Origin of the sequence: Rodentibacter sp. Ppn85, from assembly GCF_001999335.1 — a bacterium.
Lineage (GTDB): Bacteria > Pseudomonadota > Gammaproteobacteria > Enterobacterales > Pasteurellaceae > Rodentibacter.
The window spans coordinates 1-57,671 of record NZ_MLHS01000022.1 but is presented as its reverse complement, the minus strand read 5'-3'; the positions used below and the strand labels follow the sequence as shown (position 1 = coordinate 57,671).

Here is a 57,671-nt window from a genome sequence, read left to right as displayed (position 1 = left end):
AGGAAAAATAGACCTTACCACTACGGGCTGGACAAGTTATTGGGGGTTAAAAGTGCGGTTATTTTTCACCGAGTTTTTAGGTTAAGGGATGAGTGGCTTTTACCTTATCTCGAAAATCAATTACAATGGCAACAATTCCATATAATAAGAAGGGACAAGATTATGATTATTGTAACTGGCGGTGCCGGCATGATCGGCAGCAACATTGTTAAAGCATTAAATGAAATAGGGCGTAAAGATATTTTAGTCGTCGATAACTTAAAAGATGGAACTAAATTTATTAATTTAGTAGATTTGGATATTGCCGATTATTGTGACAAAGAAGATTTTATCGCTTCCATTATTGCCGGTGATGATTTTGGTGATATTGATGCCGTATTCCATGAAGGGGCATGTTCTGCCACCACAGAATGGGACGGCAAATATTTAATGCAGAATAATTATGAATATTCTAAAGAATTGCTGCATTACTGCTTAGATCGCCAAATTCCGTTTTTCTACGCTTCAAGTGCGGCGACTTACGGTGGACGTACCGATAATTTTATTGAGAAACGGGAATTTGAAAGTCCGCTTAACGCCTATGGCTACTCAAAATTTTTATTTGATGAATATGTGAGAAAAATTTTACCAACGGCAGAATCACCGGTTTGCGGTTTCAAATATTTCAATGTTTATGGCCCGAGAGAACAACACAAAGGCTCCATGGCAAGTGTGGCATTCCATTTAAATAATCAAATGCTGAAAGGCGAAAATCCAAAATTATTTGTCGGTTCGGAAACTTTCCTACGGGATTTTGTTTATGTGGAAGATGTGGCGAAAGTCAATATTTGGGCTTGGCAAAATCGTATTTCCGGCATTTACAATCTTGGCACGGGCAATGCGGAATCTTTCCAAGCTGTTGCGGAAGCTGTGATTGCATTCCATGGTAAGGGGCAAATCGAAACGATTCCTTTCCCCGAACATCTGAAATCTCGCTATCAAACCTTTACCCAAGCGGATTTAACGGCATTACGCACAGCCGGTTACACTGGCGAATTTAAATCCGTTGCCGAAGGTACGGCGGCATATATGGCGTGGCTCAATAAAAAGTAATTGATCATTAGATTGAATTATCTGAGATATTTAAAAAGCAAAGTGCGGTCAAAAATTCATTTATTTTTTAATCGCACTTTTTACAAGGTGAAATATGAATATCCTCGTTATCGGCCCCTCTTGGGTCGGCGATATGATGATGTCGCACAGTTTATATCAACAACTCAAAATTCAGTATCCTCATTGTCAAATTGATGTAATGGCGCCGAATTGGTGCAAACCTTTATTGGCACGTATGCCGGAAGTACGCCGTGCTATTGAAATGCCTTTAGGACACGGCACTTTTGCTCTTGGCGAACGTTATCGTCTAGGGAAAGCATTGCGTGAGCAATACGAGATGGCGATTGTGTTGCCAAACTCACTGAAGTCGGCTCTGATTCCGCTCTTTGCGAAAATTGCCGTACGGCGTGGTTGGAAAGGAGAAAGTCGTTATTTGTTATTGAATGATTTACGCAGCAATAAACGGGATTATCCGATGATGGTGAAGCGTTATGTGGCATTAGCTTTTGAGAAAAACGCTGTGCCGAACGCGCAAGCAATCCCGCTGTTAAAACCTTATCTTGCCATCGAATCAGGCAGTCAACAAGAAACGTTAAAAACATTCTCAAAACAGACCGCACTTTTAGGTGAACGCCCGATTATCGGTTTTTGTCCGGGGGCAGAATTTGGGCCGGCCAAACGTTGGCCCCACTATCATTATGCTGAGTTAGCGGGAATGCTGATTGAACAAGGCTATGCGGTGGAAATTTTCGGTTCGCAGAAAGACGTTAATGCCGGTGAACAAATCTGCCGGGCATTATCCGAGGTACAACAACGGTTTTGCTTGAATCTGGCGGGACAAACCGATTTGAATCAGGCAGTCGATTTAATCGCTAACTGCACTGCGGTAGTTAGCAATGATAGCGGTTTAATGCACATCGCTGCGGCAACAAATCGCCCGTTAGTCGCACTTTACGGCCCGACCAGTCCGACTTACACGCCGCCGCTTTCCGATAAGGCGGTGATTATTCGGTTAATTGAAGGTGATTTAATCAAGGTTCGTAAAAGCAAGGACAGTGCGGAAGGGTATCACCAAAGCCTGATCGATATTACGCCAAAAATGGTGATGGAAAAATTAAACGCATTATTAGCAAAATCATGAAAATTTGTTTAATCAAAACCTCCTCTATGGGGGATGTTATCCACACATTGCCTGCATTAACCGATGCCCAACAAATGATCCCAAATTTAACCGTGGATTGGGTGGTAGAAGAAAATTTTGCTGAAATTCCCCAATGGCATTCGGGTCTTCATCAAGTGATACCCATTGCCTTACGCCGTTGGCGTAAATCCCCTTTTTCCTCACAAACAAAAAATGAGTGGAAAATTTACCGCACTTTACTCCAAAAAGAACATTATGATGCCGTTATTGACGCTCAAGGATTATTTAAAAGTGCATTTTTTGCTACCCGTCTCGCTAACGGTACAACGCATGGCTATGATTGCCGTAGCATTCGAGAACCGATTGCTTCTTTTTTTTATGATAAAAAATACGCAATTTCTTATCAGCAACACGCAGTTGAACGTATTCGGCAGTTATTCGCACTAAGCCTTAATTATGAATTGCCGCATTCGCAAGGTGATTACGGTATCGCGCAATATTTTACTGCCGCCTCCATTGAGCCTTATGTGATTTTTTTTCATGCTACTACCCGAGATGATAAACATTGGCTTGAATCGGAATGGGAAAATTTAATTGAAAAAATGACCGCACTTTCCGTGCAAATCCGTTTACCTTGGGGGAATGAAAAAGAAAAAGAACGGGCAGAACGCTTGACAAAAAATTACCCGAATGTTCAAGTACTGCCAAAACTAACGCTCACCGAATTGGCAAAGCAAATTGCGAATGCAACTGCGGTGGTCTCTGTGGATACGGGCTTGTCGCATTTAACTGCAGCTTTAGATAAACCGAATATTACCCTTTATGGTGCAACAGATCCGACCTTAATCGGTTGTTATGGTAAGAATCAGCAATATTTGTCTGCCTCGAGTATGGCTAAAATCTCAACCGAACAAGTATTTTCAAGGCTTGAACCTCTATTAAATGGCAATCAGTAAAAAAGAAGGTTTCTTTTTTACAATATTGGTATAACCTTGCATTGAATATCCAATCTGGAGTGTATAAACTCCAAAAAATCCAATTTTTTTATTTTATTTTTATTTAGAAAGAAAAGGAAAGCACAATGAAAAAGACACTTCTTGCTTTAATGGTTACGGCATGTGCCGCAAGTTCAGCTCAAGCCTATCAATTCAACATTGAAGAAACAGGTACTGAAATTGACTTCAACGGTTCTCTCCGTTTGAAATGGGAAAACATTAATCGTAAAACGGAAGGGGCGACCACCACGAAAAATATTTCTCATGGTGATATTGATAATAACGGCTCTCGTTTTGGCTTCAAGCTTAAACAACCGCTAGGTAATGATTTTTATGCAGTTGGTCGTGTCGAATGGCGTTTCCGTGATAATACCGGACATCGTGGTTCAGCGGACGAACCTAACTTGGCGAGTAATCGTCACAATAATTTTGGTCATATCTATACGCGTCAACTTTATGCCGGTTTTGGTCACAAAACCTATGGTGAATTAGTTTACGGTAATATGACAACCTTCACTGACGAAATCAAACAAACCGATTTACCGAACACTTATAGCTTGAGTGACGGTTTATTGAATAATAATGCCCGCCGAGTGGTTCAATATACAAACCGCGGAGGTTTTCTTCCTAACTTAAAATTCGGTGCGTATTATGGTGCAACAAGCCCGCGTGGCGCGCAGGGATTAGATATCAATCCGAATCGTAATCACGTGTGGGGTGGCGGTGCCGTTTACAAACATAATATTGATGATTTACAAGACTGGACAACAGCAGCCGGTTTCTCTCGTGAAACCTTTGCAAACGGTCGACAAGTTACCGCCTATTCATTTGGTAACGCATACCGCTTTGATCACACCATATTAGGTTTAGATTTAGAACATCGTAATACCACAAATCTTTCAACAAATTTTGGTAATGCTGTCAAACGTGCCCAATATGAAGCGCGTGCGCTTGTTTTCCAAGAATTAAATGAAGATTGGAACGCTTATGCGATGTATGCTTATCGTCATAACGAATTAAAAGAGACTTCCGTACCGGCAGCGGCAGAAAAACGGAGTGAAGTGATGCTTGGTAGCGAATATTACGTTTATAAAAACGGCAGTTTAAAATTAAAACCTTTTGTTGAAGCTAAAGTTGTTCGTGTAAGAAATCTTGCTAATGAACAGGATGTAAAACAACGTGATTATGCCGCCGTTGTCGGTTTACGTGCATATTGGTAATGAAACCTTAAATATGAAAAGCGAGCCCACAAACGGCTCGCTTTTTCTTTGTTGTAATTGTCTAAATTGCCCCCATTATAGGGAAAAGACGAAAAGTGCGGTGGTTTTTGACCGCACTTTTTACGGCAAAAAATATAGGAACAAAAAATGAATGACTTAAAAGACAATGACAAACTTTACCGCTATCTTTTTCAAAACCGTGCAGTACGTGGCGAATGGGTGCGTTTAAACCAAAGTTTTGTTGATACCTTAAACACTCATCATTATTCTCAACCGGTGCAAAATTTATTGGGTGAAATGATGGTGGCCACCGCATTGCTTACGGCAACTTTAAAATTTGAAGGCAATATTACCGTGCAAATTCAGGGGGACGGTCCACTTAGTCTTGCACTGGTGAATGGTAATGATCAGCAACAAATTCGTGCTTTAGCACGTGTAGAGGGAGATATTTCTCCCGAAATGATGTTGCATGAGATGGTTGGTAAGGGCGTATTGGTCATCACGATTGCACCTAAAGAAGGCGAGCGTTATCAAGGCGTAATTGGATTGGATAAACCAACAATTACCGAGTGTTTAGAAGACTATTTTGTTCGCTCCGAACAGCTTCAAACCCAATTAATTATTCGCACGGGAGAATATCAGGGGAAACCGGTGGCGGCCGGGATGTTGCTACAAATTATGCCTGATGGTGCAGGTTCACCTGAGGATTTTGAACATCTTGCAACATTAGCGGCAACGGCAAAAAATGAAGAATTATTTGGTTTACCGGCAGAAGAAATGCTTTATCGGCTTTATCACGAAGAAGCCGTGGAAGTATATGCACCGCAAGTTATTCAATTTTTTTGTGGTTGTTCGGCAGAACGTTCCGGTGCGGCATTATTATTGATTCCTGATGAGGAAATCGATGAGATTTTGGAAGAACACAAAGGCAGTATTGATATGCAGTGTGAATGTTGTGGCACCCATTATTTCTTTAATAAAGAAGCGATTAACAAATTAAAATCACCGGTACAAGCGGAATAATGAAACAACATTATAATATAGCAAATGCACAAAAACGGTTATTTAAATTAAGCGAAGGGCATTGTATCGGTATTTTTACAAGATAAAGCAAATATTTACAGCCCTATATCCGAATGAAAAGACAAATTCCTAGCAGGTTTTTTCATCAATATTTTATGATGTTTTGATATTGATGGAAATATAGCAGTCAGATTTTGTTTGTTTTAAGGAGAGAATTCGTATAGTATTTGCTCGAAGCTTCGGCAGTGAGGAGAGGAGTTGTCCTGCCAGTTTCTTTTCTATATTTTAAATTTACTCACGTCTCATGAATGGAACCTATATGAATAAAATTTTTAAAGTGATTTTTAATTCCATTACTCAAACTTGGGTGGCTGTATCCGAGTTACATCGTACCAAGGGGAAAACAAAATCATCGACAAATCACCAAGTATCCGTTAAAAAAGTTTCTGGAATTTCAGCCACATTAGTGCTAATGTTAGTCAGTGCAAATGCACTGGCTAGGGTGGCAATTACAAGCACGGATAATGATTCAATATCGATGCATAATAACGATGTCAGCCATTATAATGGTATTGCTATCGGTCAGAATTCCAATGTAAAAGGTAATTCTGCTATTGGTATAGGTTCTTATGTTCAATCAAGTGGTATTGCTTCAGTTGCAATTGGAGGTTCTGAACATAGTGTTTATCCGGCTGCAAAAGCAACAGGGGCAAACGCAATTGCGATTATGGAAAATAGCGAGGCTTCTGGTAACTATAGTATTTCGATAGGAAAAGAAACTAGATCAACTCAAGAAAACGCTGTAGCTATTGGATTTGGAGCAAAATCCAATCATCAAAATTCTGTTGCATTAGGTTCAAATTCAACAACATCAGCAGCCAATCAAATTTCTGTTGGCAACACTAGTGCTAAACGCAAAATTGTAAATGTCGCAAATGCAACACTAAACTCTTCTTCAACAGAAGCGGTAACAGGGCAGCAATTACATGCTACAAATACTGCTGTGAATACGGCACAATCTACCGCTAATGCTGCCTCTTCTGCGGCGGCAGCGGCTCAAACAACTGCTAATTCTGCCTCAACGGCAGCAACAGCAGCTCAATCTACTGCTAGTTTAGCTTCTACAGCAGCCTCAAACGCACAAAATACTGCTAACACAGCATCAACTGCGGCAGCTGCAGCGCAATCAACAGCAAGCTCTGCCTCAACGGCCGCTTCAACGGCACAAAGTACCGCTAATACCGCATCAACTGCGGCAGCTGCAGCGCAATTAACAGCAAGCTCTGCCTCAACAGTAGCCTCAACGGCGCAAAGCACCGCTAATACAGCATCAAGTGCAGCGGCAGCAGCTCAAGCAACGGCAACTTCTGCCTCAACAGCAGCCTCAACGGCGCAAAGCACCGCTAATACAGCATCAAGCGCAGCGGCGGCAGCGCAATTAACAGCAAGCTCTGCCTCAACAGCAGCTTCAACGGCGCAAAGTACTGCTAATACAGCATCGAGCGCGGCAACAGCAGCACAATCAACCGCAGACGCGGCTTCAACTGCCGCTTCTCAAGTATCAACCGCTTTAAATACGAAAGCGGATGCGAGCCGAGCATTTACATTTAATATAGAAAATGGATCAGTTGATCAAACTAATAATTCGGGTCAAGCAGATCAATGGACATTGGCTCAAAATGATTCGCTTACTTTCGGTGCAACATCAGATCTCTCGGTGAGTACTGACAGTTCAGGTAAGATCGTTTACGGTTTATCCTCTGTGGCGAAAACCGCTATTTCCGCTGCCAGCACTGCAGCAAGAACCGTAAATGAGAATTTAGCAAAAATTGAAACCGCTGTTTCTACAGCAACTAATGCAGCCACTCAAGCGGCAAGTTCCGCAACGGCAGCATCAAATTCAGCATCTTCAGCTAGCACGTCAGCCAGTGCGGCGGATAGTTCAGCTAAAGCGGCTAGTACCTCAGCAAGCGAAGCGTCAAATTCAGCAACCGCAGCAAGTTCTTCAGCAAGTAATGCGTCAAGCTCCGCAACAGCAGCGAGTTCTTCAGCAAGCAATGCGTCAAGTTCAGCAACCGCAGCGAGTACTTCAGCAGACAAATCAGCAAGCTCTGCCACTGAAGCAAGCACCTCAGCAAGCAACGCATCAAGTTCAGCGACGGCAGCGAGTTCTTCAGCAGACAAATCAGCAAGCTCCGCAACAGCGGCAAGTACCTCTGCAAGTGAAGCAGGAAGTTCAGCAACAGCAGCGAGTACTTCCGCAAGTAGTGCGGACAGCTCAGCGACTGCGGCGGATAGCTCTGCAGTTAGATCAGATGCATCTGCAATGGCTGCGGCAAGTTCAGCCTCATTAGCGGTTAGTTCGGCAACTGCGGCGAAGGCTTCCGAAAATGCTGCAAAAGGATCGGCGGATAAAGCAGAAAATATTGCGCAAAAAATTAAAGATGCCGGTTTGATCAGCCCGGATGGTAAGACTGCATTTAGCGCAAATAATGACAGTGGCGCGGACAGCTCTAAAGCCACCGGTAAGGATGCGACCGCTCTTGGTTATGGTTCGGAAGCAACCGCGGAAAATACGACCGCGATCGGCAATAATGCGAAAGCAACAGCGCCAAATGCAAGTGCGTTAGGTCAAAACGCAAAAGCGACTGCGAAAAAATCTGTTGCGTTGGGGCAAAATGCACAAGCGAAAGCAGAGAATGCCGTTGCATTGGGTGCAGATTCGGTTGCTGATGAGCCGAATACCGTTTCAGTCGGACGTATAGGTAAAGAGCGCCGTGTGACAAATGTCGCACCGGGTGTAAAAGGCACGGATGCTGTGAACGTGAATCAGCTTAACCAAGTAAAAGGTGAGGTGGAATCGGTTCGTAAAACACTGAGAAAAACAGATAAGAAATTGCGTGGCGGTATTGCTGGTGCAACTGCGATTGCCAATATTCCTCAGGTTACTCAGCCGGGAGCGAATGTGGTTGGGGTCGGGGTAGGAAACTACAACGGGCAAAGCGCTGTGGCGGTCGGATACTCGAAATTAAGTGATAATAATAAGGTTATCTTTAAAATGAGTGGTGCTGCGACAACCCAAGGTGACTTTAATGTTGGTGCCGGTATCGGTTATCAATGGAAATAGTGTTTTAATCGGTTGAATATCACTCAGGCATTTGCCTGAGTGATTTTTTATTAGGTTTGTGATTTGCAAATAAATGAACATAACAAACCGCTTATATCATAGTCATTAGGAAAATTATGCGTAAATATAAAATAGGTATCTCGCTCAATTTAGAAACGAATAATCCGGATATTTGGTCTAATGGTGCGCATCAAAATGTGATTTTTCTTTATCAACTCTTCAAAATGTCTGAGATAGTGGAGGATGTTGTTCTCGTATCTTGGGGGCCGGAAAAACGCTCTACGCCGCCATCCGGATTTATGCTGGACGATTTGGATCTTCAATTTGCGTATATTGACGATGTTATTGATGAGTTAGATGTGTTAATCGAGGGTACAATCAGCATTGAGCCTCATCAAGTCGCTCGTATGCATAACCATAACGGTAAGGTGGTGTGCTACAAAATGGGAAACGATTTTGTCACCGATGTTGAGAATTTCTTATTCGATAAGCAAGCCACGCGTGTCTTTAACGGGGCAATGTTTGATAGTGTTTGGCTCATTCCTCAAAATGAGAACACCTGTCGCTCTTACTTTTCCATTATGTATCATTGCCCGTCTTACGTTGTGCCTGCCATTTGGTCTCCACTGTTTTGCGATAAAGTGATTAAGCGAATTAAAGATCAGCACAATATTGATTTCGGCTATCGCCCGAATACCGATAGCTTGGGCAGACGGATCGCCTGCTTTGAGCCTAATTTAATTATGACCAAAACGAGCTTTATGTCTATCCTTATTTGTGAGCAAGCTTACCGGACAGCACCGGAAAAAATTCAGCATTTTTACGCTTGTAATACTTACGACAAAAAAGATAACCCGACATTCTTCAATTTTATCGGCAGAACTGATATGGTGCGAGATAATATTATGACGGTAGAAGGTCGCTACCAAATGCCGGATTTCTTGTCTCGCTATGTTGATATTGTTCTAAGCCATCAGTGGGAGAGCGGGCTAAACTATGCCTATAACGATGCCCTCTACGGCGGTTACCCATTTATTCATAATTCTAAGTTGTTGCCTAAAGGGGTGGGGTATTATTACGATCAATTTGATGCTTTCGATGGCTCAAGGGTCTTATTGGATGTGATTGAAAATCACGATAAGCGCCATCAGGCGTATGTCGAAATAGCTAATGAGTATCTCGACTCTTTGCTGCCGACAAATCCGGTTAATGTGTATTTGTATGAAAAAGAGATCAAGCGCTTATTTGAAAGATGATGTGGTACCTATTAGCATAGGAGATATATTTCTAAAACGTTCAATGTTATGAATATTGCATGACACTCTACACTCTCAATATTTTCTCTTAATTAGTCGGGACAAATCGTCCCGACTTTTATCAGATTAATCTTAAAAATATATTTCAAGTGCGGTCAAATTGTATATTGTTTTACTCAGGGGTAATCCATTCTACCGTCCAACTACCTGTTCCTTCCGGTATGAGCGTTTTTACCAAATAAGGTAAAATCTCTCTCATTTGGTTTTCTAATGTCCAAGGCGGGTTGATGATCACCACACCACTTGCCGTCATACCCCGTTGATCACTATCAGGGCGTACGGCCAATTCAATTTTTAGAATTTTACGAATCCCACTGGCTTCTAAACCTTTAAAAATACGCTTAGTTTGTTGGCGTAGCACGACAGGATACCAGATAGCATAGGTACCTGTGGCAAAGCGTTTATAACCTTCTTCCACCGCTTTTACCACCAAATCGTAATCTTCCTTAAGTTCGTAGGGCGGATCAATTAACACTAAACCCCGTCGTTCTTTAGGTGGCAATGTTGATTTCACTTGTTGGAATCCGTTATCGCATTTTACTGAGATATTTTTAAACTCTTTAAAATTATTGCGTAATAAGGGAAAATCACTGGGATGTAGTTCCGTAAGTAATGCACGATCTTGAGGTCGCAATAATTGTGCGGCAATCATTGGAGAGCCAGCATAATAACGAAGAGTTTTTCCCCCGCTATTAAGCACTTTAATTAAATGAACATAGCGGTTTAATTCTTCGGGTAAATCAGTTTGTTCCCACAAACGCCCGATCCCTTCTTTATATTCGCCGGTTTTTTCAGCTTCACTTGAGGATAAGCGATAACGCCCTACACCGGAATGGGTATCTAAATAATAGAATCCTTTTTCTTTGAGTTTCAGATTTTCTAAAATCAACATTAATACAGCGTGTTTTAACACATCGGCATGATTTCCTGCATGGAAGGAGTGTCGATAACTGAGCATGGTTGTCCTTTTGAGTTAAAGAAAGTGCGGTTAAAATTAACCGCACTTTTGTGATAAATAATTAAAATAATTCTTCCGGTTGTGTTGCAGGCACGGCATCTTGCGTTTTCCCTGAACCGCCATTTAAGCGTTGCTGTAATTCAGGCGGTACATAATAGCCACGCTCCAACATTTCCGCAGCATAGGTACGTTTCGGTTCTGTGCCCACGATAAAGTATTCTTTACGTCCGCCATATTCTGAAAGTAAACCCGAGCTACTATCAATTGTTTTTTCCATGATATTTGGAGGTAAATCAAGGTTTCGTTCCGGAATATCGGCAAGTGCGACTTTCATGTAGGCAATCCATACCGGCATTGCCGTTTTTCCGCCGGATTCCCCTCGACCCAATACACGTTTATTATCATCAAAACCTACATAGGTAGTGGTGACTAAGTTTGCACCAAATCCTGTATACCAAGCTACTTTTGCGCTATTCGTTGTACCGGTTTTACCGCCAATATCTTTGCGTTGCTTGATTTCCTTTGACATTCTCCAACTTGTCCCTTTCCAACTTAATCCTTGTTCTCCGTAAATTGCCGTATTTAATGCACTACGGATTAAGAAAGCAAGTTCACCACTAATAACACGGGGAGCATATTCTACTTTTGATGTACCATCTTTACCATTTGCCATTAAATCAATGGCATCATCATTTAATGCCCCGCCTTGTGCTTGCAATTCCGGTAAATCCGGCACGTTTTCAGGTTGAACATCACCTTCTTCTGTATCTGTATTAGTATTTCCTTTTGCGGCTTTTAAGTCATCCGGTTTTGCCACTTCGGCAATATTTTGGAAACCGTCAATTTTATCTTTGGTTTCGCCATAAATCACCGGGATATTATTACAAGTGATACAAGCAACTTTCGGGTTAGCGATAAATAAATCCTTGCCGGTATTATCCTGAATTTTTTCAATAATATAGGGATCAATTAAAAAACCGCCATTATCAAATACAGCGTAAGCACGAGCCATTTCCAAAGGAGTGAAAGAGGCCGCACCTAATGCTAAGGCTTCGCTGGCAAAGTATTGTTCCCGTTTAAATCCGAAACGTTGTAAGAAATCAGCGGTAAAGCTAATGCCGGCTGTTTGTAAGGCGCGAATCGCAATCATATTTTTTGATTGACCTAAACCCACACGTAAACGCATTGGGCCATCATAACGATCCGGTGAGTTTTTAGGGCTCCATACGGCTTGTCCCGGTTTGGATATTGAAATCGGGCTATCTTGTAATACGCTAGAAAGAGTTAAACCTTTTTCTAAGGCAGCGGCATAAATAAACGGTTTGATAGAAGAGCCCACTTGAACTAAAGATTGTGTCGCACGGTTGAATTTACTTTGCTCAAAGCTAAAACCGCCGACTAAGGCCTCAATTGCGCCATTATCGGAATTTAAGGAAACTAAGGCTGAATTGGCAGCCGGAATTTGCCCTAAAATCCATTCGCCGTTATCGCGTTGGCGAATCCAAATTTGCTCACCAATTTTTACCGGTGCTTTTCCGGCCCAACGCATTGCATTAGATGACAGGGTCATAGTTTGGTTATTTGCCAGTAATAATTCAGCTCCATTTTTACTTAATGAAGTGACGGCAGCCGGTACAAAAGGTTCGGAATTCGGTAGTTTTTTCAAGAAAGCAACAATGCGTTCGTTATCCCATGCCGTTTCGCCTTTTTTCCATAGCGGTGCACCGCCACGCCAGCCATGGCGCATATCATAGTTGATCAAATTATTACGTACTGCTTTTTGTGCTTCCGCTTGATCTTTAGAAAGCACGGTAGTGAAAACTTTATAGCCTCGAGTATAGGCATTTTCTTCCCCGAAGCGTTTTACCATTTCCTGACGTACCATTTCGGTCACATAATCCGCCCGAAAATCAAACTTAGCCCCATGATAACTTGCATTGATCGGTTCTTTTAGGGCTGTATTGTATTCTTCTTTAGTAATATATTTTTCATCTAACATACGGGCTAAAACGATATTACGACGCTCTTCAGCCCGTTTCGGCGAATACAATGGATTCATTGTGGAAGGCGCTTTCGGTAAGCCGGCAATCACTGCCATTTCAGACAAAGTGAGTTCGTCTAGGGATTTACCAAAATAGGTCTGAGCTGCAGCTGCAACACCATAAGAGCGGTAACCCAAGAAAATTTTGTTTAAATAAAGCTCAAGAATTTCCTGTTTGCTTAATGCATTCTCTATTTCAATGGCAAGTACGGCTTCTCTCGCTTTACGTATCAAGGTTTTTTCTGGAGTTAAGAAAAAATTACGCGCCAACTGCTGCGTAATGGTACTTGCACCCTGTGAAGCCCCTCCATTGCTTATTGCAACGAATAGTGCCCGTGTAATCCCCACCGGATCTAAACCGTGGTGATCATAAAAACGGCTATCTTCCGTAGCTAAAAATGCCTCTATTAAACGTTGTGGTACATTTTCTAATTTCACCGGAATACGGCGTTGTTCGCCAACTTCCCCGATTAATTTCCCATCTGTCGTGTAAATTTGCATCGGTTGTTGTAATTCAACGGTTTTTAAACTTTCCACTGAAGGTAATTCAGATTTGAGGTGGATATATAATCCTCCCCCTATCACTAACCCTAAAATACATAAGGTTAAGAGACTGCTAAATATTAATTTTGCGATCCGCATCGTAGAATTCTCTCTTGATTGATGATCATAACTAAAATCAAATTATGATTTGGCTGGTAAGTATAAAAGATTCACCGTCCAAATAATAGGAAAAGCATATACTGATGTCTTATAAAAAACGGAAAATCGTGCAAGTTGGTGTGCATCAACAACAGAGCCATGTACAATTTGTTTGGTTAGATAACCTAAAACAAGTTCAATTTCTTTCATTTTTGATGAGTGAAACAAACGTTAAAGCACAATTAATAGCACGTGTAATGCAGGATTTTCCACAAAATCGCTTGCAGTTGTATTTCGTCGGTTGTGTTTCACCTCATCTCACCTGGTCAAAAAACTTAATTTTACCTCATACATTAAATACACAAGAGTGTGAGCAGCAGTGCAGTTTTATTTTACAAGAAGAATTGCCTATTCCTCTTGAGGAACTTTGGTTTGATTATGTCACTACTGATTTAAAACAAGGTTTTCGTCTCGATATTTACGCCATTCGTCGGCAAACAGCGTATGAAACCCAATGGATCTGTGATGAATTATTACTTAATGTCTTAGATGTTGCCCATCACTCAATTATGCGTGCATTTCGCTTTCTGTTGGGGGAAGTACAAGAAAATGCTTTATATTTATATCAAGATGAATCTCATTGTTTTGCCGTTATGGATACGGCTCATAGCCAACAACTTTTACAAACATCAGAAAATTTAACCGCACTTTGTAGCAAATTTTGCCAACGTTTTAATGTTGAAGTTGAGTATGTCTATGTTTATCAAACGACGAATGTCGAGCAAACTGACTTACCGAAAAATTGGCGGCAAGTGAAAACGGATATTCCTTTTATTGCTTTAGGTAACGCGTTGTGGCGAATAGATTGGGTACAGAATAATTCTCTTGTCTTAACAGCATCTTCAAGTGGAGCGGGCGATGAACGGGATTAATTTACTGCCTTGGCGGTTGGAGAAATATCAGCGGTTATTGTGCTTATTTATAGTAAAAATGTTTGCCGTGTTTATAGTAGGGGTTGCCCTATATGCTGTATTGACAGCATTTCAACGGCAGCAACAGGGTGAATTGAACACCCAACAGCAATTTTTTATAGAGCAGAAAAAACGCCTCGCCGAAACCGTTCAGCAAATCACCGAGGTTAAGCAGACCATACGGAATTTAACGGAATTACAGGAAATTTCACCGAATAGAGTAGAACAAGTGATTTCGCTATTACCCCGGTTACCTCTTGAAAAAGGGGAGCTAGAGACATTGAGTTTTAATGAGGAAGGGATTCGGCTTAATGGATTTTGTTTGACAAAAGAGGAATTTGAAACATTTCGTGAGTTTTTAAACAGGCATTTTGCCTCTTTCAAACTCACCCAATTTCAACCCGAACAAGGACGTTGGTTTTTTCAGTTTGATCTTTCTTCTGAAGTGAATGAGAAATAAGGGGGGAACAAAAAGTGAAAAAGTTCATCAAGCAACGTTATCCCTTTGTTGAGAGAGGCTTAATGCTGCCAAAAATTTATCACTGGGGATTTTTTATATGTTGTCTAAGTGCGGTTAATTTTTCTGTTGTTTTAGATCTTTGGCAAAGTTATTGGCAGCGGCAAGCGATCACATTAGAGGTGATAAAACAATCTACCGAATTAACACACCAAGAAAAATTGCTTGCCACGCTCAAACGGCATTCTGAGCGGCATGAATTATCTCCGCAATTAACCAAACGGATTATTGCATTGGATGAGCAGATTCATGAACTGCTAAATGATGAAATTGAACTTGTTACCTATCAATGGGATTTTTCATCCCGCCCTGTTTTACAGATTAGGTTGGAAGGATATTTTCAATATTTACATGATTTTCTTACTGCACTTTTAACCCAGCAAAAGGCGCTTTTTTTTGCGCAATTGGATATGCAAAAAGTGGAAGGAGGGAGAGTGCAATGTCACTTAATTTTACCACTCAACATTGAGGGAATAGAACGTGTCAATACTTCGTCATTTACTTAGTTTATGTTGTCTTTTTTTTAGCCTAAACGTTATCGCAATCGATCCTTTTAATCATTTGCAACGGCAATCAGAGAAGAAGCCAATAGAAGGGGCTAAAATACAGACAACAAAATGTGCTTTTAATGAACCTTCTTTTGCTTCTGAAAGCCCTTTTAATCAGCTAAAACTGGTTGGGGTCATTCTCTACAAGCAGTCGCCTGAGGCATGGTTTTTAGATATTAATCAGCAATTAATTGTTGTTAAACAAGGGCAGCGTTTAGGGCAGGAGAGGTATCTATTGCAACAGATTCACAAGGATAGCGTTCATTTGCAGTATTCAAAATCGGGACGATGTGAACAAACAGATCTACTTGATCTTCGATTCTAGGTGAAAATATGAAAGTGTGGATAAAAAAGTGTGGTCTCTTTTTTCTGTGTTTTTGTTGTGGGAATGGACTGGCGGCAGCATTTAAAGAAAATCAGGTTTTCTCTATTCGTCTGAAACAGGCTCCGATGGTATTTAGCTTACAAGAGCTTGCTTTGGAGCAGGGGGCTAACTTAATTATTGATGATGGATTGGAAGATTCGCTTTCATTGCAACTAGATAATGTGGATTTTGATCGTGTATTGCGTTCTGTCGCAAAAATGAAGGGGCTTTCTGTACGGCTAGAAGATGATATTTATTATTTAGGGAAAAAAGATTTGGTTTTCTCTGAAACGGCATTGTTGCCTCCAAAGAACGAAGTGTTGGAGAACATAAAACAGATTGAACCTTTTCTTGTGAGCAAAACAATCAAATTGAATTTTGCGAAAGCATCAGAGGTGATGAAATCGCTAACCACCGGTATCGGATCTTTATTGTCGGCTTCAGGGAGTATTGCTTTTGATGATCGTAGTAATTTATTAATCATTCAAGATGACGCAAAATCCGTTAAAAATCTGGTAAAACTCATTGCTGAATTAGATAAACCTATTGAACAAATCGCTATTGAAGCTCGTATTGTAACCATTACAGATGAAAGTCTCAAAGAATTAGGTGTGCGTTGGGGAATTTTTACGCCAACGGAAAATGCACACAGAGTGGGTGGTAGTCTTGTTGCTAACGGTTTTGCCAATATAGCGGATAATTTAAATGTCAATTTTGCAACTAATACCGCTCCGGCGGGTTCTCTCGCATTGCAAGTGGCGAAAATTAACGGGAGATTATTAGATTTGGAATTAACCGCACTTGAACGTGAAAATAACGTAGAGATTATTGCCAGTCCAAGGTTACTGACAACGAATAAAAAAGGTGCAAGTATTAAGCAAGGTACTGAGATTCCTTATGTAGTAAAGGGCAAAAATGATGTACAAACCGTTGAGTTTCGTGAGGCTGTATTAGGCTTAGAAGTGACACCGCATATTTCTAAGGATAATAATATCCTACTTGATTTATTGGTTAGCCAAAACTCACCGGGTAATCGGATATCCTATGGACAACAAAATAATGAGATTGTGTCCATTGATAAACAGGAAATTAACACTCAGGTTTTTGCGAAAGATGGTGAAACCATAGTGTTGGGCGGGGTGTTCCATGACACTATCACGAAAGGGATTGATAAAGTTCCTGTGTTGGGCGATATTCCGCTGGTAAAGCGTTTATTTAGTAAAGAAAGTGAACGCCATCAAAAACGTGAGTTGGTAATTTTTGTTACGCCACGCATTTTAAAACAAGGCAAAAGTTTAGAAGGGCTAAAACAAAAAACGGCAGACAAAAGGAAATAAAAGTGCGGTTAGATTTTAGTGCGTTTTTTCAGTTTAATTGCGTGCTGTGTCAATCTTCATTAAAACAAGGTCAAAACGGATTGTGTTCGACTTGTCAAAGACAAATTCAACAATATATCTATTGCGGTGGGTGCGGTGCGCCATTGCAATACTTCAGCCGCTATTGTGGTCGTTGTGGAAATAATGAATTTGCTTGGGATCGTATGGTAATTGTCGGACACTATGATGAATCACTTTCTCGTTTAATTCATCGTTTCAAATATCAAAAACAATTTTGGCTTGATCGTACTTTGGCTCGTTTGCTTTTATTGTCTGTTTATGAGGCAAGGCGTAACCATGGTTTAACTTTTCCTCAAGCGATTATTCCGGTACCGCTTTATCATCTCCGCCAATGGCAACGCGGTTATAATCAAGCTGATTTATTGGCGAAAACTATCAGTCGATGGCTTGAAATTCCTTGTATATCCCATATTGTTAAACGGGTGAAACATACGCATACTCAACGTGGCTTAAGTGCTGCGATACGTCGTCAGAATTTGAAAAACGCTTTTAAAATTGATCTTTCCAAACCTTTTCCTTATCAAAGAGTAGCTTTGGTAGATGATGTTATTACTACGGGAAGTACACTTAATGAGATTGCGAAATTATTACGTGGTCTAGGTGTTCAGGAAATTCAGGTATGGGGGCTGGCACGCGCCTAATCGGGTTAAATGATAAGAGTAATTTTGATAAAAAAGTGGAAAAAATACTGAGGTAGGCGTATCATTTCTGACAAATTTTCTCAAGTATTAAGGAATATTTATGGAACAAATTGCTATTTCAAAAGCGGCGCAGGAGCATTTTCGCAAATTATTGGATACTCAAGAAGAAGGCACAAATATTCGTATTTTTGTGGTGAACCCGGGCACATCAAATGCGGAATGCGGTGTGTCCTACTGCCCACCGAGTGCGGTAGAAGAAAATGATGTAGAAATGAAATATGATACCTTTTCTGCCTTTGTTGATGAGGTGAGTTTACCTTTTTTGGAAGAAGCTGAAATTGATTATGTGACGGAAGAATTGGGCGCGCAGCTTACGTTAAAAGCACCAAATGCGAAAATGCGTAAAGTGGCGGACGATGCTCCATTAATTGAGCGTGTGGAGTATGTCATTCAAACCCAAATAAACCCACAATTAGCAAGCCATGGCGGTCGAATTACATTGATTGAAATTACGGAAAACGGTTATGCCGTTCTACAGTTCGGTGGTGGTTGTAATGGCTGTTCAATGGTGGATGTTACATTAAAAGATGGCGTAGAAAAACAACTTGTCAGCTTATTCCCTAATGAATTAAAAGGGGCGAAAGATGTTACCGAACATCAGCGTGGGGAACATTCTTATTATTAAGTTATTTGTTGCCGATTATTTCTAATCTAAGGGCGTTATATACGCCCTTAGATTTTTCAATACAGTAATAAATAAAACTTTTCAAGCTCATACTAATATGTTTCTAGAATGTGGTTACGTATGGCTTAATTTTTGCAGTAATCGATCCATTGCACGGTAGCCCAATGCTTCTGCTAAATGAAGTTGGGAGATTTGTTTTTCTCCATGAAGATCGGCAATAGTGCGTGAGACTTTCAGAATGCGATGGTAGGCTCGTACGGAAAGCCCAAGTTTATTTAATGTGTTTTCAAGAAATAACGCTTCTTTTTCATTCAATTTACAATCCCGTTCAATTTCTTTACTGGTTAAATAAGCATTGATTTTTCCTGCTCGGGCTAATTGAATTTCCCGTACCCTTAATACCTTTTCCCGAACTTGTTCACTGGTTTCGCCTCGATTGCCCGAATGTTGTAAACTCCCCTGTGGCAATAACGGTACTTCTATGGATAAGTCAAACCTATCTAAAAATGGCCCGGATAATCGATTTAAATAGCGCATGACTTGCTGCGGTGAAGTGCGATTATGTGTGCCGGTATAATGTCCTGTTGGGCTGGGATTCATTGCTGCCACTAGTTGAAAACGTGCAGGAAATTGAATTTTTGCATTGGCTCGTGAGATAACAATTTCGCCACTTTCTAGCGGTTGACGCAAAGCATCAAGTACTTTTCGTTCAAATTCCGGTAGTTCATCTAAAAAAAGAACACCATTATGTGCCAAAGAAATTTCTCCTGGTTTGGGAATAGTGCCTCCGCCGACTAATGCTGGCAGCGAGGCACTATGATGTGGCGCTCGAAATGGGCGTTGTTTCCAATTATGGAGATTTAATTCATTTTGTACTAGGCTTGTTACAGAAGCGGTTTCAATTGCTTCTTGAACACTCATTTCCGGTAAAAGTGTCGTTAAACGGCTTGCCAGCATCGTTTTACCGGTTCCCGGAGGACCAAGAAAAAGCAAATTGTGTTGTCCTGCGGCAGCAATAGTGAGTGCCCGTTTTGCATGTTGTTGTCCGATAATATCGGTTAAATCTAAGTGATTATTATGGTGGAAATTGACCGCATTTTCATGGGTTAATTCAGTAGCAAGAGGTAGCGTTTTCTGATTATTGAGAAATTGCACAACATCAAGTAAAGTTTGAGCAAAGTAGGTATTTTGTTCCGAAACGAGTGAGGCTTCGTTAGCATTTTGCTGAGCAATAACCAGTTCACGTTTGGATTTTTGTGCGGCGAGAATGGCCGGAATGACACCGTGAATTCCTCTCAGATGACCTGTTAGAGCCAGCTCTCCAACAAACTCAAGTTGTTTTAAACGACTGCCGTCTAGCTGCTCGGATGCCACAAGAATACCAATAGCAATGGGTAGATCAAATCGCCCGCCTTCTTTAGGTAAATCCGCCGGTGCGAGATTCACGGTGATACGTTTTGCTGGATATTTAAATTGTGCATTCATCAATGCACTACGCACCCGGTCTTGCGCTTCCTTGACTGTTTTCTCAGGTAATCCTACGAGTGTAAATCCGGGTTTTCCGTTACTTAAATGGACTTCAATTGTAACAAGTGGGGCTTGTACACCCATGGAGGCACGACTATAAACGATAGCAAGGGACATAGAGAGCCTAAAAGTGCGGTTAACATTTAAAAAGTTTTTATACTATAAAAAAAGCGTGCGATGAAATCATTCATTACACGCTTTTTTTGCGAGCAAGATCGCAATATTTACACTTTATTCCACAAAAACGACTGAAAACCAATTGTCTAATTTTGTCGCAAGTTTATCAATACCAATTTTATTTTGTGCTGAAAAGGCTTCCACTTGTATATCGCCTTGGAAAGGAAGAATGGCTTCCCGTACCATTTTTACTTGTTTACTACGTGCACTTTGACTTAATTTATCTGCTTTAGTGAGTAGGAGTAATACCGGTAAACTTGCCGATACTGCCCATTCAATCATTTGTTGATCGAGATCTTTCAGGGGGTGACGAATATCCATCAATATGACTAAACCTGCCAGACATTCCCGTTTTTGCAAATATTCCCCTAAGGATTTTTGCCACTGGATTTTCATTTTCTCTGGTACAGCGGCATAACCGTAGCCCGGTAAATCCACAAGTTTACAGTTTGGTTCGACTTCAAATAAGTTGATAAGCTGAGTTCGCCCCGGGGTTTTAGAGGTGCGAGCTAGGTTTTTTTGATTTGTTAACGCATTGAGTGCGGTAGATTTTCCTGCATTTGAGCGACCGGCAAAGGCGATTTCAATACCGCTATCTTCCGGAATAGCACGAATATTGGGGGCACTCGTAAGAAAATGGGTTTTGTGATAATTCAGTTTAATTTCAGACATAATTTTTCCTCTGATATTGTGGCGTTAAGCATATCATAGATCGTAATTTTGCTGAAATTATGCCTTATTTTTAGAAAATAGTAGAAGATGTGGGGGAGTACGTGGAAAGTGCGGTGAATTTCACCGCACTTTTATGCTACTCTGAGTCTTCCTTCGCCCATTCCAGTGAGCGTTTTACCGCTTTTTTCCAACCTTTATAGCGATGTTCGCGTTTTTCATTGTCGTTATCCGGTGTGAAGGTACGTTCTATCCGTGCTTTATCGCGAAGCTCATCCAAGTCTTTCCAAAAACCGGTGGCAAGACCTGCCAGATAGGCTGCACCTAGTGCGGTCACTTCTTTCACCACTGGGCGTTCTACATTTGCATCCAGAATATCCGCTTGGAATTGCATTAAGAAATTATTATTCGTTGCTCCGCCATCGACACGGAGATATTGTAAGCGTTCGCCTGAATCGGATTGCATGGCTTCTAATACGTCACGGGTTTGATAGGCGATAGATTCAAGAGTGGCGCGAACAATGTGGTTACGATTTGCACCACGGGACAGCCCGAAAATAGCTCCGCGAGCATAAGGATCCCAATAAGGTGCGCCTAAACCGGTGAAGGCTGGTACGACATAAACACCGTTGCTGTCTGGTACTTTTTGGGCAAAGTATTCTGAATCGAAACTATCATGAACAATTTTGAGTTCATCCCGTAGCCATTGAATAGAAGCGCCGGCAATAAACACTGAGCCTTCTAATGCGTACTCCGGTTCGCCTTTAGCATTACAGGCGATGGTGGTGAGCAAACCGTTTTTTGAGGTGATCGCTTTATCACCGGTATGGAGCAACATAAAACAACCTGTGCCGTAAGTATTTTTTGCTTGTCCGGCGTGCACACATAAGTGGCCGTAAAGTGCAGCTTGTTGGTCACCGGCAATGCCTGCTACCGGAATACGTACACCACCTTTACCGCCAATGTTGGTTTGACCGTAAATTTCAGAAGAATTACGCACTTCAGGCAACATGGAACGCGGAATATTCAAGATTTCAAGCATCTTGTCATCCCACTGTTTGGTGTGAATATTAAATAACATGGTGCGTGAGGCATTAGTGTAATCGGTTACGTGAACACGACCTTGAGTTAGTTTCCACACAAGCCAGGTGTCCACAGTACCGAATAACAGTTCACTACGTTCTGCTTTTTCGCGCGCACCTTCTACATTGTCCAAAATCCATTTTACTTTGGTACCGGAGAAATAAGGATCGACTACCAATCCTGTAGTGTGACGAATATAGTCCTTGTGACCGTCCGCTTTCAGTTTATCGGTAATGTCAGCGGTACGACGACATTGCCAAACGATGGCATTATAAACCGGTACGCCTGTCGCTTTTTCCCACACAATAGTGGTTTCACGTTGATTGGTAATACCAATTGCGGCGATTTCATCGGAGGTAATTCCGGCTTTAGCAACAACTTCGTTGAGGGTGGAGCTTTGCGTCGCCCAAATTTCCATTGGGTTATGTTCTACCCAACCTGCACGCGGGTAAATTTGAGTAAATTCGCGTTGGGCAATTTCAACAATGTTAGCGTTATGATCCAATAGTACGGCTCGAGAGCTGGTTGTGCCCTGGTCTAAAGCAATAATGTATTTTTTGTCGGTCATGATAAAACTCCTTGGCGGTGCGTTTTTTATTGTAAACGAATGTTTTGAACTAAAAACGAACAAATTGCGCTCGTAAGCTAATCGAATTACCACCGAATTTAAATACCCATTTTGCAATTTTATGACAGTGATCACAAAAAAATTTTCTTTTTCGATAAATTATGTGATCAAGCTCGCATTTCTAAAATTTAATTGGAATACCTACTTGAAGAGTAGGGTTTTTAGAAGATAATAAATGCTACTCACATTGAGTTTCCCAACTTTGAACGAATACGAACATAATTGCTTACTTGCACTTCTTCGTGGAGTTTTACCGGTGTCGTCGGCAAAATTGCTATAGATCCTATTTAGAAGTGCTTTCTTCAACTATTCGATGGAGATTCTCTTATGAATGCTTATTTTGCAGAGTTTTTCGGCACCGCTCTTATGATTTTGCTAGGGAATGGTGTGGTTGCCAATGTTTGCCTGGATAAAACAAAAGGGCAAAGTTCCGGTTGGATTGTGATTACGACCGCATGGGCATTTGCCGTGTATGTGGCGGTTGTTGTCGCTGGGCCTTACAGTGGTGCGCATTTGAATCCTGCTGTTACCTTAGGGCTTGCCACAAAAGGCGCGTTCGACTGGGGCTTAGTACCGGGTTATGTTGTCGCTCAAATTTTTGGTGGTATGGCGGGAGCGTTGTTGGTTTATATGGTGTATCGCGACCATTTCCTAGCCACAGAAAATGAAGGATCAAAACGCGCTTGTTTCTGTACGGAGCCGGCAATTCGTCACTATCCAAGCAATCTTGTGAGTGAAATTATCGGCACCTTTGTCTTGATCTTTGTGATTTTCTATATCGTTGGGGCTGATATTACCTTGCCGGGCACAACGGAAGCTACGCCTATTGGTTTAGGCTCTATCGGTGCATTACCTGTTGCGATTCTGGTTTGGGCGATAGGTTTGAGTTTAGGAGGAACAACCGGTTATGCCATCAACCCGGCACGGGATTTTGGGCCGCGTTTAACCTTAGGGCTTTTCCTAAGTCGTCAATTAAGTACTAAACCAGATTGGGGATACAGCTGGGTGCCGATTGTGGGACCAATCATCGGCTCATTATTGGCAGCTGTAGTTTATGCGGTAGTGATGTAACTAAAGTGAAAAACAGGTTGGAAATCAACCGCACTTTTTCAGATATATAAAAAGAACCCAATTTATTTGGGTTCTTTTTTTACGCACAGAAAAATTATTGGTTACCTTTCAAAAATTTAACTCCGGTATCAGGGAAATCGGTAAATACACCCGTTGCCCCGGCTTTATTCAGCAACGCATCATACATTTGATTCACATCGGTAAAAAATTCCGGTAGGGCATCTTTACGCACGGTATAAGGATGTAATTCCACATTATATTGTGCTAATTCTTTCACTAGAGGGGTGTATTGGATATTGCCGACTTTCGATTTTTCTTTATCAACTAACATATACCAACCCGGCCCCACGCCGTCCGCATATTTCACTACTTCTGCCATCGCTCCCGGTTTGAACATCCAATCGTAATCGTAGTTCACCCATTTGCCTTGAGCATTTTTTTCCTCGGTTTCGTGCCAATCGGTGTATGCCACTAATTGAACTAATTTCAAATCCATCCTCATTTTCGGTAGTAATTCGGTTTTGATGCGTTTTAACTCATTGAAATCAAAGGTTTGCAAATAAACTCTATCGGTTTTTTTGTCATAACCGTATTTTTTCAATACCTTGAGTGTTTCGGCGGCAATATCTTTACCGTTTTGGTGATGGAACCAAGGCGCCTTAATTTCAGGGTAAATACCCACTTTTTTACCGGTAGATTTTTCTAAACCTTGAATAAATTCAATTTCGTCCTCAAAGGTATGGATTTTGAAATGAGATTTCCAAAGTGGGAAACGGTTCGGATAAACGGCAACTTGTTTACCGTCTTTGGTTTCAAAGTTTTCTGTCATATTCAAACTTTGAATTTCTTTTAAGGTGAAATCAATCACATAATAACGACCGTCTTTACGGTGACGGTTCGGAAACTTTTTCGCCACATCGGTTAAGCCGTCTAAAAAGTGGTCATGAATGACAATTAGGCGACCATCTTTTGTCATGGCTAAATCTTGTTCTAAATAATCCGCTTGTTGACCGAAGGCAAGCGCTTTGGATTCCAGTGTATGCTCTGGTAAGTAGCCGCTTGCACCACGGTGAGCGATAATGATTTTTTCTGATTTCATATTACTTGCCATAATTGAAGATTGACTGCTACAGCCGACTAATACACTAGTGGCTAGTAAAGAAAAGGCTAATGTTTTAAGTTTCATCAATATTTCTCCTTGAAGAAGTGCGGTTAATTTTAAGACTGTTTTCGTGAATGAATAATATTGAATCAATATAATCCATTAATATTAAGGATTTATTAAAGAAAAAAGGCGACTTCTTCAGCACTTGCTTGTCGCCTTTTTGACACGAATTATTTCGTACCGTAGGTATCACCTAATTTTGCTTTGTGTTTGCCTTCTTCAATCATTACATTGAGAAGTAATAACACTGCTAGGATACCGCCGGCGATCATAACGTAGAAACCGCCATCCCAGCCGTAGTATTCAGCCGCCCAGCCTACAACGGCAGAGGCTGATACGGTACCGCCTAAATAACCGAATAAGCCGGTGAAACCAGCTGCCGTACCTGCAGCTTTTTTTGGCGCAAGCTCAAGGGCGTGTAAACCGATTAACATAACCGGACCATAAATTAAGAAGCCAATAGTCGTCATTAAAATGAAATCGGTTAATTGATATGGGTTTTCATACCATGCACTGTAGCTGGCAATCTCTGTTTCAGGCGTAGCCGGGTTTTTCCAGAGTGCTACAACAGCAATTGTGGTTAAGATCATAAAGATGAACCCGGTTAATCCGCGTTTACCTTTGAATACGTGGTCAGACACCCAACCGCATAATAATGTACCCGGAATAGCTGCCAATTCATAAATAGTGTATGCCCACGCCGTACCTTTAATATTGAAATGTTTTACTTCACCTAGGTAAACTGGAGACCATTTCAACACACCGTAGCGGATTAAGTAAACGAACACGTTAGCAATAGCGATGTACCACAATAATTTGTTTTTCAAGACATAAGTCATAAAGATTTCTTTGGTAGAAAGCTCGTGCTCGTAAGTTTTTTCGTTATAGTCGTCCGGATAGTCATTACGCCATTTTTCAACCGGCGGTAAGCCACAAGATTGTGGGGTATCTTTCATCACAAGATAAATTGGAATGGCGATGATCATAGCGGCGATACCCGGATAGTAAAGGGCTTGTTGCCATACATCTTTTGCCGTTGCTTCAACACCGTGTGTGCTAAAATAAATTGCACCAGCTAGAAGTACCATAGCTCCTGGCACCATGCCTCCGAGGTTGTGTGCGGTATTCCAAATAGAAACAATGGTTCCACGTTCGGATTTAGACCACCAGTGAACCATAGTACGTCCGCATGGAGGCCAGCCCATTCCTTGAAACCAACCGTTTAAAAAGATCATAATCCACATGACAACGATACCGGATGTTGCCCATGGAAATAAACCCATCATGGTCATACATAAACCGGATAACAATAAACCGAACGGTAAAAATACTTTCGGGTTAGAACGATCCGAAAGCATTGCCATAAAGAATTTTGATAAACCGTAAGCCAAACCGGCAGCCGTACCGACAAGACCCAATTCCGCCTTGTTATACATACCGGCTTCGATTAAACCTTTTTGAGCCAAGTCAAAGTTTGCACGTACAAAATAATAAGCGGCATAACCAAAGAAGATCCCTGCGAATACCTGCCAACGTAAGCGTTTATAGGTAGAATCAATTTTTTCCGCAGGAAGCTCAACAATGTGAGGTGCGGGTTTAAATGGTCCAAACATAATTTTTCTCCAACATTTATAATTATGATTTTCCTTTCTGAACAAAAAAGAAAGGGACAGCGTGCATAATAATGAAAAATAAAAAATAAGAAAGTTTTCGAGTTAAAAAATGTGAAGTTGTTCACAAAAAAATCATGTTCATATGAGCGAGTGCGAAAATATAGTGATCTTCCTCACAAATATATTTTCTTTTTCGCTCAATATGTTGTTAATTTAATCATTATTCTCTACAATCAACCGAGACGAACTTATTTTTTATCATTCATTGTGGGCTCTGGGGGTAAACATGGGGTTATCACCTAATTTATATCAAGATGTTGGAGACTTTTCTTCCTTGTCAGCGGATGTGATTATAATCGGTGGTGGTGCAACCGGTGCGGGTATTGCGCGTGATTGTGCATTACGCGGCATTAATTGTATTTTGCTGGAGCGTCGGGATATTGCTACCGGTGCAACGGGTCGTAATCATGGACTTTTACATAGCGGTGCGCGCTATGCGGTGAACGATCGAGAATCAGCGGAAGAATGTATCAAAGAAAATCGTATCTTACGCAAAATCGCACGGCATTGTGTGGACGAAACCGAGGGCTTATTTATTACTTTACCTGAAGATTCCCTCGATTATCAAAAAAATTTCATTGAAAGCTGTACACAATCCGGTATTGAGGCGGTTGCCGTTGATCCTAAGCTTGCAAGGATTATGGAACCTTCCGTTAATCCTCATTTAGTAGGGGCTGTTGTGGTACCGGACGGTTCTATTGATCCTTTTCGTTTAACTGCTTCCAACATGATGGATGCGGTAGAAAACGGCGCAAAAATATTCACCTATTGCGAAGTGAAAAATCTTATTCGGGAAGGCGAGAAAGTTATTGGTGTGGATGTTTACGATCATAAAAACAAAATTAAACGCCAATTTTTTGCCCCGCTCGTTGTAAATGCCAGTGGGATCTGGGGGCAAGGGATTGCGGAATATGCCGATCTCAAAATAAAAATGTTTCCGGCAAAGGGGGCGTTACTCGTTATGGGGCATCGTATCAATAAAATGGTGATTAACCGTTGCCGTAAACCTGCTGATGCCGATATTCTCGTGCCGGGTGATACCATTTGTGTGATTGGTACGACTTCTAGTCGAATTCCTTATGATCAAATCGATAATATGCAAGTGACCCCGGAAGAAGTGGATATTCTTTTCCGTGAAGGAGAAAAACTCGCACCAAGTTTGCGACATACCCGTGTGTTGCGTGCCTATGCAGGGGTGCGTCCATTGGTGGCAACGGATGATGATCCTTCAGGTCGAAATGTCAGCCGTGGTATTGTCTTGCTAGATCATGCGGAACGTGACGGTTTGGACGGCTTTATTACCATCACCGGCGGTAAATTGATGACTTATCGTTTAATGGCAGAATGGGCAACGGATTTAGTGTGCAAAAAACTCAATAAAACAGCCCGTTGCGTGACGGCAGAACAACCATTGCCGGGTTCGACGGAAAGCCGCCAAGAAACCAATCAAAAAGTAATTTCGTTGCCGAGTACTATTCGTTATTCCGCTGTGTATCGCCATGGTTCTCGCGCCACTCGTTTGCTAGACAAAGAGCGTTTAGACCGTTCTATGGTATGTGAATGTGAAGCGGTCACTGCCGGGGAAGTACGTTATGCGGTGGATGAGCTGGACGTTCACAATCTGGTGGATTTACGCCGCCGTACCCGAGTCGGTATGGGAACATGTCAAGCGGAACTTTGCGCCTGTCGTGCCGCGGGATTAATGAGCCGTTTTGAGGTTGCAACTCCACGTCAATCGACCACCCAACTCAATGCGTTTATGGAAGAACGTTGGCGTGGCATTGAACCCATCGCTTGGGGGGAGGCTATTCGGGAAGCGGAATTTACAGCTTGGATGTATGGCAGCGTATTGGGCTTGAATGATGTGAAACCGCTTGAAGAACAAGCACAACAGGGGACGGATAGCAATGAATTTTGATGTAGTGATTATTGGTGGCGGTTTGGCCGGCTTAACTTGTGGCATCGCCCTTCAACAAAACGGTAAGCAATGTGTGATTATCAATAACGGTCAAGCCGCGATGGATTTCGCCTCCGGTTCCTTTGATTTATTAAGCCGTATGCCGTCAGGCAGTGCGGTGGAAAATTTGCAAGAAAATTTAACCGCACTTTGCACGACATTACCCTCACACCCATATAGCTTATTGGGCACAGAAAAAGTGATGAGTAAGGCTCGGGAATTTGAAGCTTTAGCTCAATCTATCAACCTTGATTTAATTGGTGATGGCGAAAAAAACCACCTACGGGTAACCGGGCTTGGCAGTTTGCGTGGCACGTGGCTTTCCCCGAATAGTGTTCCGGCAGTCGAGGGTAATGAAGCTTTTCCACATAAACGTATTACGGTGCTTGGTATTGAAGGCTATCACGATTTTCAGCCTCAGCTTTTATCGGCGAATTTAGTGCTTAACCCACAGTTCGCTCATTGCGAGGTGAGCAGTGGTTTCTTGAATATCCCACAACTGGACGAACTTCGTGAAAATTCACGGGAGTTTCGCAGTGTGAATATCGCACAACTTTTAGAACATAAATTGGCTTTTGACGATTTAGTGACAGAAATTGCGGAATCCGCACAAGGTGCAGACGCCGTATTTTTACCGGCTTGTTTCGGTTTGGAAAATCAAGAGTTTATGACCGCACTTCGTAAGGCAACAAAGCTCGCCTTATTTGAATTACCGACCCTTCCTCCTTCACTATTGGGTATGCGGCAACGTATTCAATTACGTCGCAAATTTGAATCCCTCGGGGGCTTAATGATGAATGGTGATAATGCTGTGAAAGCACATTTTGAAGGTAACCGAGTGCGTTGTGTGATGACCCGTTTACACAATGACGAAGAAATGGTTGCCGATAATTTTATACTTGCATCAGGCAGTTTCTTCAGTAAGGGGTTAGTGGCGGAGTTCGATAAAATTTTTGAACCGGTATTTTATTCGGATATTACGGGAGCTGAAAGATTTGAGGCTAATGACCGCTTTAGCTGGACGGATCGTCGTTTTTCTAACCCTCAACCTTATCAATCTGCCGGCGTGGTGATTAACGAACATTGCCAAGTGCAAAAGAGCGGTCAATTTTTAACGAATTTATATGCCGTGGGGAATGTGATTGGCGGCTTTAATGCTTTAGAGCTTGGCTGTGGTTCCGGAGTGGCGGTAGTGACTGCCTTGGCGGTTGCGGAAGAAATTCTGGCGAAATAAGGAGGCGATATGAGTATGAATATTCAACGATTAATCGACAGTGCGAAACAGTCCCTTAATTCGCCGGCAAGCCATCAATATATTGATGAAAGTTTTGAAAGCTGTATTAAATGTACCGCCTGTACCGCAGTCTGTCCGGTTTCACGTAATAATCCGCTTTATCCCGGTCCGAAACAGTCGGGGCCTGATGGTGAGCGTTTACGTTTAAAATCTGCCGAACTTTATGATGAAGCCCTTAAATATTGCACCAACTGTAAACGCTGTGAGGTAGCTTGTCCGTCTGATGTTAAAATCGGGGATCTTATTGTTCGGGCGCGTAATAATCATTTGGCGCAACAGAAAAAAACGTTGACCAACAAGCTGCGTGATGCCATTTTGAGTAATACCGATATAATGGGCAAGCTCAATACGCCTCTTGCACCTATTGTGAATACTATCACCGGATTAAGCGCCACAAAATTTGTTCTCGAGAAAACCCTTAATATCAGCCAAAAAAGAACCTTGCCAAAATATGCTTTTGGCACGTTCCGTAGCTGGTATATGAAAAATGCTTTGGAAGAACAGAAAAAGTTTGAACGCAAAGTGGCGTATTTTCACGGCTGTTATGTGAACTATAACAATCCTCAACTAGGCAAGGAATTTCTTAAAGTTTTCAATGCGATGGGGATTGGCGTGATGTTGTTGGAAAAAGAAAAATGCTGCGGTTTGCCTTTAACCGTGAACGGCTTTCCTGAACGGGCCCGTAGCATTGCCCGATTCAATACCGACCACATTGGTAAAATGGTGGATGAAAAAGGCTTAGAGGTGATTAGTGAAGCCTCGAGTTGTGCCTTAAATTTACGGGATGAATATCATCATATTTTAGGCATCGACAATGCCAAAGTACGCCCGCACATCCACATGGTGACGCCTTTCCTGTATCGGCTTTTTAAAGAGGGTAAAACTTTACCCCTTAAGCCGGTTAAACTACGGGTGGCGTATCATACGGCTTGCCATGTGGAGAAAGCCGGTTGGGCGCCTTACACCCTGGAAGTGTTGAAACAAATTCCGGGCTTGGAAATCATTATGTTACCGTCACAATGTTGCGGCATAGCCGGTACTTACGGCTTTAAAGCGGAAAACTACGACACCGCACAATCTATCGGCAAAACATTATTTGATAATATTAATGAAGGCAGATTTGATTATGTCATTTCCGAATGTCAAACCTGTAAATGGCAAATTGATATGTCCTCTAGTATCACCTGCATTCATCCTTTGACTTTACTTTGTATGTCGATGGAGGTGTAGGAGAAAAAAGTGCGGTCAAAATTGACGGTATTATTGTAGGAATGTAGGGACGCCACGCTGGCGTCCGTAAAAATAAAAGGCTGTATGGCGGACGCCAGCGTGGCGTCCCTACCAATGAGATAAAACTTAAGTTTGTGTAACTGCGCCATAATATCGTCAATTTTGACCGCACTTTTTGTTTCTATCTTAAGCTTTCGCCAAAATCGCTTTATGCTCTTTAATTAACCTTATAAAGGGCTGAGCAAATCGTTCTAATTTTATTGTGCCCACGCCGTTAATTTGTAACATTTCAATGTTAGATGTTGGCATATATTGTGCCATTTCCTGTAATGTTGCATCATTGAACACGATATACGGCGGGATATTTTCTTTATCGGCAATTTGTTTACGTAGAAAGCGCAGACGGGCAAACAGATCTTTATCGTAATTGATCATAGCATTTCGTTGTGGGTTATGAGCCATTTTACTAACCGCAGAAATACGCGGCATTGCAAGCTCCAGAGGAACTTCTCCTTTTAGTATGGGTTTGGCATTTTCAGTGAGTTGCAACGTGGTATTAAACTCGCCAATCACCTGCTGTATCAAACCAAGATGAATCAACTGGCGAATCACCGATTGCCAATGTTCCTTACTTTTATCTTTACCAATGCCATAAACGCTGAGTTTATCGTGCTGCCGTTCGAGGATTTTTTGATTTTGCATTCCTCGTAATACGCCGATCACATATTGTGCCCCAAAACATTGCCCCACCCGGTAAATAGTGGACATGACTTTTTGCGCATCTACTAAACCATCATATTTTTTTGGTGGATCTAAACAAATATCGCAGTTATTGCAGGGTGTTTGGCGATGTTCACCGAAATAATTAAGCAACACCAAACGGCGGCAAGTTTGGCTTTCGGCAAACTCACCAATGGCTTCTAATTTATGTTGCTCAATTTGTCGTTGAGGTGTTTCCGGCTTCTCAAGTAAGATTTTTTGTAACCAAGCATAGTCTGCCGGTTCGTAAAATAATACAGCTTCGGCGGGCAAGTCATCCCGCCCTGCACGACCGGTTTCTTGATAGTAGGATTCGATGCTGCGTGGTAAGTCAAAATGTGCGACGAAACGTACATTGGATTTATTGATCCCCATACCAAACGCAATGGTTGCCACTACCACTTGCACGTTGTCGCGTTGAAAATCCTGCTGTACGCGTTCGCGCTGTGTGGTTTCCATTCCGGCGTGGTAAGCCGCAGCTGATATACCTTTATTGCGTAAACTTTCCGCTATCCGTTCGACCTTATTACGGCTGTTACAATAAACAATACCGCTTTTGCCTTTCTGGGCCAATACAAAACGGGTCAGTTGCTCCATCGGTTTGAATTTTTCTTCCAATGTATAACGAATATTAGGGCGATCAAAACTACCCACATATTTGTACGGATTTTGCAGTTTAAGATGGGTGAGAATATCTTGCCGTGTCGTATAATCCGCCGTTGCGGTGAGCGCCATAATCGGGGCATTCGGAAAGCTGGCCTTTAATCCGCCGAGTTGAGTATATTCAGGGCGAAAATCATGACCCCAGTGAGAAATACAATGTGCTTCATCAATGGCGATAAAACTGACTTGGCAATAGGAAATCAGTTGAAAAAAGCTGTTTGTCATCACCTTTTCCGGTGAAATATAAAGGAGTTTGAGATTCCCGGAAATTAGCTTATTTTGCACCAGTTGTTGCTGTTCAGGTGTTTGACTTGAGTTAAGAAACGCCGCTTCAATACCGTTAGCCTGTAATTGATCCACTTGATCTTTCATCAACGAAATGAGAGGAGAAATCACTAGTGTAAGTCCATCGAAACAGAGCGCAGGAATTTGATAACAAAGGGATTTACCGTTTCCCGTTGCCATCACCACCAACGTATCTTGCCCATTTAGTGCGGCATTGATGACTTCTTCCTGCCCTTTGCGAAAAGATTGGTAGCCGAATACCGAGTTTAGCACGGAAAGTGCGGTTGGTTTTTTCGGTGTTTTTGGGGGAGGAGAAAGATTGGACATACTAGAATGTAACAGTTTCACCGTGTGCCGCACAGGCTTCCGTTAAACTATCCCAAAAATTTTTACTGTCATTAGAAATCCACTCGCCGTTTTTGAAGGCAAAATGAAAACCGCCTAATTTACTGGCAAGCCAAAGTTCAAACAAAGGTTCTTGTTTATTGATGACAACTTGTGTACGGTCACCAAAGGTCATGGTAAATACGGCACCTTGGGTTTCGCAATCGACATCGGCATCTTGTTGTTCTAATTCTTCTTCAATTTTTTGCCAAATTTGTTCAATATTTTGATGAAATTCTGCAACTTTCATAAAGTTTTTCCTTTCAAATCTGATAGAATGCGGCAGATTATAAAGCCTTTTGCCCCCTTGTGAAAGGCGGATTTAACGATGAGTGAGAGAGAGAAAATGAAAAAATTATTGTCAATTTTAGTTCTAGGTGCAGTTTGTGCGTTAACAACCGGTTGTGGGGTGAAAGGACCATTGTATTTTCCGGAAAAAGATCAAACCCAACAAAATCAATAATTGGTGAAATGAAATGAATTTTTTCCAATATCAAAATAATCGACTCTATGCCGAGCAACTGCCGGTACAACAACTCACCGAACAATTTGGTACGCCGCTTTATATCTATTCCCGTGCGACACTGGAACGTCATTGGCATGCGTTTAATGAGGCGTTAGGTTCACATCCCCATTTAATTTGTTTTGCCGTTAAATCTTGTTCCAATATTGGTGTATTAAGTGTAATGGCAAAATTAGGCTCAGGTTTTGATATTGTCTCGCAAGGCGAATTGGAACGTGTATTGGCGGCCGGTGGTGAGGCATCGAAGATCGTATTTTCCGGTGTGGCAAAATCCCGTGAAGAAATTATGCGTGCGTTAGAAGTCGGCATCCGTTGCTTTAATGTTGAGTCGGTTTCCGAACTTAACCACATTAACCTCATTGCCGGAGAAATGGGAAAAATTGCTCCTATTTCCTTGCGTGTGAATCCGGATGTGGATGCCCATACTCACCCTTATATTTCCACCGGATTAAAAGAAAACAAATTCGGTATAAGCGTCGATGAAGCTCGCGAAGTGTATCGATTGGCGGCCAGTTTGCCGAATGTAAAAATTACTGGAATGGATTGTCATATCGGCTCTCAACTTACCGAATTACAACCGTTTTTGGATGCGACAGATCGTCTAATTGTGTTAATGGAACAACTCAAACAAGATGGCATTGCCTTGAAACATTTGGACTTAGGAGGCGGTTTAGGGGTGATTTATACAAATGAAAACCCACCTCATCCCAGCGAGTATGCCAAAGCCTTGTTGGAAAAATTAAAGGATTATAAGGATCTTGAAATTATTTTTGAGCCGGGGCGGGCAATTACCGCCAATGCAGGCATTTTGGTAGCAAAAGTGCAGTATTTGAAAAGTAATGAAAGCCGCAATTTCGCTATTACGGATACCGGTATGAACGATATGATTCGCCCGGCATTGTATGAGGCCTACATGAATATAGTGGAAATTGACCGCACTTTAGGGCGTAAAAAGGCGGTTTATGATGTCGTCGGACCGGTGTGCGAGACCTCGGATTTTTTAGGCAAACAGCGAGAACTGGCTATTGCCGAGGGGGATTATATCGCACAGTGTTCTGCCGGCGCTTATGGTGCGAGTATGTCTTCTAACTATAATTCCCGTCCGCGTACAGCCGAAGTATTAGTGGATGGCGATAAAGCACATTTAATCCGCCGACGTGAAAGTTTGCAAGAACTTTGGGCATTGGAGTCCGTTATTTAATATTCTCTTAAAAAAGAAAGTGCGGTTGAAAAATAAGTAGATTTTCAACCGCATTTTTTATAAGAGAGACTAGTTTATTTAACAATATCTCCTTTAAGGGCTACGCCGCTAATAATATTTCCCGCATGACATTCGTATTCCGTACGGCTTTTAAAAGTGTTCTTTTTATAGTAGCTCACAATATTTCCAACTTTTGTCGCCCCTTTTGATGCTGCTTTATCTTGCAACTGTTTTACAGCAGATAGAAATACCCACTGGCATGCTTTCTCATCACTTTTATTTGCCGCATTGGTTTTTTTATTTGTTACTGAGTTTGCGATAAGTACTTTGCCCGGTGCCGGTGTACCAAAATAAAGTTTGACATTCGGATTAAGCACTTCTGAAGCCTCGGGTGATTTTAATGCCTGACTAATAGATAAATGGTGGGTTGTATCGCGTGGGGCGCAGGCTGCAATTGCTAAAGTTGATACAATAATGCCAAGTTTTGCACTGAGTTTCATAGGGAGTTCTCCAAGATAAATGAGTTGAAACGGGATCTTTATTTCAGATCGGAATTAAGTATAACATTTTTATCCTAATTTAAAATTATCTACATTGCTTTCAATGAATTAGCTAGGTAGAATTAGTCGGTTTTAAAGATTTAAATTAGAAAAGGAGAGAGGATGAAAAGCATTATTTTAGGGTTAATGGTATTTTGCTTAATTGGATGTTCTGCGGGTGGGGTTGATGAAGGTAGTTTAAAACCTGTGAATCGTGCTTTAAATGTAAAACATGTTTGTGTAAAAGGTAGCACGCGTGGCGCACCGGATCAATTTGTTGCAAATTTAAAAACGAGCCTGAAAAAGAAAAATATTACCTCCGAATCAATTGCTAATGCCGGTGAAGCGAAGTGTGATTATATCTTAGCCTTTGGCGTAAAAGGTAACCGTAACATTGTGGCAAAAGCAAAACTACGTTTAATGGAAGTTAAAGATCAAAGTGAAGTTGGTTTTGTTCTTTATGTTCGTAAAGGTGATGAAAAAGATCGTGTTGCCGAAGTAGGTTTGCAAGGTCAAACCGATACTATGATTGGTCAATTATTCAAAGATTATTAATTATGTCAATCTGCCGCTTTTCATTCAATATTAAAAACTGGGCAATTGTTTGCTCTAAAAAACTAGAGGCGGACGATTGGAAAAGAGGAGAAGTTTTTTGGCAAGAAAGTGCGGTTAATTTTGAAGACATTTCTCCTAAGCTCACTTTTTTACCACCGTTAAAACGTCGCCGATTAAGCCCGTCCGCTCGTTTATTTTTTGAATCGGCGTGGGAGTTATTAGGAGAAAATAAAAATATCCCGGTAGTTTATGCCTCTTCAAATGGGGAAATTAATCGTAATTTTGAGCTTTGGCATAGTTTATTGACAGAGGGAGATGTTTCACCCACTTCCTTTAGTCTTTCAGTTCATAATGCTTTGGTGGGGCAGTGGTCTGAACTTAGTGGTGTGAAGGCGGAAATCACCGCATTAACTGCTCAACAGGATAATTTAGAGATCGCCTTGTTAGAAGCCTATTTATTATTGAATGAAGGAATAAAGCAAGTGTTAGTTGTTGTGGCGGAATCGCCTCTAGGGGATTTATACAATGCTTCGCCTGTCTATCGCCAACCTTTTTCTTATGCGTTAAGTTTATTAGTCGAAAAAGGCGATGATTATACATTAGTATTAGATGAGTACGAGGGGGATTCTTCAGGTTCCGATAATGCATTAACTTGGGTAAAACATCAGTACTTGAGTATTAAAAAGTGGCAAACGAAAAGTAGCATAAAAGGAACATGGCAATGGGGAAAAAACTAGATTGGCTTCGCCGTTTTATTGCCACCACATTAGGTTTTCTTTTTTGGGGTGTGGCTGGTGGCTTATTTCAGCTCTATCTTTATCCTTATGCTAAAAATCACAAAACAAATAGTTTGGCTACCCAATTCAAAATTCGTCGTCTAGTCAGTAAAATTTGGGCATATTTCATCCGATATTTAACAATTTCGGGTGTCCTTGAGGTGAAATATCAAGGTTTTGAACGTTTGGGGCGTCAGGGGCAACTAGTGTTAGTAAATCACCCATCGTTACTTGATGTGGTATTGATTCTCGCTAAAACCCCCGAACTGAATTGTATTGTGAAGAAAGAATTACTGAATAATCCTACAATGCGAAACCAAATTTTAGCCTGCGGTTTTTTACCCAATACCGAATCATTAGAACTTCTGGAAGAATGTGATGAGGTGCTGAAAGAACAAGCTATTTTGCTTTTCCCGGAAGGCACGAGAACCGGATGGGATAGTGAAGTTAAACTCAATCGTGGTGCTGTATCTATTGGTTTGCGTAGTGCAAATGTCATTACTCCAATCGTCATTAGAATGAATCCGTTGAATTTTAAAAAAGGACAGCCTTGGTATCAGCTACCGGAAAAACGTATTCAATATGAGCTCATTGTGGGAGAAGACATCAATCCGAAGGATTGGCTGGAGGAAAAACCATTGCCGATTGCTTCTCGCCGATTAACTGAATATTTACAACATTATTTTAACTCTCAAACTAAGGATGATGAAAATGACACTCGAACAACAACTTAAACAACTAATTATTGATAGTCTTGCACTAGAAGATGTTTCTATAGATGATATTGAAGACAATACGGTATTATTTTCTGATGAGGGTTTAGGGCTTGATTCGGTAGATGCGCTTGAATTAGGTTTGGCGGTACAAAAAACATTTGGTTTGCAGCTGGATAGCGAACAAAATCAATTACGTGAACATTTTGAAAGTGTCGCAACATTGGCACAATTTATTCGTAGTAAAAAAGGGGAAGTGTGATTGTGACTGAACAAGAAATAAGAGATTTACTCAGCGAAGCGCTTCAATCGCTGTTTGAAATTGAACCGGAGCGAATTAAACCGGAAACAAATCTTTACGAAGAATTGGAGATTGATAGTATTGATGCTATTGACTTGATTGATCATATCAAACGAAAAACGGGACATAAATTACAGGCGGAAGATTTTCGCAATGTGCGTACTGTAGATGATGTGGTGCAAGCGGTGTTAAAACAACAAAATTCTGTGTGATGTCGGCCTATCTACCTTCAGATCTCGTTGCTAATCAACCGGCTTGGAGCTATGCGGATTTTGAGCAACGAGCCTTTCAAATTTCTGCGGAGCTCAGCACTCGCCAATTTCGTTCTATTGCCGTTTGGATGGAAGATGGCGCGAAGTTGGCTTGCTTATTACTCGGGGCATGGCATGCTAATGTTCGCGTATTATTTCCCTCTAATTTTACAGAAGAAAGTATTCAATGGGTAAATCAACATGCTCAATGTTGGATTACTGATCGCGAAGTGGAATTGGAGAACGCCTTTCAATTTGATGAATTTGCTTTGGAGCCTTTTCAAAAACTTACACAAAATCGACCGCTCTTTGACTTCAACAATCAAACTCAAATTTGGCTAAAAACCTCAGGTAGTACGGGGGAAGCCAAAACCATTGTTAAAACTGCGCGGCAAATGTGGCTTGGTGCTAATGTGCTTGCACAAAGCTTGCCTTTTGCGAATGGTAATACCACAACAGTGGTTAGCACGGTGAGTATTCAGCATATTTATGGTTTAACCGTACATATTATGATGGCATTGGTGAAAGGCTGGCAGATTGGACGTGTTCAACAGTTTTATCCGGAATGTATTTTTGTACAAGCGAAGCCATGTAAATCGGCTGTGGTGGTGAGTAGTCCGTCAATGTTAGCAAGTATGGAATGGAAGCAGGCTAAATTGCCACAAAGTATAATTGGTATTATTTCATCGGGTGGTATGTTGGCGGAGGATTTATCGCAAACTATCCGCCATGATGTACCGCTTATTGAAATTTACGGTAGTACTGAGACGGGGCCAATAGCTACCCGTGAAAGTATCGGTTTATGGCAATCTTTACCTGAAAGTCGGCTTGGCTCTAATGAGCAAGGAGAATTATGGATTGAAGGAAGTTGGCTTTCCCAACGAGAACAAACCGCTGATGTCGTGAAGTTTGAAAACGACGGTTTTCTCTTGCTGGGGCGTTCTGATCGTATTGTGAAAATTGGTGATAAACGAATTTCTTTGGTTAGCGTCGAAAATATATTAACCCGACACAACTGGGTGAATGATTGCTATATTGCTAAGCATCCAGAGAAAAAACGCTTAGCCTCTTGGGTAGAGTTGAACCGAGAGGGCATTGCATTTTTACGTGAAAAAGGTCATCGGGCATTGGTTCGGGTTTTAAAAACAAGTCTGAAATATTCTCAAGAAGAGGCGGCAATTCCACGTTTTTGGCGTTTTACGGATACATTGCCCCGTAATAGCCAATCAAAAATAAACAAACAGCAATTTAACCGCACTTTCTTGGAAGATTGCAAAGAACCTATTTGGTTAGAAGAAAAATATGAGGGCAATACATTTCAGGCTGTTGGTAAAGTGCCGTTAGATTTGGTTTATTTAAAAGATCATTTTACTGAATTTCCGCTTGTGCCGGGGGTGGTAGAGGTGCAATGGGTGTTTGAGCAAATGATAAAACTGGTGCCGCAGCGCTACACTTGTTCACACATTGATAAACTAAAATTCCAAAAATTTCTTCGCCCTGCGGATCAATTTATATTAAACCTTAAATGGGATGAAGCGAAAGGTAAGGTTACTTTCCAACTTACCACTGAAAACGAAGTGTGCTGTAGTGGTGTGGCGGTGTTGGTAAACTAGGTGGTTTTAATGAAGACCATTGTCAATTTAGTTTTATTTTTTGTTAGTCTTGCTTACCCTGTTTATTGGTTATGGGGGCGGGAGCCGCAAATTCTGGTTTTTCTGCCTTTTATTATCGGTTTTTTTTGGGGATTAAAAGGAATTTATGAACAAGCCTTTATGCGTTATTTCTCATGGGGGATTGCTGTATTATTGACGATAATCGGTATAACCCACACAAATGAGATGATGTATGGTTATCCAATTATTATAAACGGCTTGATGTTGGTTATTTTCGGCATAAGTTTATGGCAAAAACAAACAATCATTGAACGTTTTGCCCGTATGCAAACACCGAACCTGAGTGAAAAAGGTGTACGTTACACCCGTAAAGTTACCCTGATTTGGTGCGGCTTTTTTATCTTTAACATTGCCATCTCAGGTATTACAATTTATTTCAATTTACTTGATTATTGGGCATTATATAACGGTTTTATTTCGTATCTTTTAATGGGCATATTAATGGCGGGAGAATGGATTGTTCGCCAATATATGAAGAAACATCATGAAGAATAATTTTACTTCTAACACGTTAATTGCATTAAACCCTGAATGGAAATGGCAAGATTTTGCCGAACGTTCACAACAAATTACGGCACAACTCAAACAAGACGATGTACATTCGGTTGCATTTTGGTTTGATGACGCCGCCAGTTTTGCTTGTACTATGTTGGCTTGTTTTAATGCTAATGTTCGAATTTTACTTCCGCCTAACTTATTGCCGGAAAACCAACAGTGGATTGCCCGGCACAGCGATTTTTTATTTGATGACAAGCGGTTTGAAAGTTACGGGATTTTGCAAAAAGTGAGTGAAAATCGACCGCTCTTTGATGCAGAAAATCAAACGGAAATTTGGTTGAAGACTTCAGGTAGCAGTGGCGAACCTAAAGTTCTATGCAAAACGGCACAACAAATGTGGATTGAATCACAAGCAATTGTCTCTTCCATCCCTTTTAACACAGCGGATTTTCATGTTGTTTCAAGTGTTTCCGCACAACATCATTATGGATTGTCTTATCGCATTATGCTGCCGTTAGCGATGGGCTGGACAATTGGTCGTCAACAGTTGCCTTATCCCGAATACATGATAGCGGAGAGTCTGCATGCCAAAAAATGTCTTTGGATTAGTAGCCCTGCTTTATTAAGCCACTTAAATATGGCTGATTCACGTTTTGCCGATTTTAATCTTGGCGGCATTATTTCATCAGGCGGCGTGTTGCCCGTTCACGTGGGTAATGCTTTACGGGAAAAACTCAATACAACCGTAGTGGAGTGCTATGGTAGCACGGAAACCGGGGCGATTGCTTTTCGGGCTGGTGACGGACTTTGGAGCCCGACCCCTCTTACCCAAGTGGGATTGAATGAACAAGGTGCATTGTGGGTGGATTCCCAATGGCTTAATCAGCGAGAACAAACTGCCGATGCCGCAGAATTTTACGGTGAGAAATTTAAACTACTGGGGCGGATTGATCGTATTATCAAGTTTGGAGATAAGCGAATTTCGTTAGTCAGTATTGAGCAGCATTTATTACAACAATCTTTGGTAGCGGATTGTTACATCGCCCAACACCCTGAGAAAGCACGCCCTGCCGCGTGGGTAGCCTTAACAGAGGAAGGCATTCGAGCGTATCATCAACAAGGACGGGGAGCATTGATTGAACAACTTCGTCATTTTCTAATGCAATCGCAAGAAGTGGCAGCTATTCCTCGTTTTTGGCGTTTTACTCAACAGCTACCGCGCAATAGTCAATCTAAAATCAGCCGTTTGGATTTTAACCGAGTTTTTCTCACCCAACAGGACGATAACTTGTAATGTATAAGGTACTGGCGGTCATCCCTCACTACAACCACTCCGGCACAATTTGCAATGTGGTTCAACAATTTTTAGAGCTCGGCTTACCCGTCTTGGTGGTGGATGACGGTTCGACGCTCGAACACCAAGCAACTTTACAAGCCTTACAAAACCAACAAGATGTTTCTGTTTATTTTCGCTCACAAAACGGCGGCAAAGGGGCGGCAATGAAAAGCGGCTTCGAGTATGCCGTACAAATGGGATTTGATTATGTCGTGCAAGCTGATGCCGATGGGCAACATAATCTTGCCGATGTAAAAATAATGCTGGAAAAAATGCAAAAAAATCCGACCGCACTTATTTGCGGTCGCCCGATTTACGGCGATGATGCGCCTAAATCACGCCTATACGGACGTAAAATTACGAATTTTTGGAATGCCATTCATACCCACTCTTTTGCTATTAAAGATGGGATGTGCGGCTTTCGCCTCTATCCGCTCAAGACTTTGCAAAATTTACTTAAAAACGAACCGCTTGGAGATAGAATGGATTTCGATATTGAAATTCTGATTAAAGCTCATTGGTATCAAATCCCATTTATTTGGGTGAACACGCCGGTGCATTATGAGCAAGGAGGCGTATCACATTTTCAGGCTTGGGCAGATAATTGGCTGATTAGCAAAATGCATGCCAAACTTTTCTTTGGCATGTTGGCACGTTGGTTTACGGGAAAACCCTTATGAGTGAGCAACACTCGCAGCATTGGGCTAGGCAGCAAGAGCGCGGTAATCACTTTTTCTTAAATCTTACCCGCTTAATTGTGCAGTATTTGCCGTTATTTGCTATTCGTATCGTGACATTTTTTGTGGTGTGTTATTTCTTTGCCACATCAAAGAATGCCCGTAAAAATATCCGCACTTATCAATACAACCTCAGCCGGTGTTATCCGCAGGTAAAACTCCCTACGTTCTCGGTTTTTCGACAATTTTTAGCCTTTGGCGAATCTATTACCGATCGCTTTGCTGTATGGCAACATAAAATTACTTATAAAGATTTAACCGTTGATGATGCGGATAACCTTTATCAAGATATTCGCGAAAGCCGGCGGCATCGAGGACAATTACTCGTTTGTTCCCATTTCGGTAATATTGAGGTATGCCGTTCTTTAGTAGACGATGGACATCACCCAAATTTTCGCTTGAATGTATTGGTGCATAGTCGCCACGCGGAAGCCTTTAATCAAGCTTTAGTGAAAGCGGGAGCAAGTGAATTATCTCTGATTCAAGTGGAAGATTTAGACGCTCAAAAAATGCTAGAGCTGCACAAACGTTTAGAAGATGGCGAGTGGATTGCTATTGCGGCGGATCGTATTCCGGTGCGGGGCGACAAAATGGCGAAAATTAATTTCCTTGGGCAAGAAGCTGATTTTCCTCAAGGGGCATGGCTTTTAGCTTCCCTGTTAAAAGCACCGATTAACACGGTCTTTTGTTTAAAAGAACAAGGGCGTTACCGCTTGAAATTACGCCGTTTTTGCCCGCAAATTACAGAGCGAGGAAAAGTGCGGGAAGAAAACATTCGTCAATCCATGCAGCAATACGCAGATTGCCTTGCCAAAGAATGTGAAGCTAATCCGCTTCTTTGGTTTAATTTTTACGATTTCTGGAAAAAATCCGAATGAAAAAACACATTTTCTGCCACCACGTTTCCGAATACGATATTCAATTTTTTGATGTGGATTCGATGGATATTATGTGGCACGGACATTACGTCAAATATTTAGAAATGGCGCGTTGCGCTTTCTTGGAAGAAATTCATTACACCTACGATGTGATGAAAAAGCAAGGCTACGGCTGGCCGATTGTACAATTGAATGTAAAATATATTCGCCCGGCCTTGTTTCGCCAAAAAATCCGTGTTGAGTTGAACCTAGTGGAATATGAGAGCTGTCTTCGCATTGATTATGTTATCCGCGATGCCCTTTCCGAACAAAAACTCACCACTGCGAGTACCACTCAAGTGGCAGTGCAAATTGCAAGCGGAGAAATGCAATTTCAAACGCCGCTCTGTTGGCGAAGTGCGGTCGAAAGTCACCCGAATTTTAACGCAGAGTAAATATTATGAAGAAAATCATTTTTCTTTTGAGCTTATTGATAAGTGCTTGGTCGTATGGTTTTTCCGAGCAAAATTTAATCGCTCAACTGCAAAAACCACAAAGTGTACAAGGCGATTTTGTGCAAGAACGCCATCTTAAAGCTCTCAATCGCCCGATTACGACCGAAGGGAAATTTGCTCTTGTGGCGAATAAAGGATTGTTATGGCAAATGGAAAAACCTTTTCCCGTCCAACTTCGCGTGACTGAAAAGGGTATTATGCAGTGGAACGGCAAGCAATGGATCGATAACGGCAAAGTAGGGCAAGCAGCGCAAATCCGGCTTTTTTTAGGCTTGCTTTCGGGGGATGTGAGCGGGCTGAAGAAACAGTTTAAACCGGTATTAAGCGGTACGCCAGAACAGTGGAAACTCACATTAACGCCGGATTCCCTATTGATGAAACAGATTTTTAATCAAATCACTATTCAAGGCGATGAGGTGGTGAAAATGATTCAGCTTGACGAAACTCAAGGCGATAAAACCGACATCACGTTTAAAAATAATCGGATCAACCGGCCTCTGACAGATTTTGTGAGTCAGGCATTGGAATAATTTGCAAATTTAATGAAAAAATCGACCGCTCTTTCTGTTTTTTCAACTTTTTTCTTACTTGCTGTTTGTGGCTTGTTTGCTTTTTTTGTTCGGCAAGGCAACTGGCTACAAACGGATCTGCGTACCTTGTTGCCTGAAGAGCAAAGTTGGCAGCCTATTCAAGTTCAAGCCGATCAAAAACAAGAAACCCGTTTTAATCAACAGTTAATCGCAATGGTCGGTCATCAAGAGGCAGAGCAAGCTTTTCAGTTGGCGACAGATATTGCCCGACAATGGCAGGCAAGCGATCTCTTTTCGCAAATTAATGACAAAATCCAAGTTGATTTACCCGCTTTACAAAAAGAATTCAGTTTATTGAAGTTTGCCACCTTGCCTGCCTCAGTGCGTAAGCAATTGTTTGAACAACCTGAAACTTATTTTCAGCATTACGCCGAGCAGATCCTAACCCCTTTTGAGAAAGCGAATTTATTGCCATTAGAACAAGATTGGCTTGGCTTTGGGCGTTTTGTGTTTAACTCGTCAGCCATTGCGATGCAGTGGAATATGAATAACGGTATGCTTTACACTGAGCAGGATGGCATTACTTGGGTGCTATTGCGTAGCGAATTGGCACAAACAGACACAGTAAAACCTGTCCGTTCCTTGTTAGATATGATGGACGAAAATCGTATTTTGGCAGAAGCAAAACAAGCAACATTTTTAGTGACCGGTGCGGCCCTGTTTGCGGCAGATGCCAAACAAAAAGCAGAAACCGAAAGTAGTGTTATGAGTGTATTGGGCATTTCCTTAACACTGATGTTATTGCTGTTTGTATTCCGAACATGGCGAATTGTGTGGTTATTTTTACCGATCTTAGTCGGTATGCTAAGTGGGTTATGTGGGGTGATTTTAGGTTTTGGGCAGGTCCATATTTTAACTATTGTAATTGGTACGAGCCTTGTAGGTGTATTAATTGATTTCCCATTGCACTGGCTTGCTTCTTCTCTTTTTGCTTCCAATTGGAATGCTAAACAGGCGATGAAATCACTTCGCTTTACCTTTTTGATAAGTTTACTGATTACCTTTGTTGGTTATGCCTTGCTTGGTTTTACACATTTGCCGATTTTAAAACAAACGGCATTATTTTCGATGGTGGCATTAGTCGGGGCGATTTTAACTACAATGTTTATCTTGCCGAACTTGTTTCGGCATTGGAACGTCACTCTCCCTTCTGTATTTTTGCTCAAAGTGCGGTCAATTTTAGATCGATTTTTTAACCGACCTTTCCATAAAATTACGTTGTTGATTTTGGCGCTGTTTTCCGCCGCGGGTATTTACCAAACCCGGTGGCAAGACGATATTCGTCAGTGGGTTGCCTTGCCGGATAAGATGTTGAAAGACACTCAACAAATCGCTCGCTTAACCGGGGTTAACTTAAGTAGCCAATACTTGTTAGTTATTGCGCCTGATGATGAAAAACTTTTGCAAAAAGAGAACGAACTTACAGAACAGTTACTTCGGAAAGGCATTACATTTCAAGCTCTTTCGCAATGGCTAATGCCAAAAGCACAACAACAAGTATGGGCAGAAAGATTAAGTCAATTATCGTCGGAAAGTTATGCCGTTATGGAACAAATCGGTGTATCGGTCGGTGAGATTCGGCAAGCCGTTCAGCATTTAAAAACAGCTAAAACGGTATCTTTAAACGATGCGTTACAAACGCAAATAGGGCAAGGTTGGCAAGAGTTTTATTTAGGTAAGTTGGAAGATAATCAGGTAGCAAGCCTGGTACGGGTGAACCTACAAGCGGGCCAATCTGCCGAACAATTTGCTAATGGCAAAGATATTTTTTGGCAAGACAAACGCGCTCACTTAAATGAATCCTTTGAACATACCCGTAATCAGGCTGCATGGCTGAAGCTGCTTTCTTTTGTTTTGGCTGGCATTTTATTGTGGCGGTTTTTGGGGGTAAAACGTGGCGTGAGGATGTTATTACCGGCACTACTTGCCATTGTAATGACGATTGCTGTTTTCGGTTGGTTCGGTTTGCCGATAGGCTTGTTTTCGCTATTCGGTCTGCTACTTGTTTCCGCCATTGGTGTGGATTACACCGCCTATATGCAAACTGCTCAAGAACCTTTATCTAATAAGCGGATTGCGATATTATTAACCGCACTTACTACCTTGATTTCTTTTATGTTATTGGGTATTAGCTCTACCCCTGCGGTGGCGATGTTTGGGTTAAGTGTCAGTATAGGCGTATTGTGTAGCGTAGCAATCACATTTAAATTATTTCGTTAAATTTGGAGAATTATCTATGGCGTTATTTGATGTCGCAATTATTGGCGCAGGTCCGTCCGGTTCGGTTGCCGCCGCCTTATTGCACAAACGAGGCTTAAAGGTTTGCGTGATTGAAAAACAACATTTCCCTCGCTTTGTGATTGGCGAAAGTTTACTGCCTTATTGTATGGATATGTTGGAGGAAGCGGGCTTAGCGGATGCTGTTCATGCAGAACCGAGTTTCCAATTCAAAAACGGTGCGGCATTTACTTGGGGTAATCGTTATACCTATTTTGATTTTACTGATAAATTCACTCCCGGTCCCGGCACCACTTACCAAGTTCGCCGCGGTATTTTCGATAAAATTTTAATTGATGAAGTCGCGAAAAGAGGTGTAGACGTTCGCTTTGGTGAAGAAGTGTTGGCGTTTGATAATTCGCAAGAAAATGCCGAGCTTTCCATTCGCAAAGAAAACGGCGAAGAATACCGTTTGTCTGCCCGTTTTGTGTTAGATGCAAGTGGTTACGGACGCGTACTACCACGTTTACTTGATTTGGAAACGCCGTCTTGTTTGCCTGCGCGCGTAGCGCGTTTTACGCATATTGATGACAATATCATCGATCCTGATTTTGACCGTAACAAAATTTTGATTACTACCCACCCGACACATCGCGATGTATGGTTATGGCTCATTCCATTTGCGGATAACCGTTGTTCTATCGGGGTGGTTGGTTTACCTGAAACCCTTGAAGGTGATAATGAAACCGTGTTGAAAAAATTTGCGCTGGAATGTCCGATGCTAAAACGGATTTTAGCGAATGCAAATTGGGAAAATGAATTCTCGTTCCGTAGTATTCAAGGCTATTCTGCTAATGTGAAAACCTTATTCGGTAAGCAGTTCGCCTTGCTAGGCAATGCGGCAGAGTTTTTAGATCCGGTTTTCTCATCGGGAGTAACTATTGCATTACACTCGGCTCGTTTGGCAACAGGTTTAATTACCCGTCAATTAAACGGAGAAAATGTGGATTGGAAAACCGAATTTGCTGATGAGTTAATGGTTGGTGTAAATGCGTTCAGAACCTATGTAACAGGTTGGTATGACGGATCATTCCAAGATGTAGTATATGCCCGTAATCCTCAACCGGAGATCCGTCAAATGATCTCTTCGATTTTGGCTGGTTATGCTTGGGATACCAATAATCCTTACGTGGCGAAATCTGCCGCTCGTTTAAAAGCTTTGGCAGAAGTGTGCGGAGTAGCGACACAAGACTAATGATGAAAAAATACTTTTTGTTAGGCTTGTCCGGTTTGTTTTTAATGGCGTGTTCAAGTTTACCCAGGGGTCAAACTTTGCCGCCGCAACAAAAAACGGAGCGGTTATTTAAAGTGGAACAGCGGGATGTAAACGGCGGGTTGAAACAATCCAGTTTACTGAGTTTATCCGCTCGACCGCAGGCGTGGAGATGGGTACAAAGCGATCCCTTGGGCGCCCCTATTGCTCGCGTAATTTTAAATAATAAAGGGTGGCAAAATGACGGCTTTGTCATGCCGAATCAGCAAGCTAAGCAGTTGTTTTCGGCGATTGCCACGGCACTTAATACAAAGCCGTTATTTACATTTAGCCACATTGAGCGAACCCTGCAAGCGACCACTTATTTTGTGGATAACAAACCAGTTTGGCGAATTATTCCCCGGCAGTCAGGTATAGACATTGAACTGGCTGATATGAGTTATTGGCACATTGAAGAACTAAATTAAAAATGACCGCACTTTATTTAAGCCGTCCTGCTATTATAAGTTGTCTGGGTGAAGGTATTTCCCGTCATATCCAAGCTTTATTGGAAAAGATCGATTCACCGTTAACATTATCCGATCACCTATTCCGAGCAGAAAATCTTAGTGGACCTGATTATATGCTCGGATCGATTAAAACAGATTTACGCCCCTTCCCGGTGAGTTTGACCGATGAACACCGTAGCCGCAATAACCAGGTGTTATGGCATTGCTTGCAGCAACTGGAATCTCAAATTGAGGTGGCGATCACAAAATTTGGTGAGCATCGCGTTGCGGTTGTTATCGGTTCTTCCACCACCGGTGTGGATGAAAATATTCCCGTGTTTAAATATGAAGCGACACACCCAAATGATTGGTCCGGGGCGAAATTCAAGCAACAACAGCAATACTTTTCTGCTCCGGCTGATTTCATTGCACATCAATATGGTTTGAAAGGCTTGGTTTATGGCATTTCTACCGCTTGCACTTCAGGGGCAAAGGCTCTTATCAGCGCAGCCCGTTTGCTCAAAGCCAATATATGCGATGCAGTGATTTGTGGGGGCGTGGATACTCTCTCTTTACTCACAGTAAAGGGGTTTAACTCGCTTTCCGTGTTATCAAACGTAAGAACCAACCCGTTTTCTGTTAATCGTCAAGGCATTAATATTGGTGAAGGCGCAGCCGTGTTTATTATGAGCCGTGAAAAACTTGATGACACATCCGTGCAACTATTAGGTTACGGGGCAAGTAGTGATGCATATCATATGTCGTCGCCGCACCCGGAGGGGCAAGGCGCAATTGTCGCTTTTCAGGCAGCATTAGCCTCGGCACAAGTGGAGCCGCATCAAATCGGTTGGATTAATTTACACGGTACGGGCACAATACATAATGATCAAATGGAATCCCTTGCTGTCAGTCTTGTATTTGGCAATCAAACTTCTTGTACCAGTACTAAACCTTATACCGGGCATACTTTAGGTGCTGCGGGTGCAATCGAAGCGGCTATTTTATGGGGAATGATTGACCGTACATTAAACCCAAACGGGCAATTGCCCGCTCAATTATGGGACGGGCAACGGGATCCGCAGTTACCGAGCATTGCCTTAACTGATTCTCACAGTCGTTGGATAAATGACAAACGAATCGGGGCAAGTAGCTCTTTCGCCTTTGGCGGTAATAATACGGTACTCATTTTGGGGGAAACGGATGATTGATTTAACTTGTCCGATAACGAACATCGCTTCTCTTATACCGCATAGTGGAAAAATGGTGATGTTGGAAAAAATTACCGATTTTGACGATAATTTTCTGATTGCCGAAACCACCCCGACGGAAGCTTGTTTATTAGTCAAAAACGGGGAGCTGCCTACTTATATGGCGGCTGAGATTATGGCGCAAGGTATTGCTGCATGGGCGGGTTGTAAATGTCTGAAAGCAGGGCTGCCAATTAGCTTGGGTTATTGGATTGGTTCTCGAAAACTAAAGTTCCACACACCTTTGGTGACACTAGGACATCGGTTGCAGATTCGTATTCAACTTTCTATTGAAGATGCCACCGGGTTTGGCGTGTTTGATTGTTCCTTGACGGATTTAGACAACGAGCAAGTTTTAATTGAAGGGGCATTGAATGTTTACCGCCCTCAAGTAAGCACTGATAAAAAGTACGCAGAAAATTAACCGCACTTTTCAAATAAAAAGAGAATACAATGAAGCAAACTATTTTAATTACCGGTTCTAGTCGCGGCATTGGCAAAGCCATTGCCTTGCGTTTGGCTCAATCGGGCTTTGATATTGTCGTACATTGCCGCAACCGTATGGAAGAGGCGGAAGAAGTTGCACAAACAATCAGAAATTTAGGAAAAAATGCAAGAGTACTACAATTTGATGTCGGCAATCGTGATCAAGCTACTCGGAAATTGTTGGCAGATATCGAAGAGCACGGTGCGTATTATGGTGTGGTGCTTAATGCCGGTTTAACCCGTGATAACGCCTTTCCTGCACTAACCAATGAGGATTGGGATATCGTATTACGCACTAATTTAGACGGTTTTTACAATGTACTTCATCCGATTATGATGCCAATGATCCGCCGTCGAAAAGCCGGGCGTATTGTCTGTATTACTTCTGTTTCCGGCATGATTGGCAACAGAGGACAGGTGAATTATAGCGCTTCGAAAGCGGGTATTATTGGTGCGGCAAAAGCGCTTGCAGTGGAATTGGCAAAACGCAAAATTACCGTTAATTGCGTAGCGCCAGGATTAATTGATACGGAAATTTTAGATGAAAATCTACCGATTGATGAAATTTTAAAAATGATTCCAATCGGCAGAATGGGTAATCCTGATGAAGTGGCTCATGCGGTTAATTTCTTGATGGATGAAAGAGCCGCTTATATTACCCGACAAGTCATCGGTGTGAATGGTGGTTTGTGCTAACCGTGTAAGGATAGATTCTGTATCCGCCTATTTTATAATGAATAATGAGAATAAAGATGAAACGAGTTGTCGTCACAGGCATTGGGGCTGTTACCGCCTTTGGTAAGGAATGGCAAGAAGTCAAGTCCGCATTTCAACGCAAACAAAATGCCGTACAAGCTAAAAAAGATTGGATTGAACGTTACCCTGAATTAGAAGCACGTTTAGGCGCAGAGATTCACAATTACCAACCGCCAAAACATTGGACGCGTAAACAATTACGCAGTCTCGGGCGTGTTTCACAGTTTGTAGTGGAAGCGAGCGAACGTGCTTTGGCTAACGCTAATTTACTTGATGAAAACGGCGAAATTTTAACTTATCTCAAAGATGGTAGAATGGGAGTGGCTTGCGGTTCTTCAACCGGTTCTACCAACGACATCAAAGATGCAGCCGAACTTTTGATGACAGGTAAATCGGACGGCTTCAATGCCAATACTTATGTACGAATGATGCCTCATACCACTGCGGCGAATATTAGTATTTTCTTTGGTTTAACAGGGCGAATTATTCCCACCTCCAGTGCTTGTTCTTCGGGCAGCCAAGGCATAGGTTATGCTTATGAAGCGATTAAGTATGGGCTTATTCCAATGATGCTGGCGGGTGGCGGTGAGGAGTTTTGTCCGTCGGAAGTCTATGTTTTCGATTCCCTTTATGCGGCAAGCCGAGACGTCAACAATCCAAGCAAAACTCCGCGTCCGTACGATAAAGATCGCGATGGTCTGGTTATTGGCGAGGGGGCAGGAATGTTTGTATTGGAAGAATTAGACCACGCCCTGGCACGCGGCGCGAAAATCATTGCAGAGGTAGTTGGTTATGGTGCAAATAGTGATGGGGCGCATGTTACCCGTCCACAAAAAGACACCATGCAACGCTGTATGGAATTAGCACTTAAAGATGCCAATTTATCACCTGAAAAAATTGGTTATGTGAATGGGCACGGTACGGCGACAGAACAAGGCGATATTGCCGAAACCCTCGCAACCGAGGCTATATTCGGCAAAATTCCGCTAAGCTCACAAAAAAGCTATTTGGGTCATACTCTCGGTGCTTGTGGCGCTTTGGAATCGTGGTTTTCCATTGAAATGATGAGAGATGGCTGGTTTGCACCGACGCTTAACTTAGATAATATTGACGAACGTTGCGGCAAGTTAGATTATATTCGAGGAGACGGGCGTGAAATTCACACAGATTATGTGATGAATAATAACTTTGCCTTTGGCGGTGTGAATACCTCGTTGATTTTTAAGCGGTGGAAAGCATAATTTAATTGGTCGGGATGAAAAACGACTAATTAAATTTTTGCACAAGCGATAAAAAATCCAAATTTTGCACATCTTCACATTCTGGCAAAACCGCTAATTTTTTGACCGCACTTTCTGACTCTTTGGATACCAACCAAAATACAGCGCCTTCAGTTTGTTTCTTTTGAGGGCTTTCTAACACCCATCCGACTAAAGCTTGTTTTATATCACCGTTGATTAAATCGAATTCCGCTAATTGAAGCGGTTGCCAGATTGTTTTTTGATTAATCGGTAGGAAGATTGAATTTCCCGTTGTTTGAAAAATTTGTGCAAGTTGAAACGTCGTCGCATTATTGATATTCGCCATAAAATCTAATGGACTTGGCATATCGTATTCATTAAGTTGATGAAACATCTTGTCAAATTTACTCGGTGAGTTAAAGGGGGAACCAAGATAAATAGCACAAGTTGGCTGAATATTATTTTTTAGTGGTAATGCGCCCATCAGGGCGAGTTGGGTGAAACGGCTAAAACGACGGGGATCAATGCCTTCTATTTGTAGTTGCTGGCGAAGGGTTTTATCTGTCCTTCCGTTTGCTAGAAACGTATTTTTTTGTTGTAAATAGATCATTAGTTTACCTTGATTACCCATGCGATATGACTGCCGCCGAAGCCTAAAAAATAATGCAAATAATAACCGGACTTTAAGGCTTTTCCATGAAGTGACTGTTGATTTTTATCTTCCGTTTGCCAGGGGAGTTCGGCAAGGTATTTGGCTTGTAAACTTTGATAAAAAAATACTGTTTCTAATACACCGCTTGCGCCGAGCGTGTGTCCCATATAAGGTTTTATTAAAATCCATTGCGTCTGCGGGAAAAGCTCGCTCAGTACTTGTTTTTCCATTTCATCACTATTACCGCCCACCCCGTGAATTTTGATACCTTGGATTTGTTCTGCTGATATTTGGGCTTTTTTAAGGCATTGCTTAAGCAAGGTTTTCAATGAATTTGGGCTGCTATTTGTCAGATTTTCATTATCTGTTACGCCCGTTACACCTAAGATTTCGCAACAGAAGGAATGATTTGGTTGGCTCGATAACGCCATACATCCCATACCTTCACCTAAAACAATACCGTTAGAAGCCGTCATCGGTAAATAAGATGAATCTTGAGAAAGTAAACTCATTGCGTGAAAATGCTCAAACGTTAGGCGATTAAACATTTCAAAACCGAGTACTAAGGCTTTTTCTGCTATGTTATTTTTCAGCATTTTATAGGCATAGCCAATAGCTTGGGCGGAAGAGGTGCAGGAGGTTGCAAAACTAAATACTTGTGTTTGATACCGTTCTCGTAAATGATCAGCTATCACCGCCAAGCTGTATTCCTTTGGTAGCGGTTGTTGATTGGCAAGACGGGCTTCGCAATCACTCATGACATAAGCTGTGGAGCCAAGCAAAATGGGAACGTCTTTAACTTCAGTTTTATTCCAACCTACTTGTTTTAAAGTGCGGTCGATTTGCTCATCAAAATAAGCATAAAGCCGTTCAAGGGAAAGCAGAGGTTCTTTAAATGCATTGAAGTAAGGTAATACTGTTGTTTGCCCTAACATTTGGCTGGTTCGTTGCCCGATTTTTTCCGCAAATTGGGCGGAAACGGCATTGATATAGACGGTCATTTTGGGTGTTGTTCGCGAATGAACGCCGCAAGATCGCGTACGTTCATCATATGTTTACGTACCATTCTGTCGCCCTGCAAACGTACCTTAAAATGTGCCTGTAACGCCACCGCAATTTGTAGTGCATCAAGGGAATCTAGCTGAATGCGACTTTGATCGCCAAATAAGGGTTCATTATCTTGAATAGATTTGGGATCAATCTCCGTTTTTTCGGCTTCCTGAACAATCAATTTTTTTAGTTCTAATTCAAGCAAATTCTGCTCAAGGGTAAAAAGATAAGCCATTAAAATCTCACTTGTTTTCGTAATTGTTGTTGGTAAATCATCGCAGCCAACCCGATAGTTACCCCACCGAAAGCGGTGAGTTTAAGCAAATAATCGGCAATTTGCGACAAGGCAGATTGGTTAAGCAATAAATTTTGGAATGCACCCAATGCCCACCCCATTGGTGAAAATTCAGCAACCGTTTGCATTATATCTGGCATCACATAGGTTGGCACCATAATACCGCCGATAGCCGCCATAATGATAATTCCTCCACCGCCTAACACAACGGCGTGTTCGGTTGTACGCGCAATAACACTCACGAATAAACCATAGCCGAGTGCAGCAAGGCTGACCGTCATTGATAACACTGCATATTGCCACCATTCACCATTCAAAGAAAATGCCGGCATATCAAAGTATGGCAATACAAAATACCCCAGTGCAATCATACCGATAAATTGTAATTGGTTAATTAAAAAATAGGGGAGTAATTTCGCTACGATTAAATTCAATGCCGAAGCCCTCGCCATTCGTAAGCGGGTAATGGTATTGGTTTGTCGTTCCATTGCCATCACGTTTGACAGCGGAATCATAATAAAAAACATCCCAAAAATCAGCCAAGCAGGCACACTATGCTGTACCGAGTTAGGCTTTGTGATTTGCTCTCCTTGGCGATTAAGATAGACTTCTTGCCAGCGGGCTTTGGCTAAATAATCATTGATTTGCGCAAATTTTTTATCTAAATCCTGATTAACTTTTTTCTCTATTTCTTTGATTTGCTTCTGCTGACGATTTTTCAACTTAATATAATTGTCCGCTAAATATTGTTCCAAACGTAATCTTGTGTAGTGCTTTTGTAAAATGCCTTTCACACCTAACAACCAGCCTCGATCGATACTTGGATTCAAGCGTAATTCCAACGGTTTTTCGTCGGAAAGTGCGGTCAATTTTGAGTTAGAATTGATGATTAATAAAGAATATATGCCCTCTGTTAATGCACTTTCTGCCTTTACCCGCTCCGACTGAATATTACCCTGTACTACACTCAGCCCTTCCTCTTTTAAAGCCTGAAATAAAGCCTCATTTAACGGATTTTCCCTTTCCGATAACAGCATAATCGGTGCTTCTTGACTTAATTCACTCTCATTACTTAATGCGGCGGACATAATAAACATAAATAAAATCGGCATAATAAATAACACCGCAACACCGTGTAAATCACGACTTAACAGGCGAAGTTCTTTACAGATTGAAGCAATTAACATAATTATCGCCGATTTATTTAGGCTTTAAGCAGTGCGTTCATCTCTTTTAATAACGCAATTTCTCTTTTTTGTTGCTCAATGAGTTGCTCTTGAAAAGAGAGCGAAAGCTTTAATTTCTCATTTTCAATAATTAAGGCTTCATCAGAATTATAATAATTTGAACTTGATTGACTATTCTCACTAATTAGAAAACAAATGCTTTTTGTGTTAATTAAATCGGTTATATCAAGATTAAACACCTGTGCAATTTGTTCAAGTTTTTCTAAATATAATTTAGTTTCACCCCGTTCAATTTTTGCATAACCACTTGGCGACATATTCAATCGTTCAGCCATTTCTTCCTGCGAAAGCCTATTTTGCTCACGCAATCCTCTGATTTTATCTTGTACACTCATTCGGTTACCTATTTGTCTTTTCAGTGCTGTTTTTGGATTAAAAAGGCGGTTTTCTGTCTTATCTGTCAATGGAGAAAAAAGACGACTCTTTTACAATAACCATCGCTTTTAAGAGCAACCATATGAACCAATTTTCACACATTTAGCGAGGCTTTTCTATGAAAAAAACAATATTAGTGGGTATTCTAGCAGTTTCGGTTAGCGGTTTTGCCGTAGCTGAGGGCAATTTTACAGGATTTGCAGTTGGTACAGAATTAAGTTCAACTAAACATACTTTTGAAATCCCGGATTTGGGAATTAATGCCAATAGTTCAAACAAAGCCAGTATTGGTGTATTTGGTCGTTATGGATTTGATTTCAAAAAAGATTTTGTCGGTATCGGTGAAATCAAGTTAAGAACGGGCGGTTCTGAAACCAGCGATGAAGACGGTTCTATTTCCAAAGAGAAATTCAATGTCGGTATTGCTTACTTACAAGGCTATCGTGTAACAGATAACATTTTACCTTATGTAAAAATTGGCGCGGAAGTCAGTTCCTTTGATTTCGGCGAAGAAGTTTCTCAATATGTTGAAGGTTCAAACCTTTTTGGTGTCGCCTACGGTGCCGGTGTTAAATTTACACTAAGCGAAAATCTTGAGGCAGGCGTAGAATACACGCAAACAAGATTACGCAATGTTGAATCAGACATCAAAGCAAAAGTGAACAAAATTGCTCTGAATGTCGCTTATCGTTTCTAATTCTTTTAAGCTTCTTTTACGAGAGGCTTGTTTATTTTAACGAGGTTTATAATGAAAAAATTTTTCAATTTTTTAGGGCTAAGTGCGGTTTTATTCTTAACGGCTTGTGCAAAAACAGAAATGGCATCATCACAACAAGATGCTCAAGCTAAAAAATTTGATATGCCAAAGAATGGTCTATCCGGTCTTTATATCTATCGTGATGGTTCTGTTTTTGGCGCTGCATTAAAAAAGGATCTTTATGTCGATGACAAATTTATTGGTGAATCGGCGCCACAAGTTTTTTTCTATAAACAAGTAAAAGCAGGTGATCACAAAATTTCGACTGAATCGGAATTCAGTAACAATCATCTCAATATCAAAACGGATTCAGGCAAAAATTACTTTATTCGACAGTATATTAAAATGGGTGTTTTTGTTGGGGGTGCTAATTTAGAACAAGTTTCCGAAGAAAAAGGACAAGCGGCAGTTCAAAAACTGAAAATGGCAAAAACTCAATAGTTAATTAGAAAATCCCATATAATTATATGTGGGATTTTTTCTATACCTGTCTATCCAAAAAATCCAAATAAAACTTCTCCAACGGTTGAGTACCAATAATTTCTTGCAAATTACCTTGATAAATGATCTTGCCCTCGTTTAATAGCACTAACTGCGAACAAAGTTGCTCAATTTCTTGCAGATAATGGGAGGTATAAATCACCGTTATGCCTTGAGCGGTTAAATCTGCTACGCTATTTAAAATAAATTGACGGGATTGCGGATCGATTCCCACTGTGATTTCGTCCAAGAAAATTACTTTCGGACGATTAATTAGCCCAATAGCGAAATTTAAACGGCGTTTCAGCCCGCCTGATAAATGCTTCGCTAGTTTAGTTTTATGTGCCGTCAATCCTGTTTTTTCCAACAATTCCAATAGCCAATTTTTATCGGAAATATCATAAAGTGCGGCAAAAAATGTCATATTTTCCCACACAGTCAAAAGTGGATAAAAGGCAAAATCCTGTGGCACAAGGGAAATTTGATGGCGTTGCTTTTTCGATAATTGCTCAAAGGGTACGCCCTCAAATAAAATTTCCCCCTGTTGAATGGATTGTAACCCAGCCATTAACGACATTAACGTAGTTTTCCCTGCGCCGTTAGGGCCGAGTAAACCAATGGAGGTGCCTTGGGGGAGGTGTAGGTTTATATTGCACAATGCTCGTGTTTGAGTGTTGGGGTATTGATAGGAAATGCTTTTAATTTTTAACATTATTTAATTAACTTCAGTAAATATACAAAATGCCTTAAATTTATCTAACAATAAACTGCTATATTCTAAATTAGATAGTAAGAAAAC

The 57,671-nt window shown here is 41.5% G+C and carries 58 protein-coding genes (1 of these 58 running past the window's edge); 42 read left to right on the top strand and 16 right to left on the bottom strand.

Going from position 1 to position 57,671, the window contains the following annotated elements; translation table 11 throughout:
- From BKL51_RS04700 to BKL51_RS04665, 8 genes are all read left to right on the top strand, one after another.
- On the top strand, positions 1-85 hold the end of the coding sequence (locus BKL51_RS04700) for a protein disulfide oxidoreductase (protein ID WP_077465588.1). The gene continues 419 nt to the left of window position 1, outside the view; only the last 85 of its 504 coding nucleotides appear in the window; the start codon falls outside the window, past its left edge; it ends in the stop codon at positions 83-85.
- A 77-nt stretch (positions 86-162) separates the two neighbouring features.
- Positions 163-1,092 carry an ADP-glyceromanno-heptose 6-epimerase gene (gene rfaD / locus BKL51_RS04695; RefSeq protein WP_077465587.1) on the top strand — a complete coding sequence of 310 codons (930 nt, stop codon included), beginning with the start codon at positions 163-165 and terminating at the stop codon, positions 1,090-1,092.
- 94 nt (positions 1,093-1,186) lie between these two features.
- Positions 1,187-2,233, top strand: a complete 1,047-nt coding sequence (gene waaF, locus BKL51_RS04690; protein WP_077465586.1) for a lipopolysaccharide heptosyltransferase II — start codon at positions 1,187-1,189, stop codon at positions 2,231-2,233.
- Positions 2,230-3,189 carry a lipopolysaccharide heptosyltransferase RfaC gene (rfaC, locus tag BKL51_RS04685; RefSeq protein WP_077465585.1) on the top strand — a complete coding sequence of 320 codons (960 nt, stop codon included), beginning with the start codon at positions 2,230-2,232 and terminating at the stop codon, positions 3,187-3,189. The genes waaF and rfaC overlap by 4 nt, the downstream gene beginning before the upstream one ends.
- Before the next feature lie 125 nt (positions 3,190-3,314).
- On the top strand, positions 3,315-4,448 hold the full coding sequence (locus tag BKL51_RS04680; RefSeq protein ID WP_077465584.1) for a porin: 1,134 nt from the start codon (positions 3,315-3,317) through the stop codon (positions 4,446-4,448).
- Positions 4,449-4,595: 147 nt separating this feature from the next.
- Entirely contained in the window at positions 4,596-5,471 is an 876-nt protein-coding gene (gene hslO / locus BKL51_RS04675; RefSeq protein WP_077465583.1) for an Hsp33 family molecular chaperone HslO, read from the top strand.
- Between the two features lie 319 nt (positions 5,472-5,790).
- The gene (locus BKL51_RS04670) at positions 5,791-8,598 is read left to right on the top strand and encodes a YadA-like family protein (RefSeq protein WP_158074918.1); all 2,808 of its coding nucleotides are present in this window, start codon (positions 5,791-5,793) and stop codon (positions 8,596-8,598) included.
- A 116-nt stretch (positions 8,599-8,714) separates the two neighbouring features.
- The gene (locus tag BKL51_RS04665; protein ID WP_077465581.1) at positions 8,715-9,854 is read left to right on the top strand and encodes a DUF2827 family protein; all 1,140 of its coding nucleotides are present in this window, start codon (positions 8,715-8,717) and stop codon (positions 9,852-9,854) included.
- A gap of 172 nt (positions 9,855-10,026) precedes the next feature.
- Here the strand turns inward: BKL51_RS04665 and BKL51_RS04660 are convergent, their stop codons facing one another.
- Together BKL51_RS04660 and BKL51_RS04655 are read right to left on the bottom strand one after the other, a co-directional pair.
- Entirely contained in the window at positions 10,027-10,872 is an 846-nt protein-coding gene (locus BKL51_RS04660) for a 23S rRNA (adenine(2030)-N(6))-methyltransferase RlmJ (protein WP_077465580.1), read from the bottom strand.
- 61 nt (positions 10,873-10,933) lie between these two features.
- On the bottom strand, positions 10,934-13,555 hold the full coding sequence (locus BKL51_RS04655) for a penicillin-binding protein 1A (protein ID WP_077465579.1): 2,622 nt from the start codon (positions 13,553-13,555) through the stop codon (positions 10,934-10,936).
- Positions 13,556-13,659: 104 nt separating this feature from the next.
- On the opposite strand from BKL51_RS04655, the gene pilM reads away from it, so the two are divergent.
- From pilM to nfuA, 7 genes are all read left to right on the top strand, one after another.
- A complete protein-coding gene (pilM, locus tag BKL51_RS04650) occupies positions 13,660-14,487 on the top strand; it encodes a pilus assembly protein PilM (RefSeq protein WP_233127079.1) in 828 nt (275 codons plus the stop codon).
- Positions 14,474-14,986: a PilN domain-containing protein gene (locus BKL51_RS04645; protein ID WP_077465577.1), complete on the top strand. Its 513-nt coding sequence runs from the start codon at positions 14,474-14,476 to the stop codon at positions 14,984-14,986. The genes pilM and BKL51_RS04645 overlap by 14 nt, the downstream gene beginning before the upstream one ends.
- Before the next feature lie 14 nt (positions 14,987-15,000).
- Positions 15,001-15,549: a hypothetical protein gene (locus BKL51_RS04640; protein WP_143530530.1), complete on the top strand. Its 549-nt coding sequence runs from the start codon at positions 15,001-15,003 to the stop codon at positions 15,547-15,549.
- Complete coding sequence (locus tag BKL51_RS04635) at positions 15,524-15,916, top strand: hypothetical protein (RefSeq protein WP_077465575.1); 393 nt, start codon at positions 15,524-15,526, stop codon at positions 15,914-15,916. Before BKL51_RS04640 ends, BKL51_RS04635 begins: the two co-directional genes overlap by 26 nt.
- Positions 15,917-15,924: 8 nt before the next feature.
- Positions 15,925-17,292 (top strand): type IV pilus secretin PilQ, encoded by a 1,368-nt coding sequence (locus BKL51_RS04630; protein ID WP_077465574.1) that lies wholly within the window; start codon positions 15,925-15,927, stop codon positions 17,290-17,292.
- Between the two features lie 2 nt (positions 17,293-17,294).
- Complete coding sequence (locus BKL51_RS04625) at positions 17,295-17,993, top strand: phosphoribosyltransferase family protein (protein ID WP_077465573.1); 699 nt, start codon at positions 17,295-17,297, stop codon at positions 17,991-17,993.
- Between the two features lie 100 nt (positions 17,994-18,093).
- The gene (gene nfuA, locus BKL51_RS04620; RefSeq protein WP_077465572.1) at positions 18,094-18,678 is read left to right on the top strand and encodes a Fe-S biogenesis protein NfuA; all 585 of its coding nucleotides are present in this window, start codon (positions 18,094-18,096) and stop codon (positions 18,676-18,678) included.
- 114 nt (positions 18,679-18,792) lie between these two features.
- Here the strand turns inward: nfuA and BKL51_RS04615 are convergent, their stop codons facing one another.
- The 3 genes from BKL51_RS04615 to glpK form a co-directional block, all read right to left on the bottom strand.
- Entirely contained in the window at positions 18,793-20,322 is a 1,530-nt protein-coding gene (locus BKL51_RS04615) for a YifB family Mg chelatase-like AAA ATPase (protein ID WP_077465571.1), read from the bottom strand.
- 114 nt (positions 20,323-20,436) lie between these two features.
- Complete coding sequence (yihA, locus tag BKL51_RS04610) at positions 20,437-21,054, bottom strand: ribosome biogenesis GTP-binding protein YihA/YsxC (RefSeq protein WP_077465570.1); 618 nt, start codon at positions 21,052-21,054, stop codon at positions 20,437-20,439.
- A gap of 136 nt (positions 21,055-21,190) precedes the next feature.
- Positions 21,191-22,702: a glycerol kinase GlpK gene (glpK, locus tag BKL51_RS04605; RefSeq protein WP_077465569.1), complete on the bottom strand. Its 1,512-nt coding sequence runs from the start codon at positions 22,700-22,702 to the stop codon at positions 21,191-21,193.
- Between the two features lie 387 nt (positions 22,703-23,089).
- Between glpK and BKL51_RS04600 the strand changes: the two genes are divergently transcribed.
- On the top strand, positions 23,090-23,833 hold the full coding sequence (locus tag BKL51_RS04600; RefSeq protein WP_077465568.1) for an MIP/aquaporin family protein: 744 nt from the start codon (positions 23,090-23,092) through the stop codon (positions 23,831-23,833).
- Positions 23,834-23,927: 94 nt separating this feature from the next.
- Here BKL51_RS04600 and glpQ read toward each other — a convergent pair whose 3' ends face one another.
- Together glpQ and glpT are read right to left on the bottom strand one after the other, a co-directional pair.
- Positions 23,928-25,019 carry a glycerophosphodiester phosphodiesterase gene (gene glpQ, locus BKL51_RS04595; protein WP_077465567.1) on the bottom strand — a complete coding sequence of 364 codons (1,092 nt, stop codon included), beginning with the start codon at positions 25,017-25,019 and terminating at the stop codon, positions 23,928-23,930.
- Between the two features lie 149 nt (positions 25,020-25,168).
- Complete coding sequence (gene glpT / locus BKL51_RS04590; protein ID WP_077465566.1) at positions 25,169-26,611, bottom strand: glycerol-3-phosphate transporter; 1,443 nt, start codon at positions 26,609-26,611, stop codon at positions 25,169-25,171.
- 286 nt (positions 26,612-26,897) lie between these two features.
- Here glpT and glpA point away from each other — a divergent pair, with 286 nt between their 5' ends.
- The 3 genes from glpA to glpC are packed head-to-tail and all read left to right on the top strand — an operon-like array spanning position 26,898 to position 31,152.
- Positions 26,898-28,589 (top strand): anaerobic glycerol-3-phosphate dehydrogenase subunit A, encoded by a 1,692-nt coding sequence (gene glpA / locus BKL51_RS04585; RefSeq protein ID WP_077465565.1) that lies wholly within the window; start codon positions 26,898-26,900, stop codon positions 28,587-28,589.
- Positions 28,579-29,862: a glycerol-3-phosphate dehydrogenase subunit GlpB gene (glpB, locus tag BKL51_RS04580; protein ID WP_077465564.1), complete on the top strand. Its 1,284-nt coding sequence runs from the start codon at positions 28,579-28,581 to the stop codon at positions 29,860-29,862. The genes glpA and glpB overlap by 11 nt, the downstream gene beginning before the upstream one ends.
- A 9-nt stretch (positions 29,863-29,871) precedes the next feature.
- Positions 29,872-31,152 carry an anaerobic glycerol-3-phosphate dehydrogenase subunit GlpC gene (gene glpC / locus BKL51_RS04575; RefSeq protein WP_077465563.1) on the top strand — a complete coding sequence of 427 codons (1,281 nt, stop codon included), beginning with the start codon at positions 29,872-29,874 and terminating at the stop codon, positions 31,150-31,152.
- Positions 31,153-31,338: 186 nt separating this feature from the next.
- On the opposite strand, the gene recQ is transcribed toward glpC, so the two are convergent.
- Together recQ and cyaY are read right to left on the bottom strand one after the other, a co-directional pair.
- The gene (recQ, locus tag BKL51_RS04570; protein WP_077465562.1) at positions 31,339-33,186 is read right to left on the bottom strand and encodes a DNA helicase RecQ; all 1,848 of its coding nucleotides are present in this window, start codon (positions 33,184-33,186) and stop codon (positions 31,339-31,341) included.
- A 1-nt stretch (position 33,187) separates the two neighbouring features.
- Positions 33,188-33,493: an iron donor protein CyaY gene (cyaY, locus tag BKL51_RS04565; RefSeq protein WP_077465561.1), complete on the bottom strand. Its 306-nt coding sequence runs from the start codon at positions 33,491-33,493 to the stop codon at positions 33,188-33,190.
- A 96-nt stretch (positions 33,494-33,589) separates the two neighbouring features.
- On the opposite strand from cyaY, the gene BKL51_RS04560 reads away from it, so the two are divergent.
- A complete protein-coding gene (locus BKL51_RS04560; protein WP_077465560.1) occupies positions 33,590-33,706 on the top strand; it encodes a lipoprotein in 117 nt (38 codons plus the stop codon).
- A 13-nt stretch (positions 33,707-33,719) separates the two neighbouring features.
- On the top strand, positions 33,720-34,967 hold the full coding sequence (lysA, locus tag BKL51_RS04555; protein ID WP_077465559.1) for a diaminopimelate decarboxylase: 1,248 nt from the start codon (positions 33,720-33,722) through the stop codon (positions 34,965-34,967).
- A gap of 74 nt (positions 34,968-35,041) precedes the next feature.
- Here the strand turns inward: lysA and BKL51_RS04550 are convergent, their stop codons facing one another.
- Positions 35,042-35,467, bottom strand: coding sequence for an excinuclease ABC subunit A (locus BKL51_RS04550; RefSeq protein WP_077465558.1), 426 nt, complete (start codon positions 35,465-35,467; stop codon positions 35,042-35,044).
- A gap of 162 nt (positions 35,468-35,629) precedes the next feature.
- Here BKL51_RS04550 and BKL51_RS04545 point away from each other — a divergent pair, with 162 nt between their 5' ends.
- Genes BKL51_RS04545 through BKL51_RS04455 form a run of 19 tightly spaced genes read left to right on the top strand, consistent with a single transcriptional unit; the run spans position 35,630 to position 52,016 of the window.
- On the top strand, positions 35,630-36,061 hold the full coding sequence (locus BKL51_RS04545; RefSeq protein WP_077465557.1) for a hypothetical protein: 432 nt from the start codon (positions 35,630-35,632) through the stop codon (positions 36,059-36,061).
- 2 nt (positions 36,062-36,063) lie between these two features.
- Positions 36,064-36,798: a beta-ketoacyl synthase chain length factor gene (locus tag BKL51_RS04540; RefSeq protein ID WP_077465556.1), complete on the top strand. Its 735-nt coding sequence runs from the start codon at positions 36,064-36,066 to the stop codon at positions 36,796-36,798.
- Complete coding sequence (locus BKL51_RS04535; RefSeq protein ID WP_077465555.1) at positions 36,783-37,571, top strand: 1-acyl-sn-glycerol-3-phosphate acyltransferase; 789 nt, start codon at positions 36,783-36,785, stop codon at positions 37,569-37,571. Before BKL51_RS04540 ends, BKL51_RS04535 begins: the two co-directional genes overlap by 16 nt.
- The gene (locus BKL51_RS04530) at positions 37,549-37,812 is read left to right on the top strand and encodes a phosphopantetheine-binding protein (protein WP_077465554.1); all 264 of its coding nucleotides are present in this window, start codon (positions 37,549-37,551) and stop codon (positions 37,810-37,812) included. The genes BKL51_RS04535 and BKL51_RS04530 overlap by 23 nt, the downstream gene beginning before the upstream one ends.
- A 2-nt stretch (positions 37,813-37,814) precedes the next feature.
- Positions 37,815-38,063 carry an acyl carrier protein gene (locus BKL51_RS04525; protein ID WP_059368817.1) on the top strand — a complete coding sequence of 83 codons (249 nt, stop codon included), beginning with the start codon at positions 37,815-37,817 and terminating at the stop codon, positions 38,061-38,063.
- The gene (locus BKL51_RS04520) at positions 38,060-39,715 is read left to right on the top strand and encodes an AMP-binding protein (RefSeq protein ID WP_077465553.1); all 1,656 of its coding nucleotides are present in this window, start codon (positions 38,060-38,062) and stop codon (positions 39,713-39,715) included. The genes BKL51_RS04525 and BKL51_RS04520 overlap by 4 nt, the downstream gene beginning before the upstream one ends.
- 9 nt (positions 39,716-39,724) lie before the next feature.
- Complete coding sequence (locus tag BKL51_RS04515) at positions 39,725-40,270, top strand: hypothetical protein (RefSeq protein ID WP_077465552.1); 546 nt, start codon at positions 39,725-39,727, stop codon at positions 40,268-40,270.
- On the top strand, positions 40,260-41,567 hold the full coding sequence (locus BKL51_RS04510) for a class I adenylate-forming enzyme family protein (protein WP_077465551.1): 1,308 nt from the start codon (positions 40,260-40,262) through the stop codon (positions 41,565-41,567). The genes BKL51_RS04515 and BKL51_RS04510 overlap by 11 nt, the downstream gene beginning before the upstream one ends.
- Entirely contained in the window at positions 41,567-42,289 is a 723-nt protein-coding gene (locus BKL51_RS04505; RefSeq protein ID WP_077465550.1) for a glycosyltransferase family 2 protein, read from the top strand. Before BKL51_RS04510 ends, BKL51_RS04505 begins: the two co-directional genes overlap by 1 nt.
- Entirely contained in the window at positions 42,286-43,224 is a 939-nt protein-coding gene (locus BKL51_RS04500) for a glycosyl transferase family 2 (RefSeq protein WP_077465549.1), read from the top strand. The genes BKL51_RS04505 and BKL51_RS04500 overlap by 4 nt, the downstream gene beginning before the upstream one ends.
- On the top strand, positions 43,221-43,658 hold the full coding sequence (locus BKL51_RS04495) for a thioesterase family protein (RefSeq protein ID WP_077465548.1): 438 nt from the start codon (positions 43,221-43,223) through the stop codon (positions 43,656-43,658). Before BKL51_RS04500 ends, BKL51_RS04495 begins: the two co-directional genes overlap by 4 nt.
- 5 nt (positions 43,659-43,663) lie before the next feature.
- Positions 43,664-44,248, top strand: coding sequence for an outer membrane lipoprotein carrier protein LolA (locus BKL51_RS04490; protein WP_077465547.1), 585 nt, complete (start codon positions 43,664-43,666; stop codon positions 44,246-44,248).
- Positions 44,249-44,260: 12 nt separating this feature from the next.
- Positions 44,261-46,528 (top strand): MMPL family transporter, encoded by a 2,268-nt coding sequence (locus tag BKL51_RS04485; RefSeq protein ID WP_077465546.1) that lies wholly within the window; start codon positions 44,261-44,263, stop codon positions 46,526-46,528.
- Positions 46,529-46,544: 16 nt separating this feature from the next.
- A complete protein-coding gene (locus tag BKL51_RS04480; RefSeq protein WP_077465545.1) occupies positions 46,545-47,780 on the top strand; it encodes an NAD(P)/FAD-dependent oxidoreductase in 1,236 nt (411 codons plus the stop codon).
- Positions 47,781-47,782: 2 nt separating this feature from the next.
- Positions 47,783-48,265: a hypothetical protein gene (locus BKL51_RS04475; RefSeq protein ID WP_077465591.1), complete on the top strand. Its 483-nt coding sequence runs from the start codon at positions 47,783-47,785 to the stop codon at positions 48,263-48,265.
- Positions 48,266-48,267: 2 nt separating this feature from the next.
- The gene (locus BKL51_RS04470; protein ID WP_077465544.1) at positions 48,268-49,494 is read left to right on the top strand and encodes a beta-ketoacyl-ACP synthase; all 1,227 of its coding nucleotides are present in this window, start codon (positions 48,268-48,270) and stop codon (positions 49,492-49,494) included.
- Positions 49,487-49,957: a dehydratase gene (locus tag BKL51_RS04465; protein WP_077465543.1), complete on the top strand. Its 471-nt coding sequence runs from the start codon at positions 49,487-49,489 to the stop codon at positions 49,955-49,957. The genes BKL51_RS04470 and BKL51_RS04465 overlap by 8 nt, the downstream gene beginning before the upstream one ends.
- Positions 49,958-49,986: 29 nt before the next feature.
- On the top strand, positions 49,987-50,715 hold the full coding sequence (gene fabG, locus BKL51_RS04460) for a 3-oxoacyl-ACP reductase FabG (RefSeq protein ID WP_077465542.1): 729 nt from the start codon (positions 49,987-49,989) through the stop codon (positions 50,713-50,715).
- A gap of 56 nt (positions 50,716-50,771) precedes the next feature.
- Complete coding sequence (locus tag BKL51_RS04455) at positions 50,772-52,016, top strand: beta-ketoacyl-ACP synthase (RefSeq protein WP_077465541.1); 1,245 nt, start codon at positions 50,772-50,774, stop codon at positions 52,014-52,016.
- Between the two features lie 25 nt (positions 52,017-52,041).
- On the opposite strand, the gene BKL51_RS04450 is transcribed toward BKL51_RS04455, so the two are convergent.
- Genes BKL51_RS04450 through BKL51_RS04430 form a run of 5 tightly spaced genes read right to left on the bottom strand, consistent with a single transcriptional unit; the run spans position 52,042 to position 55,595 of the window.
- Positions 52,042-52,626: a hypothetical protein gene (locus tag BKL51_RS04450; protein ID WP_077465540.1), complete on the bottom strand. Its 585-nt coding sequence runs from the start codon at positions 52,624-52,626 to the stop codon at positions 52,042-52,044.
- Positions 52,626-53,669 carry a beta-ketoacyl synthase N-terminal-like domain-containing protein gene (locus BKL51_RS04445; protein WP_077465539.1) on the bottom strand — a complete coding sequence of 348 codons (1,044 nt, stop codon included), beginning with the start codon at positions 53,667-53,669 and terminating at the stop codon, positions 52,626-52,628. Before BKL51_RS04445 ends, BKL51_RS04450 begins: the two co-directional genes overlap by 1 nt.
- Positions 53,666-53,953, bottom strand: coding sequence for an acyl carrier protein (locus BKL51_RS04440; protein ID WP_077465538.1), 288 nt, complete (start codon positions 53,951-53,953; stop codon positions 53,666-53,668). Before BKL51_RS04440 ends, BKL51_RS04445 begins: the two co-directional genes overlap by 4 nt.
- The gene (locus BKL51_RS04435; RefSeq protein ID WP_077465537.1) at positions 53,953-55,200 is read right to left on the bottom strand and encodes an ABC transporter permease; all 1,248 of its coding nucleotides are present in this window, start codon (positions 55,198-55,200) and stop codon (positions 53,953-53,955) included. Before BKL51_RS04435 ends, BKL51_RS04440 begins: the two co-directional genes overlap by 1 nt.
- Positions 55,201-55,217: 17 nt before the next feature.
- Complete coding sequence (locus BKL51_RS04430) at positions 55,218-55,595, bottom strand: helix-turn-helix domain-containing protein (protein ID WP_077465536.1); 378 nt, start codon at positions 55,593-55,595, stop codon at positions 55,218-55,220.
- Positions 55,596-55,753: 158 nt separating this feature from the next.
- Between BKL51_RS04430 and BKL51_RS04425 the strand changes: the two genes are divergently transcribed.
- Together BKL51_RS04425 and BKL51_RS04420 are read left to right on the top strand one after the other, a co-directional pair.
- Entirely contained in the window at positions 55,754-56,332 is a 579-nt protein-coding gene (locus BKL51_RS04425; protein WP_077465535.1) for a porin family protein, read from the top strand.
- 51 nt (positions 56,333-56,383) lie between these two features.
- Positions 56,384-56,833, top strand: a complete 450-nt coding sequence (locus BKL51_RS04420; protein ID WP_077465534.1) for a DUF2846 domain-containing protein — start codon at positions 56,384-56,386, stop codon at positions 56,831-56,833.
- A gap of 40 nt (positions 56,834-56,873) precedes the next feature.
- Here BKL51_RS04420 and BKL51_RS04415 read toward each other — a convergent pair whose 3' ends face one another.
- Positions 56,874-57,584 (bottom strand): ABC transporter ATP-binding protein, encoded by a 711-nt coding sequence (locus BKL51_RS04415; protein WP_077465533.1) that lies wholly within the window; start codon positions 57,582-57,584, stop codon positions 56,874-56,876.
- Between the last annotated feature and the right edge of the window lie 87 nt (positions 57,585-57,671).

What these genes read in the sequence shown, in the direction of transcription:
- BKL51_RS04485 (WP_077465546.1), top strand. Translation starts at nt 44,261, where the DNA reads ATGAAAAAATCGACCGCTCTTTCTGTTTTTTCAACTTTTTTCTTACTT.
- BKL51_RS04550 (WP_077465558.1), bottom strand. Translation starts at nt 35,467, where the DNA reads ATGAAACTCAGTGCAAAACTTGGCATTATTGTATCAACTTTAGCAATT.
- glpA (WP_077465565.1), top strand. Translation starts at nt 26,898, where the DNA reads ATGGGGTTATCACCTAATTTATATCAAGATGTTGGAGACTTTTCTTCC.
- rfaD (WP_077465587.1), top strand. Translation starts at nt 163, where the DNA reads ATGATTATTGTAACTGGCGGTGCCGGCATGATCGGCAGCAACATTGTT.
- BKL51_RS04420 (WP_077465534.1), top strand. Translation starts at nt 56,384, where the DNA reads ATGAAAAAATTTTTCAATTTTTTAGGGCTAAGTGCGGTTTTATTCTTA.
- BKL51_RS04515 (WP_077465552.1), top strand. Translation starts at nt 39,725, where the DNA reads ATGAAGACCATTGTCAATTTAGTTTTATTTTTTGTTAGTCTTGCTTAC.
- yihA (WP_077465570.1), bottom strand. Translation starts at nt 21,054, where the DNA reads ATGTCTGAAATTAAACTGAATTATCACAAAACCCATTTTCTTACGAGT.
- BKL51_RS04450 (WP_077465540.1), bottom strand. Translation starts at nt 52,626, where the DNA reads ATGATCTATTTACAACAAAAAAATACGTTTCTAGCAAACGGAAGGACA.
- hslO (WP_077465583.1), top strand. Translation starts at nt 4,596, where the DNA reads ATGAATGACTTAAAAGACAATGACAAACTTTACCGCTATCTTTTTCAA.
- glpQ (WP_077465567.1), bottom strand. Translation starts at nt 25,019, where the DNA reads ATGAAACTTAAAACATTAGCCTTTTCTTTACTAGCCACTAGTGTATTA.
- BKL51_RS04615 (WP_077465571.1), bottom strand. Translation starts at nt 20,322, where the DNA reads ATGTCCCTTGCTATCGTTTATAGTCGTGCCTCCATGGGTGTACAAGCC.
- BKL51_RS04540 (WP_077465556.1), top strand. Translation starts at nt 36,064, where the DNA reads ATGTCAATCTGCCGCTTTTCATTCAATATTAAAAACTGGGCAATTGTT.
- BKL51_RS04630 (WP_077465574.1), top strand. Translation starts at nt 15,925, where the DNA reads ATGAAAGTGTGGATAAAAAAGTGTGGTCTCTTTTTTCTGTGTTTTTGT.
- BKL51_RS04495 (WP_077465548.1), top strand. Translation starts at nt 43,221, where the DNA reads ATGAAAAAACACATTTTCTGCCACCACGTTTCCGAATACGATATTCAA.
- BKL51_RS04645 (WP_077465577.1), top strand. Translation starts at nt 14,474, where the DNA reads ATGAACGGGATTAATTTACTGCCTTGGCGGTTGGAGAAATATCAGCGG.
- BKL51_RS04465 (WP_077465543.1), top strand. Translation starts at nt 49,487, where the DNA reads ATGATTGATTTAACTTGTCCGATAACGAACATCGCTTCTCTTATACCG.
- nfuA (WP_077465572.1), top strand. Translation starts at nt 18,094, where the DNA reads ATGGAACAAATTGCTATTTCAAAAGCGGCGCAGGAGCATTTTCGCAAA.
- recQ (WP_077465562.1), bottom strand. Translation starts at nt 33,186, where the DNA reads ATGTCCAATCTTTCTCCTCCCCCAAAAACACCGAAAAAACCAACCGCA.
- cyaY (WP_077465561.1), bottom strand. Translation starts at nt 33,493, where the DNA reads ATGAAAGTTGCAGAATTTCATCAAAATATTGAACAAATTTGGCAAAAA.
- pilM (WP_233127079.1), top strand. Translation starts at nt 13,660, where the DNA reads ATGTCTTATAAAAAACGGAAAATCGTGCAAGTTGGTGTGCATCAACAA.
- rfaC (WP_077465585.1), top strand. Translation starts at nt 2,230, where the DNA reads ATGAAAATTTGTTTAATCAAAACCTCCTCTATGGGGGATGTTATCCAC.
- BKL51_RS04415 (WP_077465533.1), bottom strand. Translation starts at nt 57,584, where the DNA reads ATGTTAAAAATTAAAAGCATTTCCTATCAATACCCCAACACTCAAACA.
- BKL51_RS04560 (WP_077465560.1), top strand. Translation starts at nt 33,590, where the DNA reads ATGAAAAAATTATTGTCAATTTTAGTTCTAGGTGCAGTTTGTGCGTTA.
- BKL51_RS04475 (WP_077465591.1), top strand. Translation starts at nt 47,783, where the DNA reads ATGAAAAAATACTTTTTGTTAGGCTTGTCCGGTTTGTTTTTAATGGCG.
- waaF (WP_077465586.1), top strand. Translation starts at nt 1,187, where the DNA reads ATGAATATCCTCGTTATCGGCCCCTCTTGGGTCGGCGATATGATGATG.
- BKL51_RS04510 (WP_077465551.1), top strand. Translation starts at nt 40,260, where the DNA reads ATGAAGAATAATTTTACTTCTAACACGTTAATTGCATTAAACCCTGAA.
- BKL51_RS04530 (WP_077465554.1), top strand. Translation starts at nt 37,549, where the DNA reads ATGACACTCGAACAACAACTTAAACAACTAATTATTGATAGTCTTGCA.
- BKL51_RS04430 (WP_077465536.1), bottom strand. Translation starts at nt 55,595, where the DNA reads ATGAGTGTACAAGATAAAATCAGAGGATTGCGTGAGCAAAATAGGCTT.
- BKL51_RS04490 (WP_077465547.1), top strand. Translation starts at nt 43,664, where the DNA reads ATGAAGAAAATCATTTTTCTTTTGAGCTTATTGATAAGTGCTTGGTCG.
- glpT (WP_077465566.1), bottom strand. Translation starts at nt 26,611, where the DNA reads ATGTTTGGACCATTTAAACCCGCACCTCACATTGTTGAGCTTCCTGCG.
- BKL51_RS04500 (WP_077465549.1), top strand. Translation starts at nt 42,286, where the DNA reads ATGAGTGAGCAACACTCGCAGCATTGGGCTAGGCAGCAAGAGCGCGGT.
- fabG (WP_077465542.1), top strand. Translation starts at nt 49,987, where the DNA reads ATGAAGCAAACTATTTTAATTACCGGTTCTAGTCGCGGCATTGGCAAA.
- BKL51_RS04435 (WP_077465537.1), bottom strand. Translation starts at nt 55,200, where the DNA reads ATGTTAATTGCTTCAATCTGTAAAGAACTTCGCCTGTTAAGTCGTGAT.
- BKL51_RS04665 (WP_077465581.1), top strand. Translation starts at nt 8,715, where the DNA reads ATGCGTAAATATAAAATAGGTATCTCGCTCAATTTAGAAACGAATAAT.
- BKL51_RS04545 (WP_077465557.1), top strand. Translation starts at nt 35,630, where the DNA reads ATGAAAAGCATTATTTTAGGGTTAATGGTATTTTGCTTAATTGGATGT.
- BKL51_RS04440 (WP_077465538.1), bottom strand. Translation starts at nt 53,953, where the DNA reads ATGGCTTATCTTTTTACCCTTGAGCAGAATTTGCTTGAATTAGAACTA.
- BKL51_RS04680 (WP_077465584.1), top strand. Translation starts at nt 3,315, where the DNA reads ATGAAAAAGACACTTCTTGCTTTAATGGTTACGGCATGTGCCGCAAGT.
- BKL51_RS04445 (WP_077465539.1), bottom strand. Translation starts at nt 53,669, where the DNA reads ATGACCGTCTATATCAATGCCGTTTCCGCCCAATTTGCGGAAAAAATC.
- BKL51_RS04425 (WP_077465535.1), top strand. Translation starts at nt 55,754, where the DNA reads ATGAAAAAAACAATATTAGTGGGTATTCTAGCAGTTTCGGTTAGCGGT.
- lysA (WP_077465559.1), top strand. Translation starts at nt 33,720, where the DNA reads ATGAATTTTTTCCAATATCAAAATAATCGACTCTATGCCGAGCAACTG.
- BKL51_RS04660 (WP_077465580.1), bottom strand. Translation starts at nt 10,872, where the DNA reads ATGCTCAGTTATCGACACTCCTTCCATGCAGGAAATCATGCCGATGTG.
- BKL51_RS04505 (WP_077465550.1), top strand. Translation starts at nt 41,567, where the DNA reads ATGTATAAGGTACTGGCGGTCATCCCTCACTACAACCACTCCGGCACA.
- BKL51_RS04535 (WP_077465555.1), top strand. Translation starts at nt 36,783, where the DNA reads ATGGGGAAAAAACTAGATTGGCTTCGCCGTTTTATTGCCACCACATTA.
- BKL51_RS04470 (WP_077465544.1), top strand. Translation starts at nt 48,268, where the DNA reads ATGACCGCACTTTATTTAAGCCGTCCTGCTATTATAAGTTGTCTGGGT.
- glpK (WP_077465569.1), bottom strand. Translation starts at nt 22,702, where the DNA reads ATGACCGACAAAAAATACATTATTGCTTTAGACCAGGGCACAACCAGC.
- BKL51_RS04670 (WP_158074918.1), top strand. Translation starts at nt 5,791, where the DNA reads ATGAATAAAATTTTTAAAGTGATTTTTAATTCCATTACTCAAACTTGG.
- glpC (WP_077465563.1), top strand. Translation starts at nt 29,872, where the DNA reads ATGAGTATGAATATTCAACGATTAATCGACAGTGCGAAACAGTCCCTT.
- BKL51_RS04600 (WP_077465568.1), top strand. Translation starts at nt 23,090, where the DNA reads ATGAATGCTTATTTTGCAGAGTTTTTCGGCACCGCTCTTATGATTTTG.
- BKL51_RS04480 (WP_077465545.1), top strand. Translation starts at nt 46,545, where the DNA reads ATGGCGTTATTTGATGTCGCAATTATTGGCGCAGGTCCGTCCGGTTCG.
- BKL51_RS04655 (WP_077465579.1), bottom strand. Translation starts at nt 13,555, where the DNA reads ATGCGGATCGCAAAATTAATATTTAGCAGTCTCTTAACCTTATGTATT.
- BKL51_RS04455 (WP_077465541.1), top strand. Translation starts at nt 50,772, where the DNA reads ATGAAACGAGTTGTCGTCACAGGCATTGGGGCTGTTACCGCCTTTGGT.
- glpB (WP_077465564.1), top strand. Translation starts at nt 28,579, where the DNA reads ATGAATTTTGATGTAGTGATTATTGGTGGCGGTTTGGCCGGCTTAACT.